Source organism: Micromonospora sp. MH99, from assembly GCF_021442385.1.
Taxonomy (GTDB): Bacteria; Actinomycetota; Actinomycetes; order Mycobacteriales; family Micromonosporaceae; genus Micromonospora.
Window position 1 is genome coordinate 1 of record NZ_MUZA01000007.1, and the last position, 57,671, is coordinate 57,671.

Consider the following 57,671-nt stretch of genomic DNA (forward strand, 5'->3'; position numbering starts at 1 on the left):
TCCTGGAAACCAGCCCCACGCTCGAAATCCGCTACAACCACAAGCCCAACAAGCCGACGGGTATGACCACCTCACCGCGTACCGCCTGTGCCGGTGGATCGACGATCGGTGACAACCCGGTCTACCTCTACGCCCCGGTCTCCGACCCCGACGGTGGCACCCTCGGAGTGAGCTTCAAGCTCTGGAAGACCTCCGACTCCGGGCAGACCGCCCTGGCATCGTCCAACCCGAACCTGCTGACCTACTCGTCGGGCAGCACGGGCGTGCTGGTCGTGCCGGTCGCTACGCTGCGCGCCGCCGCTGGCGGCGCCATCACCAACTTCTCCTGGAAGGTCCAGGCGACCGACTTCGGGGCGTCCAGCGACTGGTCGGCGACCTGCAGCTTCACCTTCGACCCCACCCGGACCGGCGCGCCGGACATCAGCCAGCCGCAGGGAGAGCTGAAGATCGGCAAAGAGGTCAGCTTCGCCATCACCCCGCCGAGCACCGGCACCCAGCCGGCCAGCTACAGCTACCAGCTCAACGGCCTGCCCCCGGTCACCGTCTCCGCCTCCGTCGGCACCGCCACGGTGGTCGTGACGCCGACCCGGTTCACCAACACCCTCGCGGTGACCAGCCTGTCGACAGGTGGGAACTTCGGCGAGACCGCCACCGTCACCTTCAACGCGGACCCCGCCGATACGGCGGCTGACGCGGACCTCACCGGTGACGGTGTCGCCGACCTGCTGACCGTCGGCGCGCGCAACGGGCTGCCCTCCGGCCTCTGGCTCGGTACGGGCATGAACAGCGGCGCAGTACGTACCACGGTGAACGACCTCGGTGCCCGGGGTAACGGGGTCACCGGCAACGAGGACCCGTCCGACTTCAACGACGGCCAGGCGATCTCCGGCCACTTCTTCGGCTCCGGGTACCAGGACGTCCTCGTCTACTACACCGCTGGCGCCAACGCCGGCAACGGCACCGTCCTGCGCGGCAGCGGCGACGGCTCGGTCATCCAGCCCTACAACAACCAGGTCAGCGTCTCGGGTGAACTGCTGGTCGACGGCAACGGCAACGCCCCGCTCCAGTTGGCCAACGCCGGCGACTCCCGCGGCACCGGGAGCACCATCCCCGACCTGATCGGCACCAGCGGCGACGCCACGAACGGGTACTACCTCAACTACTACCCGATGGCCTCCGTGCCCGGCAGCTACTACTACGGCGGCAGCACCACGACGTTGACCCCGACCGGCGGCGTGGACTGGAACAACTGGACCATCACCACCGCCCAGCTCAGCAGCGGCACCGCCATGTTCCTCTGGAACAGCACCACCGGCGCCCTGCACCTCTGGACCAACCTGGCCTACAACCAGGACACCACCCAGCTCACCTACACGCCCTACACGCTCTCCACCAACTGGAACCGCGGCGCGACGTTGAGCCTGCGGGCCGCCGACGCCAACTCCGACGGCACCCCCGACCTGTGGACCGTCGGTGGCAACGGCCTGACCACCGCGTACCTGGTGACTGGCCTCGGCACCACGCCCACCATCGCCACCCAGCAGGCGCAGGGCCTGGTCACCGCGAAGCACACCTGGCCGCTCAACGGCGGCGCGGCCGGAGAGACCGCGGCGACCGCTGTCGACATCTCCGGCGGCAGCACCCTCACCGGCACCGGCAACGCGAAATGGCACGAGGGTGACCTCTTCAGCCCGGACCTGCGGCTCAACAGCGATGCCACCGGTACGGGCGTGGACGCCAGCGGCACCGGCAGCCTGGTCAGCGCCGCCAGTCCCGTTCTGATCGACACCACCAAGTCGTTCAGCGTCGCCGCCTGGGTGAAGCCCACCACCGCCGGCAAGATCATCCTCTCCGAGGAGGGGGCACGATCCGCCCGCTTCATCCTCTGGCAGGAGCAGAGCGACAACACCTGGCGGTTCGGGATGGCCCGCTCCGACGGCGACGCCTGGTCGTACGACCAGGCCAAGAGCGCTCCCAACGCGCAGCTCGGCGTGTGGACGCACTTGGTGGCGACCTACAACGCCACCACGAGCACGATGGCCCTGTACGTCAACAACAACCTGGCCGGCACCGCGCAGCACGCTGCCGCCGTGTCCTGGCCGAGCACCGGGCGCTTCGTGATCGGCCACTACCGCTACCAGGGCGCGCCGAGTTCGTACTACTCGGGCCAGATCAGCAACGTGCAGCACTGGGACCGCGCCCTCAACCCCGCCGAGGCCAGCGCGCCGGGCAACTACGCCCAGCAGGTCATCGCGCCCAACATCCGCGACGTCACCGGTGACGGCCGGACCGACATGCTCATCATGCAGAGCAACGGTGACGTGCTGCTGCGCCGCGGGACGAACCTGGACGGCACGCTGACGTTCGACGCCGGCATCGTGGTGTGCGGCAAGTGCGGCGGCTACGACTCGTTCAACATCGCCGACGCCAACAACGACGGCAAGGTCGACCTGTTCATGCGCCAGAAGAGCACCGGCGACATGTACGTCTACCCGAACACCGTCGCTACCGGAGACCCGATCTGGACCACCCGGCAGCTGGTCTGCGGCGGCTGTTTCAACTTCGGCGTATCCGATCTCGGCGACGTCAACCGGGACGGCAAGACCGATCTCTTCATCCGGGAGAACAGCACCGGCGACATGTACGCGTACCTCGGCAACGGACCCACTGGCGGCGCGATCACCTGGAGTAACCGGGTGCTGCTCTGTGGCTCCTGCGGCGGGTACGACAACGTGAGCGTCGAGGACGCGACAAACGACGGCAAGGTCGACCTGATCATGCGCAACAGCGGCACCGGCGACATGTGGGTCTACCCCAACACGGCCCCCAGCGGAACCCCAACCTGGGGCCCCCGCATCCTGGTCTGCGGCATCTGCCGTGACTTCGACATGAGCAGCCTCGGCGACGTCACCAACGACGGCAAGGTCGACCTCGCGGTCCGGCGCCGGAGCAATGGCACCATGACCCTCTACCCGGGCAACGGCGCCATCGGCACCGTCGCCTGGGGCTCGCCCTCGTTGATGTAGTACGCGACGAGAACCCCCGGGTGCCGCAAAAGTCGCGGTGCCCGGGGGTTTCGCGTATGTGTCGTGCGGTCAGACCAGGCCGGCGTCGCGGAGCAACTGCCACAGGCCGGCGCCGTCGGGCGCGGACAGCCACTTCTGCCCCACCGGCCCCGACGAGGGGCGGCCGGCCGGGGCGGGCAGGCTACCGGCCAGCACGGACTGCGTCGGGGACAGCCTGCGGATCGCCACCCCGGCGACGTTCTCCGGGTGGGCGGCGGCGAACTCGCGGTAGATCTCCTGGTCGTGCTGGCCGTCGTCGCCGACCAGCAGCCAGCGGACGTCGGGGAACTCCTTGGCCAGCCGGGCCAGGGTGGAGCGCTTGTGCTCCATGCCGCTGCGGAACCAGCGGTCGGCGGTCGGACCCCAGTCGGTGAGCAGCAGCGGCCCGGCCGGGTAGAGGTGCCGGGACAGGAACCGGGTAAGCGTCGGCGCCACGTTCCACGCGCCCGTGGACAGGTAGAAGACCGGGGCGCCGGGATGCGCGGTGACCAGCCGCTCGTAGAGCACCGCCATGCCGGGCACGGCGGCGCGGGCATGCTCGTCGAGGACGAACGTGTTCCACGCGGCGAGCAGCGGCCGGGGCAGCGCCGTCACCATCACCGTGTCGTCGATGTCGGAGAGGATGCCGAACTTCACGTCCGGGTCGATGATGCGTACCGGCGCGTCGACCGGCTCGGCGTCGGGCACGCTGAGCCGGACGGTGCCCCACCCGGGCGGCAGGTCGGCCTCGACGAGCGTGTCGACGAAGCCGCTGCGGTCGGCGCGGGCCTCGTGCTGCACCCCGCCGGCCTCGATGGTGACCGTGACGTGCTTGGCGGGCAGAGTGGTGAAGCTGCGCCAGCCACGGACCTTGTCCAGCCGGCCCCGCTGGCGGGTGTCCGGACGTCCCAGCAGCACCCGGCACATCACCCGCACCCAACCCGGACGGCCGTAACCGGTGTACGCGACGATGTTCATCCGCCAGCCGGTGCGCCGCAGCCGGCGCTCCACGAGCTGGTGCACGGCGTCCTCGATCCGCGCGGCCCGGTGCAGGTTCGGCACGGCCAGTTGGCCGGCGGGAGTGGGTGGCACGCGCCAACCCTGCCACACGTCGACGGACACGGCCACGCGAGCGGGTCCGGACTGCGCCGAACCACCCCGACCAGCCCGTGGTCCGTGAAACACTCCGGTCGGGACGACGACGGGGGCGTGGTCGTGTCGCATCCAGAGCAGCACCGCGGGCGGTGGCGTCCGCGACTCGACCGGCCGGCGCTCGTCGCGCTGGTGTTCGGTCTCTTCGGCGTCGGGTACCGGCTGGTCCTCACGCTGTACACCGTGCCGGTGTCGAACAGCGACGAGGCGACCTTCGGCCTGGCCGCCCTGCACATAGCGCAGGGCCGGGAACGCCCCATCTTCCTCTACGGCCAGCACTACATGGGCATGCTGGAGTCGTACCTGGCCGCGCCGCTGCTCGCCGTGGCCGGGCCGAGTTGGCCGGTGCTGCGGCTGCCGATGCTCGCCCTGTACGCGATCTTCCTCTACCTCGTGTACCGGCTCACCCGCCGGCTCTACACGCCGTGGTTCGCCGTCCTCGTCGTCGGCCTGCTGGCGCTGGGGCCGGAGCGGGTGGTGCGCGACCAGCTCACAGTGGTCGGCGGCCGGCCGGAGGTGAAGCCGGCGGTGCTGCTGATGCTGCTGATCACGGTGGGGCTGGCCGCCGGGACGGTGCGCCACCGTCGACTCGCCGTCGCGCTGTTCGGTCTGCTGGCCGGGCTGGCCGCCTGGTCGGACTGGCTGATCCTGCCGTATCTGGCGGTCGCCGCGGTGGCCCTGCTCTGGGCGGTGCGGCGGGAGCTGCTCGGCTGGTCCGGGCTGCTGCTGGTGGCGGGTTTCGCGGTCGGGATCGCGCCGATGCTCGTCGACAACCTGCGCGCCGGGCCGGGTGAGGACTCGCTGACGGTGTTCCGGGAGGTCAGCACGAAGGCCGGCCCGATGCCGCAGTGGTCCGATCGGATCTCCGGTGGCCTGCTGGAGGGGGTGCCGCTGGCGCACGGGCTGTGCCCGGTCGACGGTTGCGGCAGGTGGCAGCAGTGGTTCGGGCTGCTCTATCCGGTGCTGCTGGTGGCCGCCGCGGTGCTCGCGGTGCTCGCGTACCGCCGGGCCGCCCGCACGACGAGCGGCACGCAGGGCCTCGTCGCGGCGAGCGGCACGCAGGGCACGGGGCCCGGCACGCGGGTCGGGGGCACGCCGCGTGGCGCGCGGGTCGGGCCCGTGGTGCAGCTCGCGCTTGTCGTCGGCGCGGCGTTGACCCTGCTGTCGTACGTGCGCAGCCCGCTCGCCGCGACGAGTCCCCTGGACAACGCCCGCTACCTGTCGGTGCTGCAACTGTCGCTGCCGGCGGTGCTCTGGCCGCTCTGGGTGGCAGCGGTCGCCTGCTGGCGGGGCACCGTCGGCGCGCTGGGTCGGCTGGCCGGCGCGCTCGCCACCGCCGTGCTGGCGGCGCTGGCCGCGACGGCGCTGGTGGTCACCGTGCTCTTCGCGACCACAGGCGTCGCCGCGTCGCGGACTGAGGAGCGTCAGGCCCGGGAACTGGCCGCCGCGCTGCGCACCGACGGGCCGCACGAGGTGTACGGGGACTACTGGACCTGCAACCGGCTGATCTTCAACACCGATGAGACGGTGATCTGCGGTGTGCTCGACGGGGACCTGTCCCCCGGGCAGAACCGCTACCGCCCGTACTGGCGGCAGGTCGGCCGGGCCGCCCGACCGGGTTACGTGGTCCAGGTCGACTCGCCGATGGACCGGCGACTACGCCGGCTGCTCGCCGACCGGCCCGACGCCGCACCGGTACGCGAGGTGGGTGGCTATCGCGTGTACCACCCCGACACCCCGGTGCGGCCCTGGCGGTAACGGCGGGTCGTACGCTGGCCGGGCCGCCCGTCGCACGTGTTCGAGGAGACCCGATGCTCATCCTGCTGCCGCCCTCGGAGGGCAAGGCCGACGCCGGCACCGGACGGCGGTGGACCCCCGACAAGCTCTCGCTGCCGGAGCTGAACCCGGCCCGCGAGCGGGTGCTCGACGCGCTCGTGGCGCTCAGCGCGGGGCCGGACGAGCAGGCCGCGCTGGCCGCGCTCGGGCTCAGCGACGGCCAGCGCGGCGAGCTGCGCCGCAACGCCCGGCTGCGTACGGCGGCCACCGCCCCGGCCGAGCGGCTCTACACCGGGGTGCTCTACGAGGCGCTGGAGCTGGCCACGCTCCCGTCGGCGGCGCTGCGGGCGGCCCGCCGGTCGATCCTGATCAGTTCCGGGCTGTGGGGGGCGGTGCGTCTCGCCGACCGGATCCCGCCGTACCGCTGCCCGATCGGCGCCCGCCTGCCGGGCGTCGGGGCGCTGTCCGCGTACTGGCGAAAGGAGCTGGCGCCGGTCCTGGCCGGCGCGGCCGGTCGGGGCCCGGTGCTCGACCTGCGCTCGGGCGCGTACGCCGCCACCTGGACGCCGCGCGCCGCGCTGGCCGAGCGGACGGTGACCGTGCGGGTGCTGCACGAGCGGGAGGTCGACGGCGTGCCGGTCCGCTCGGTCGTGAGCCACTTCAACAAGGCGACCAAGGGGCGGCTGGTGCGTGACCTGCTGGTCGCCGGGGCCCGACCGCGTACCGCCGCGGAGCTGATCGGCACGCTGCGGGAGCTGAAGCACACAGTGGTGGCCGAGCCCGCCGCTCCCGGCCGGGTTCGGCAGGTGGACCTGGTGGTCACCGACCTGTAGCGGCGCGGGAGCCGCAAGTTTTCCTCAAGGCTGGGCGGGATGCGTTCCGCAACGGCCGTGCAGGGGTCACGGTAGGGGAACCCAGACTCCGACAAGGGAGCCTTCAGTTGGCCCGCGATCCCGCCCTGCTCGACCGGCCTCGTTCGCCGGCGACGCCACCCCCGCTGGACTGGCTGACCCTGGGCGACGCGTTCGAGGCCGCCTGTCTGCTGCGCTGCACGGCACCGCCGGCCGCTGCCCGGTCGGGCGCCGCGCCGCCGTCGCACGCGCCGAGCGTCGAGTTCAACCGGGAGGACGCCGCCCAGCGGATGCGGCAGTTGCTCGCCCGCCTCGACATCCCGGTCACCCAGGAGGTGGCCGTCGGCGGCCTGCGCCGCCGCTACGAGTTGCACCGGCTCTGGGTGCCGCCGGAGCACCGCGGCGCGTACGCCCGGATGGTGGACGCCGGTTGGTGGCAGGGGCGACGGGAGCTGCTGGGCGGTCCCGTGCCGGGCGCCTCGCCGGCCCGCCGCCGGTGGATGTCCCGGCTCGCGGCGGCGGCGTGGCGTTCGGCGTTGCTGGCCGGCGGGCGGCACGTACGGCGGCACATCCTCGGTGTACGGCTCACCGACCGGGAGTTGGCCGCCGTGCTGATCCGCAGTGCGGCAGTGCTCGACGTGCCGGCGGTGCTCCGCCCGGGGACCGGCTGTTTCCTGGTCAGCGTGGCCGACGGGCCGGACCGGGAGCGCATCCTGCGCAGCGCGTCGATGGAACCGGCCCGCGACGCGGTGCTGGAGCCGGCCCGCCGTCCGGCCTGCTGAGCGGCGCCGGCGCCGCACCCACGGGCGGCACTGACGGGTACGGGCTTGCGCGCGTCCGCCGGAGCGCGGCACAGTGCACCGCGTGAGTCGTACCTCGTCTCCTCGGGCCGGTCGACGCCGCGCGGGGGCGGCGGCGCTGGCGCTGGTCGCGGCCCTGGCCGTCGCCGGCTGCCGGGACGACCCGGGCACGCCGGTCGAGATCCGGATCGCCACCGGCAGCCCCACCGCCGTCTACTACGCGTTCGGGCAGTCCCTCGCGACAATCCTCAACCGGGAACTGCCCGGGGTCCGGGCCAGCGTGGTGATCACCGCAGCCTCGGCGGAGAACGTCCGCCTGGTCGGCTCCGGTGCTGCCGAGCTGGGCTTCACCCAGGCCGACGTGCTGCCCACCACCCCGGCGCAGAGCCCGTCGGTGGATGCGGTGGCCCGGGTGTACGACGACCAGCTGCACCTGGTCACCACCGACGGCGGGCCGGTCCGCACGATCGGCGACCTGCGCGGCCGACGGGTCTCCGTGGGTGCGCCCGGCTCCGGCACCGAGATCACCGCCACCCGGCTGCTGGAGGTGGCCCAGCTCGGTGGCGACACGGTACGCCGGGAGCGGCTCGGCCTGGACGACTCGGTGGCGGCCCTGCGCTCGGGGCGTATCGACGCGTTCTTCTTCTCGGGGGGTCTGCCGGTGCGGGGCATCGAGGAGCTGGCCGGGCGCAGCGCCACCCGGATCGTGGACCTCGGTGAGTGGACGGAGCCACTGCGCGCCCGCTACGGCCAGGTCTACGTCTCCCGGGACATCCCCCGCTCGGTGTACGGCATGAACCCGGTGACCACCGTCGCCGACCCGAACTACCTGATCGTGCGGGCCGACCTGCCGGAGCCGCTGGTGCGCGAGGTGACCCGGCTGCTGATGGAGCGGCGGGCCGAGCTGGGCGCGGCGCATCCGGCGGCGGGACGGATGAGCCCCCGCTCGGCGATCGCCACCGCGCCGCTGCCGCTGCACCCCGGCGCCGCCGCCTGGTACCGGGCCGCCAAACCCTGACCGTCGCCGGAGGCCGTTCACACCCGGCTCGGGCCGCTACCGCGCCGGGGCGGGCCGCAGGTCGGCGGCCGTGTCCTCGTCCGCCGGCTCCCCCGTCGGCTCGGCCTCGGGCGCCGGGAACCACAGGCCGGCGACCAGCCCGCGCGGGTGCGCCGGCCGCATGGTGAGCCGCCCGTCGGAGGCGTCCACCAGCACGGCGGCGATGGTCAGGCCGAGCCCGGCGCCGTCGACGTTCTGCGCGTCCGGCGCTCGCCAGAACCGCTCGGTGGCCTGGCCGAGCTGACTCTCGGTCATCCCCGGGCCGGTGTCGCGCACCTCCAGCGCCACCCCGTCGGCACGGCGGGCCACTGTCACCGTCACCGCCCCGCCGGCCCCGCTGAACTTCACCGCGTTGTCGATCAGCGCGTCCAGCGCCTGGTCGACGGCTGTCGGCACGGTCCGCGCGTACGCCGGGGCGTCGCTCGTGGCCAGCCGCAGCGCGACCGACCGGTGCCGGGCCAGGGGCGCCCACGCGGCCACCCGGGACGCGGCGACGGCGGCGGCGTCCACGGTGACGCGCTCGTTCTCCTCCCGTTCGGCGCGGGCCAGGGTGAGCAGCGCGTCGAGCACCAGCGCCAACCGGTCGGTCTCCTCCAACGCCAACTGGTGCTCGAAGCGTCCGTCCGCGTCGGTGAGGCTGGGACCCAGCTCCTCCACCCGCAGCCGCAGCGCGGTGAGCGGGTTGCGCAGCTGGTGGCTGGCGTGTGCGACGAACGCGCGCTGTCGGTCCATCACGTCCGAGACCACGTCGGCCATGTGGTTGAAGCTGGCGGCGAGTCGGCGCAGCTCCGGCGGGCCGAGCCGGTGCTGCACGCGCGCGCCCCGGTCGCCCTCGGCGATCTCGTGGGTGACCGCGTCCAGCTCGGTCACCGGGCGCAGCACCCACCCGGCCAGCCCGAACGCGGTGAGCACGCAGGCCAGCACGACGAGCAGGCCGGCCATGGTGAGCAGCAGCCACCAGGTGCTCACGGCCCGGCGGATCTCGCCGGCCGGGGTCACGATCACCACCGCGCCGAGGACCTCACCGCCGTCGTTGATGGGCACCGCAACCACCACCGGCCCCGCCGACCACGGCCAGACCGACTCGGGCGCGCTGGCCTGCTGGCCGGACAGGGCGACGTCCAGCACCGTGGCGGTCCCCGTGGACTGCCAGCTCGCCGAGTCCACGACGATGCCCCGGTCCCGGTCCACGACCGCCGCGCCGATCCCGTACAGCTCGTCGTAGCTGCGCAGCTCCGCCCCGATCGGGCCGGGCTCGCCGCCGCGCAACGTCGGCCCGGCCAGCGAGGCGAACCGGGTGGCGTCGGCGAGCCGGTCGGCGCGCACCCGCTCGGTCTCCCGGCTGGCCAGGGTGACGGCGAGTGGGCTCTCCAACGCGATGAGGACGAGCACCATCAGCAGCAGATAACTGATCACCAGTCGACGGCGCACGGCGACCCCTCACGCATCGCGCAGCCGGTAGCCGACCCCGCGGACGGTCTCCACCAGGCGCGCGTCGCCCAGCTTGCCGCGCAACGACCCGACGTGCACCTCGACCGTGTGCCGGTCGGCCCAGGTGGTGCCCCAGGCGTCGAGCAGGATGCGGTCGCGGGGCACCGCCACCCCCGGCTGGCGGGCCAGCGACAGCAGCACGTCGAACTCCTTGCGGGTCAGCGTGACCGTGCGCCCCGCGACCGTCACCGTGCGGGCCGCCACGTCGATGCGTACCGCCCCCGCCTCGATCAGGTGCCGCTCGGGTGCCGTGTGCGCGGCCCGGCGCAGCACCGCCTCGATCCGGGCCTGCAACTCCACCATCGAGAACGGTTTGACCACGTAGTCGTCCGCGCCCAGGCGCAGCCCGAGCACCCGGTCGCGTTCCTCACCCCGCGCGGTCACCGCGATGATGCCGAGCTGGCTGCTGCGCCGGCGCAGCTCCCGACACACGTCGGTGCCGTCCCCGTCGGGCAGGGTGAGGTCGAGCAGCACCAGGTCGCAGGGGGCGGCGGAGAGCGCCGCGGCGACGGTCGCCGCGTGCTCGACCTCGTAGCCGCGGCGGGTCAGGGCGGAGGAGAGCGCGGCGGCCACCCGGCGGTCGTCCTCCACCAGCAGGATCCGCACCGTGCCCCCATCCGTCGCAGCCGTCCTGCGAATGGTGGCAGAAGCGGGCCGCGAGCGGGAAGGCCGCCTCCCGGTCGGGTCGGCTACAGACCGAAGACGTCGTCGGCGACCGCGTCGCGGACGCCGTCGGCGAAGCCCCGGAATCCGGGGTCGTCGTGCCGGGCCGGCACGCTTGTGACGTTGACCCCGCTGGCCTGGGTGACGGCGTCGACCAGGGGCGGGAAGTCGATCTCGGCGTCGTCGAAGGCGTCGTCGTCCGCCTCGGCCAGGTTGATCACATGCTGTACGTCGTCGGACGGGGTGTCCGGGTCCCCGGCCCACTCACCGCCGGCCCGGTAGCACTCGTCGTACAACCCGCGCTGGGTGTCGGTCCAGTCGTCGTCGTAGCTCGCCATCGTCCATCCCTTCACGGGCCGCTCCACCTGAGCATGCCGGGCCGCGACCGAGGACGGCGGCGGTACGGCCGAAACGCCCACCGGGCCGACGTAGGCTGCGGAGATGATCTACAAGCTGCTGCCCACGACCGAGTGGGACGACGCCCGGGCCGCCGGCACCTTCACCGGCTCGGCCGTGGACCGGCAGGACGGTTTCATCCACCTCTCCGCCGGCGACCAGGTGGTGGAGACCGCCCGGAGGCACTTCACCGGCGTCACCGGCCTCACCCTGCTCAGCGTCGAGGAGGAGCGGCTGGGCGACGCGCTGCGCTGGGAGCCGTCCCGCGGCGGGCAACTCTTCCCCCACCTGTACGGGTCGCTGCCGGTTGCGGCGGTGGTGACGGCGCAGGCGTTGCCGGTGGACACCCCGGCCGCCGAGGCGGTGGCGGCGCTGCTCGGCTGAGCGGTCGATATGCTACGCCGAGTCCCGCGCCCCGACGACACGTTCCGTGCCCGGGGCAGCGTGGCAACCCCCGATCCGCGCGCCCGGTGCCCGGTCTCCGGCCCGAGGCGGCGCGGGTCACCGACGGCGCCCGGCGCCCTGCGACCCATGCGAGTTGAAGGATGACTGACAGCACCTCACCGGCCCCCTCGGTCTTCGTCCACCCCACCGCCGACGTCGAGGACGGCGCCCAGGTCGGCGACGGCACGAAGGTCTGGCACCTGGCCCACATCCGATCGTCGGCCCAGGTGGGTGCGGGCTGCGTGATCGGGCGCAACGTGTACGTCGACGCCACCGTGACGGTCGGCGACCGCGTGAAGATCCAGAACAACGTCTCTGTCTACCAGGGTGTGACGCTGGAGGACGAGGTCTTCGTCGGCCCGTGTGCGGTCTTCACCAACGACTTCCGGCCGCGGGCGCAGAATCCGGACTGGACGATCACGCCGACCCTGGTCCGGCGGGGCGCCTCCATCGGCGCGAACGCGACCCTGGTCTGCGGCATCGAGGTCGGCGAGTACGCGATGATCGCCGCCGGCTCGGTCGTCACCCGGGACGTGGCGCCGTACCAGTTGGTGGCCGGCAACCCGGCCCGACCGAAGGGCTGGGTCGACGAGAAGGGCGAGGTCATCTCCCGAGACGTGGCGAACCCGCCGCGTCGGGATTGACCGGCACCGGTTGCCGGTGAGCGGAGCGCCGCTCACCGGCGACCGGGCGCAGTTCAGGCGCAGAGACGATCGATCTCCGCGCGGAAACGATCCATCGGGTTCGGCTCGTCCGGGCCGAGCAGATACTCCTTCAGCTCACGCCGAGCCTCGGTCATCGGGTCGTCGCCAGCTCGGGCGAGGTCGAGGATCTTCCCCAGCTCACCGCAGTCGGCGGAGAGCAGGTACGCCGCCCGGGACGTGGGGTACGAGCTACGGAATTCGTCCTCCGGCAGGCCCGCCGGGTTGGCCACCACGTACGGCCGTTGGCTCTGCACGAAGTCGGAGACCACACTGGACACGTCGCTGATCAGCAGGTCGGTGACGGTGAAGCAGTCGAACAGGGCCGGCACCCGGCCGGTGACGACCAGGTGGGCGTCGCCGTCCAGCGAGTTCACGTCCACCTCGCCGCCGGCGGCCCGGATCAGGTCGATGATCCGGTCGTTGGCCGCCCGGGCCTTGTTCCAGCGGGTGCCGGTCAGCGGGTGCGGCTTGTAGATCAGGCGCACGTTCGCGGCGAGCACGCCCGACACGATCCGCTCCCCCATCGCCACCAGCGACGTGTGGTACGGATCGTCGTCCAGCCACCCCTCCCAGGTGGGGGCGTACAGCACGGTGAACCGACGGTCGGTCGGGCCGGAGCCGAAGGTCGGCACCCCGGCCAACTGCGGCCGGCCCACCTCGACGATGTTCTGGTCGAGCACGCCCACCCCGGCCTGCGCGTACCGCTCCCGTCCGGCTCGACCGGCCACCCACACCTCGTCGTACACCTTGCTGTAGGGGTTGACGCTGGCCTGCTTGTCGCTGTCGCCGTGCCCGACGAACACGTGCCGGACCCCGGGTTCACGGATCATGTGGATGTTGGCGCCCACGTTCGCCGCGTAGAGCGCCACCCGGACGGGGCTGAAATCGAGGTTCATGAAGTCGACCCCGGCGGGCACGCAGATCACCGGCAGCCGGGTGTCGGCCAGCGCCTCGAACGCGTCCTCGGCGCGCAGCAGCACGACCGCGCGGCGGCCCACCGCCTCCACCGGTGCGAGCCACATGTTGGCCTGGTAGACGTCCTTGGCGGGGCCGGCGAAGTAGAGCACCACCTCCGGACGCTCCCGGGCCAGCCAGTCGTGCACCGCAGGCAGCACCCCGGGGGTACGGCCGCGCCCCCGCAGCAGGGTGGACGTCAGCACGGCCGCGGCGACGAGCCCGATGGCCAGGGTGACCAGACCGGTCACCAGCACGGGCGTGATCCGGTCGACCAGCGCGGCCGCCACGGCCGCCGGCAGCAGCAGGAAGTTGAGCACCGGCATCCGCAGGCCCACGATGCGTTCGGCCCAGGCCGGCGGGATCGGCACCCGGCGTACCGCGCCGAAATCGATGTTGCGGGTGAACGCCGGCGTCGCGGCACGGCCGACGACGACCCGGTTCACCACGATGGTGCCGACGGCCACGGCCCAGAGCGCGGCCGGCAGCAGCATGATCCCGATCGTGGCGGCCACCCCGGGACGGACGGTGCTGACGACCAGCAGGACCACCGAGAAGTCGCGGACGAGCCACCGCCCGACCGGCTCGATACCTGCCTTCTCCAGCAGCACGGCTGTGGCGGCGAACCGGTTGGCGAGGGCGAACTCACCCGCTGTTGCGACCAACGCGGCGACCACGAACGGAATCACCCAGCCCAGGGCGCCGGCCAGAACCATGATCCCGTAGCCCAGCAGGGTCACGCCGGCGATGGCGACACCCTGTTGGCCCCGTATTCTGCTGAACAACGACACACTCCCTGTCTGCTCGCCTGTGTTGGCGCGTTCGATACCGGCCGCCGCGACCCTAAACGGGGCAAGTGATACAAGTATCGCCGGGGCGTCTCGTTGGTGAACGGGCGGGAGAGGCGACTCACAGCGGTGCGCCCGGGGGTGGCGCACCGCACCGCTGAGCACGGACTTCAGCACGGCGAGTCAGGCGCGGACGCACAACGGGCCCCGGCCGCGGAACGGTCGGGGCCCGGAGCGGACGGGTGGGGATCAGCCGCCGATGACCACCCGGCGGACGCCGGCCCAGCGGGCCGGATCGGTGACCCGCCGACCGTCCACCAGAACGGTCACGCCCGGCAGGTCGGCCGGGGCGAGGCTGCGGTACTCCGCGTGGTCGGCCTGGATGACCGCGGCACCGAGCGGCTCACCGTCGTAGGCCGGCAGGCCGTGCGCCACCAACTCCTCGTTGGTGTACATCGGGTCCGAGACGTACGGCTTGGCGCCCCGCTGGCGCAGCGCCTCGACGGTCGGGAAGACGCCGGAGAAGGCGGTCTCCTTGACCCCACCCCGGTAGGCGGCCCCCAGCACCAGCACGCCCACGTCGGTCAGGTCCCCGTACGCGGCGGCGAGCAGGTCCACCGCGTACTCCGGCATGGCCGCGTTGGCCTCCCGGGCCGAGCGGACGACGGTGGCGGCCGGGTCGTTCCAGAGGTACATCCGCGGGTAGATCGGAATGCAGTGCCCACCGACAGCGATGCCCGGCGAGTGGATGTGGCTGTACGGCTGGGTGTTGCACGCCTCGATGACCTTGGTGACGTCGACGCCCACGGTGTCGGCGAAGCGGGCGAACTGGTTCGCCAGGCCGATGTTGACGTCCCGGTAGGTCGTCTCGGCCAGCTTGGCCAGCTCGGACGCCTCGGCCGAGCCCAGGTCCCACACCCCGTTCGGACGCTCCAGGTCGGGGCGCTCGTCGAAGTCGAGGACCGCCTCGTAGAAGCGCACGCCGTGCGCGGCGGACGCCTCGTCGACGCCACCGACCAGCTTCGGGTAGCGGCGCAGGTCGGCGAAGACCCGCCCGGTGAGCACCCGCTCCGGACTGAAGACCAGGTGGAAGTCCGTGCCGACGGTGAGGCCGGAGCCTTCCTGGAGCATCGACGCCCAACGGCTGCGGGTGGTGCCGACCGGCAGGGTGGTCTCGTAGCTCACCAGGGTGCCCGGCTTGAGGCCGCGGGCGATGGCCCGGGTGGCGTCGTCCATCCAACCGAAGTCCGGTACGCCCTCGGCATCCACGAAGAGCGGCACCACCACGACGACGGCCTCGGAGTCGGCGACCGCGGCGGCGGTGTCGGTGGTGGCCGACAGCAGCCCGGCGGCCACCACCTCCTTCAGCTTCACGTCCAGGTCGGCCTCGCCGGGGAACGGCACGGCACCATCGTTGACGAGCTGGACCACCCGCTCGGAAACGTCGGCACCGATCACCCGGTGCCCCTTCGAGGCGAACTGCACGGCGAGCGGAAGGCCGATCTTTCCGAGCGCGACGACGCAGATGTTCATGAAACTACTTTCCTCCAGAGGGCCAGATTCGGCGCAGACGGGCAAGGAACCGACCGGTGGTCACCGGCGTGATCGCGACGATCACCTGGCCCTTGTGGTTCGTGGTCGGCGTGACGAGGTGCAACCGGACGCCACGGCGGGTGAGCAGGCGGGGCGCGGCGACCCGGCGGTCGGTCCGCAACGGCGCGGAGCCGACCCCCGCCGGGGTGCTCACCTCGGCGCGTACCGTCTCCCGGCCGCCGTTGAGCGGCACGGCCGCGAGCAGCCGGTCCACCGCGAAGGCCGTCCGTACGACGGTACCGGGCGCACCGGCGGTGACGGACGTCACGCCGGCCACCTCCCCGGCGCTGACCCGCAGCGCCTCGGCGGGCAGGTCGGCCAGCTCCGCCCAGCGGCTCTGCGCGCTGACCACCAGGGAGCGGGCGCCTGCGGCGTCCCGTCCCCAGGCCAGTCGGGTCGCCGTGAGCGTGGCCAGCACCTTCGCGGAGGCATCGGTCATGTCGTACCACTCGTCCGGGTAGCCGAACGACGGGTCACGGAAGCCGACATAGTGGGCGTACCACCGGCCATCCTCGGTGCTGATGTCGGGTGGCGTCTTCTCGGCCTGCTGCCGGATCAGCTCACGCAACCGGTCCAGCGTGGCGTCGCGGGCGACGACCAGCCGCAGCCGCAGGTCGGGGGCCAACCGGGCCACGATGTCGTCGGTGAGGTACCCCTCGACCAACTTGCGGATCCGGTCGTGGACGCGCTCCTGGAGGTCGGCGCCGAGGTCGAGCAGTTCCGTCTGGAGGAGCTTCGCCACCTCCCAGCTGAAGTGACGCAGCAGCACCGCGTCGCGCCGCGGCCCGGGCTCGAGCAGGCCGGCGACGAAGCCGACCAACTCCTCGGCGCAGCGCAGCCGCTCCTCGAAGCGGCTGGCGTAGGTGATGTTCTGCGCGTTGTGCCGCTTGACCGCGTAGTAGTACTCGTAGTCGCCGAGGACGGAGACCTTGTTCGCGCGGACGCAGGCCTCCAGTGTGAACGGCTGGTCGCTGCCCATCGGCATGTCGGTGCGGAAGCGCAGCCCGTGCCGTTCGATCAGGTCCCGCCGGAACAGCTTGGTGTTCGACAGCGACCAGGGCAGTGCACTGTCGACGAGATCGATCTGCTCCCGGGTCTCGGCGTAGACGGCCTGGTGCACGTAGCGCTTGTTGGTGCCGACCATCCGCCCGAGCACCACGTCGGAGCCCCACCGGTCGGCGGCGTCCACCAGACGTTCCAGGGCCTCCGGGCCGAGGTGATCGTCGGAGCCGAGGAAGAAGACGTACCGCCCGCGGGCGTGGTCCAGGGCGCGGTTGCTCGGCACCGCCGGGCCGCCGGAGTTGGCCTGGCGCAGCACCCGGACCGTCTCCGGGTACCGCTTCGCGTAGCGGTCCAACTCGGCGCCGCTGCGGTCGGTGGAGCCGTCGTCGACCGCGACAACTTCGAGCCGGTCCAGTCCGATGGTCTGCCCGACCAGCGAATCCAGGCAGGTCGTCAGGTACGGCATGGTGTTGTAGACGGCGATCACCACCGTCACGTCGGGTTGGCTCACGCCCCGACCTCCACCACTGTCTGCTCGGCGCCGGTGTCGCGGGCGGACGTCGGGCGCGCAGGCGCGGTGGGCAACAGCCGGGAGTAGACGTTGTCCAGCACCTCTGCCTGCGCCTCCCAGGTCCAGCCGGCCAGCAACCCGGGCCGGTCGTACGCGGCACGGCAGCTCGCCGGGTCGGCGAGCACCGCGGTGACCGCCCGGACGAAGTCGGCCACGTTCTCGGCCTCGAACACCTCGCCCTGCCCGGTCTCGCGGACAGTCTCCGCCATCGTCCGCACATCGGAGACGACCAGCGGCAGCCGAGCGTGTGAATACTCGAAGAACTTGGTGATCAGGGCGATCTCGTGGTTCGGCCAGTGCTGGATCGGGATCACCCCGACCTGCGCGCCCGACAGGAACGGCACCACCTGGTGATGCGGCACGTACGGCAGCACGTGCACCCGCTGCGCCACCCCGAGTTCCTCGGCGCGGCGCAGGAGGCCCTTGACGTACGCCGACTGGGGCTTGTTGACCACGAAGGCGACGTGCGCCTCGGGCAGCCGCGGCAGTGCCTCGACCATCACCCCGAGCCCGCGCTTGGCCGCGGCCACCCCGCTGTAGACCAGCAGCGGCGTGCCCGGGCCGATCCCGCAGAGCGCCCGGATGTCCGGTACCGGCTCGGCCGAGCCCGCCGGCTGGGTCTCCAGCGTCGGCGCGTTGAGCACCACGGCGGGACGCTCCGCCAGCCCGTGCTCGCGCTGCAACAGGTCGGCCAGGCCGCCGGAGACGGTCATGGTGGCGTCCGCGTACGGCACGAACTCCCGCTCGTGGGCGACGTTCCCCGGCAGCCACCGGGCGTTGTCGCGCCACGGCTGCACGCCGGGCAGGTATTCGTGGGCGTCCCACAGCAGTGCGATCCGGCGCCCCTTGGCGGCGGCCCGGATCTTGGCGCGGGCCCCGACGCCGATCATCCGGAAGTCGTTGGCGTGGATGAGGTCCGGTGCCAGCTCGTCGACCACCGGGCCGTAGGCCAGTTCGTAGTCCCACAGGCCCGGCTCCAGGCGGCGCCACGCGCCGCCGCCGCGCAGCCGCTGCCAGAAGAGCGTGTACGCCCGGTCCCAGGGGCTGGTCAGCTTACGGCCACGACGGGCCCGGGTCAGCTCCCGGTTGCGCAGCGACACCCAGCGACGGACCAGGCCGGAGAACTTCTCCTCGAACCGCAGCGTCGGCCAGGCCAGCGACGGGACGCGACCGCCGTCGCGGGCCGCCAGCGTCAGAGCCGCGCGGCGGACCTGCAGGTCGGCACGCCAGGCCTTCACGGCCTGGGCACGATGGGCGCCGATCCCGCTCGGCGGGTAGGCAAGCGGCGCCCGCAGCAGTGCACGTCGGAATTCGTGTCGGCGCTTGGCCAGCGGCTCCGGCATCGGGATCAGCCGAACCTCGGCGGCACCGAGGCGCCAGCTCTGCGACTGCCCCCCGGCCGGCGCCCGCCCGAGCAGGACGACGTCCCAGCCGGCGTCGGCCGCGGACCGAGCCGCCTTCTGTACCCGCGAGTCGCCGATGACCCCGTTGTCCACCAGCATGACTACCCGTCCCCGGGTGGCCACCGCTGCGGTCGCGCCGTCAGATCCCATTCCTGCCCGTTTCCGTGTCAGCCAGCACCGCGCCCGCGGGACCCGAGCGAGTCTACGACACGTCAGGCGTGGTACCGGCCCGCGCGGCGCTCGGTGTCCGCGCCGAGCCGCGTCGGTTGCTAACCTGCACTCTGGATCGACCACCGGTGACCGCCGCGCCAGGCGAGGCCCTGCCCGGGTCCGGTCATCTCCAGTTCCCCCGGACAACCCACCCGATCGACCCGGATCGGCGCAGACAGGACCAGACATGGACGTGGTGACGACCGACGAGCGCCGGCCGCCGACGACGGACTCGAGCCCTGACGAGATCCCGTCGGCCCCCGACAGCCGGGCCCGCCGGCTGCTCGCCAGCGCCCGATACGCGCTGCCCGCGCTCGGCGCCTACGCTGCGGTACGCGTTCTCGGAGGGCTGACCCTCTACCTGTGGGCCTCCCCCAGCCGCAGCACCGAAGGCCTGCTCACCAGAGCCGACGGCAACTGGTACCTCGCGATCTCGCAGCACGGTTATGACGGCTATCAGCAGCTGCAGAGCAACATGGCCTTCTTCCCGCTCTATCCCGGCCTGACCGCCGCTCTGGAGCCGCTCACCCCGCTCGACTTCCGCAAGACCGCACTCGCGCTGGCCTGGATCGCGGCGCTCGCCGCCGCCTGGGGGCTGTTCGCCGTCGGCAACCTGCTCCACGGTCGGCGGGTCGGGATCATGCTCGCGGTGCTCTGGGGACTGCTACCGCACAGCATCGTGCAGACGATGTCGTACAGCGAGGGTCTGTTCACCGCGCTGGCCGCCTGGACCCTGTACGCCCTGCTGCGCGAGCGCTGGCTCACCGCGGGCGCGCTCTGCCTTTTCGCCGGGTTGACCCGGCCGACGGCATCGGCACTGATCGCGGTGGTCGGGCTCGCCGCGCTCATCGCCGCCTTCCGCCGGCGGGACGGCTGGCGCCCCTGGGTCGCCATGGTGCTCGCGCCCGCTGGTTGGGTTGGCTACCTGGCCTGGGTCGGCGTGCAGACCGGCCGGCCCGACGGCTGGTTCCACATCCAGGACGCCGGTTGGGGGACCACCTTCGACTTCGGGGTCGACACCCTGCGGCGGGGCCGGACGGTGCTCACCGAGGCGTCGGCCCTGGAGTTCTACACAGTCACGCTGGTCGCGGTGCTGGCGATCACGCTCTTCGTGCTGAGCCTGATCGACCGGCAGCCGTGGCAATTGCTGCTCTACAGCGGCCTGCTGCTGGTCACCACGCTCGGTGCCGCGGGCTACTACCACTCCAAGGCACGTTTCCTGTTGCCGGCATTCCCGCTGCTGATCCCAGTGGCCGTGGCGTTCGCGAAGGCCGCACGGGCACGAGCGGTAGCCATACTGACCCTGCTGGCCCTCATGTCCGCTTACTTCGGCGGCTATCTGCTGATCGTCTGGCGCAGTTCGCCGTAGGCGGCGCGAGGGCGTCGGCGGCCCCACCCATGGGACGGCGTTATTGTGGTTTCCGCGCTCTGTCCGATGGTCGTCCGACCTCGTCGCCGGCCGGCCGGGGCCACATGACCCTTGCCACCCTGGCCCCGACGCGGCCCTCTCCCACTCCCCAGGATCGGAATCGATGAACAACGGGCGAACTCTCTGGGACTCGTTGAAACTCCCCCGGCCGCGACGGTCCGGAGCCCGACCGCACCTGGTCTACCTCGCGATCGGTTTCCCTCCGGCGGCTAAGAGCTGCGCCTACCGGATGCGGGAGACGGCGAACCAGTTCGCCGCCGCGGGTTGGGACGTGACCGCCGTCACCATCGCGGACGAGGCCTGGGAGCGGGAGCACGGCCTCGACCACACCCTCTCCCAGGGGGTGGACCCCAGCGTCCGGGTGGTGAAGCTGCCGCTGTTCCGGGACGACCTGGAGACCGACATCCGCTCGTTCACCGAGCAGCGTGCCCTGGCTCACAAGGACTACCTTGCCGAACTGCGCAAGCAGGACCTCAAGGTCTTCCCCGAGCCAGTCTTCGGCGGATGGCGTCCCGCGCTGGAGAAGGCCCTGCTCCAGATCCACCGGGAGCGGCACGTGGACCTGCTGGTGACCACCTGCGCCCCGTATGTCAACCTGGCGGCGACCTGGAAGCTGTGGGAGACCCACCGGGTGCCGTACGTGGTGGACTTCCGCGACGGCTGGTCCGTCGACGTGATCAACAACGGTGAGGCGTTCTTCCGGGAGTCGGTCTCCGGGCAGTGGGAGACCAAGCTGCTCACCGCCGCCGTGGCCATCTGGAACGTGAACGAGCCGATCTCCCGCTGGTACCGGGAGCGCTACCCCGAGCTGGCGCACAAGATGCGAGTCGTGCGCAACGGCTACGACGCGGCAAGCATCCCGGCCCAGGTGCGTCCCGCCCCGCCGGACCGGCCGCTGACCTTCGGCTACCTCGGCGCGCTGACCCTGCCCGTGCCGCTGCTGGACGCCGTCCTTCAGGGCTGGCGGACGGCGCGCGCGGAGGATCCGGCGCTGGCCGACGCCCGCTTTGAGGTGCGGGGCCACATCGGCACCGGGTGGGCGCGCGGTGCCAACGCGCACGCCGAACTGCTCAGGGCCGCCGCCGTCGATGGCGTGCTGGTCGGCGGCTCGGTGCCCAAGGCCGAGGTGGTCGACCTCTACTCGCGCTGGGACGCGGTGGTGCTGATGGTGACTGGCGGCCGCTACATGACCTCCGGCAAGGTGTACGAGTACATGGCGACCGGCCTGCCGGTGGTCTCCGCCCACGAGGCCGACCACGATGCCTCCACTGTGCTGTCCACGTACCCGCTCTGGACCGGCGCGGTCGGGCTGGACCCGGCCGAGCTGACGAGCGCCTTCCGGCGGGCCGCCGCGATGGCCCGTGCCGCCGACGCGGCGGAGCGGGAGAAGGCCCGCGCCGAGGCGCGGCAGTACGCCCGCGAGGAGCAGCTCATCCCCGCCGTCCGTGAGGTCACCGAGCTGGTGCTGGGCGCCGGCGGACCGACCGCCCCGCAATCCTCCCCCGCCGGCGCACGCGTCCTGGCCCGAGAAGGTAGGTCATGATCGAGATCCTGATGGTTATGGGCACCGTCCCCGGACGGGTGGCGGTCCTGACCGACGCGCTCGAGCAGTTCCGCGCCAAGGGCGTCATCGTGCGGGTGGCCACGACCTTTGACCCGGTGGAGAACACCCCGGCGGCCACCGAGCTGGCCGAGGTGCACCGGCTGCCCACCTCCGCGGAGTTGGGCTCGCGGTTCGTCCGGATGGCCAAACGGGCGAACCCGGCCCGGCGCCCGTGGCTGCGCGCGCAGCGCGACCCGTGGGTCCGCCGGCACGCCAAGCGGGCCGACGTCCTGGTCGCTCTGGACGCGCACGCCCTGCACACCGTCTGGCACCTCGCCCAGCGGCACCGACGGGCCGACGCCGTCTACGGCATCGCCCCGGCGCTGCGGGCCGTGGAGAAGCGGTCCGCCGACCCGGCGCGTTACCGCCGTCCCCGGCTCAACACCACCGGCCCCGCCCCGGTCGTGCTGGCGAGCGCCACCCGCAGCCAGACCGTCGACCTGGCGAAGCGGGTGTTCGAGATGAGCACCGGGAAGAGGGCCATGAAGCTCGGCCCGGTGCGCTGGTTCTGGCAGGGGGCCGTCACGGCGCCCGGTCTGCCGGAACGGCACCGGGGCAGGATCGCCCGGCGAGTCACCGGCAACATGCTCGAGTCCGGGCACGCCGCCAGCGCGAAGCGGCTGGCATTGGCGGCCCAGGGCCGCCTGGGCCCGACGACCAGGGGGCCGCTCCTCGACCCGATCGTCGACGCGGAGCTGAGCCAGGGCAAGGTGTCCGAGCACCTGATGACCGTGGTGCGGAGCCACCTCAAGCTCGCGGATGGCTTCCTCAAGAAGCGGAACCCGGGCAAGGCCGAGCCGCACGTGCTGCGCGCCTTCAACCTGATGTTCCACCGGATCGTGCAATTCGACGGCACCACCTCACCGCTGGCAGAGGATCCGGAAAAGTTCCTCGCCCCGCTGCACGACAGCGAGGCCGGCCGGGCGATGGCGGCTCCGCGCGGCCGGCAGAGCCCGGCGGCTTTCCCGCCGGCCGGCCGGCCGCACCGGATGCTCTTCTTCACCGGGTTGAACGACAACTTCCTCGGACCGATCCTCGACCGCTACGAGGCGATGCCCGGGGTTGAGGTCCGCCGGCTGAACCTGAGAGAGGAGTCGATCCTCCCAGTGCTCAGCAACGGGCGCACGAACGTGGTGCAGCACCTGCTCGCCGGCAGCTCCAAGCGGGCCGATGAGGTCCAGGAAGCCTGGGGTCCCCACCTCGACTGGGCGGACACGGTCTTTGTGGACTGGTGCAACCTGGGGGCCGCGATGCTGACGATGATCGACCCGGGCACGACCCGGGTCGTCGTCCGCCTGCACAGCTTCGAGGCGTTCAGCTGGTGGCCGCACCTGACCGACTGGTCCCGGGTGGACGACCTGGTCTTCGTCTCCGAGCACCTCCGTGACCTGGCGCTGGCCGCGGTGCCGCGGCTGGGCGCCCCGCAGGGCCCCCGGACCCACATGATCAACAACGCGATGGAGCTGCACCGGTACGTGACGCCCAAGGTCTCTGCCGACAGCCGGTTCACTCTCGGGCTGGTCGGTTTGAGTTCGCTGGCCAAGGACCCGCGCTGGGCCCTGGCGGTGCTACGGGAGCTGCGCCGACGGGACGAGCGGTACCGCCTCAAGCTGATCGGCGACGCCCTCGACCCGAAGCTCAGCCCGGCGATCGAGGCGTACGTCCGGGAACTCGACGCCGAACTGGCCGAGCTGGAGTCGTCCGGCGCCGTCGTGCGGACCGGCCGCACCGACGACGTCCCCGGCGCGCTCACCGACGTCGGGGTCATCCTCAGCACCTCGCTGCGGGAGAGCTTCCACTGCGCGCTCGTCGAGGGCGCGGCCAGCGGCGCCGTGCCGGTGGTACGCGACTGGCCGTTCTTCGCCGGCCGCCCGCACAGCGCCCGGACCCTCTTCCCCAGCGACTGGGTGGTCGGTACGCCGGAAGAGGCGGCCGAGCGGATCCTGGCCCTCACCGCGTCCGAGGAGGTCTGGCGCGAGGCGGGCCGGGCGGCCTCGGCGCACGTGCTGAGCACCTGGGACTGGTCGGTCACGCAGAAGGACTTCGACCGGCTGCTGCTGGAGCCGCCGGCCACGGCCGACTGACCGGCGGATCAGGAAGAATGATTCGGCCGTCAGCCCCGGCGGGGAGCCGCTTGAACGGCACCAACCCGCGCCTCGGGTGGCACCCTCCGTTCGTCGTTACCGTCGCAGACCCTCGAGGAGTCAGGTAGTGAAGGTCGTCAGCATCGTCGGCGCCCGTCCGCAGTTGGTGAAGCTGGCACCGATCGCCGCGGCGTTCGCGGCGGAGGGCTGTGAGCACGTGATCGTGCACACCGGCCAGCACTACAACGCGGATCTGTCCGACGTGTTCTTCTCCGGCCTCGGCATCCCCGACCCGGACGTGCACCTGGGCATCGGCTCCGGCAGCCACGGCGTGCAGACGGGCCGGACGCTGGCCGCGCTCGACCCGGTGCTCGCCGCCGAGCGGCCGGACTGGGTCCTGGTCTACGGCGACACCAACTCGACCCTGGCCGGCACCCTGTCGGCGGTCAAGCAGCACCTGCCGGTCGCCCACCTGGAGGCCGGACTGCGCTCGTTCAACCGCCGGATGCCCGAGGAACACAACCGGGTACTGACCGACCACGCCGCGGACCTGCTGCTCGCCCCCACCGAGGAGGCGATGCGGCACCTGGCGTCGGAGGGTCTGGCTCCCCGATCGGTCCTGGTCGGGGACGTGATGGTGGACGTCTGCCTGCGGGTCCGGGACGACGTGACGCGCGCGGGCCAGCCCCGGCCGCCGCTGCCCGACGGGATCGACCCGCAGCAGCCGTACCTGCTGGCCACCCTGCACCGCGCCGAGAACACCGACGACCCGCAGCGGCTCGCTGCACTGCTCGACGCGCTGGCCGACCTGCCGGTGCCGGTGGCGCTGCTCGCCCACCCGCGGCTGGTGGCCCGCGCCGAGGAGCACGGCCTGAAGCTCTCCCGGGGCGCACTGCACGCCGGCCGGCCACTGCCGTACGGCGCCATGGTCGCCGCGGTGCTCGGCTCCGTCGGGGTGGTCACCGACTCGGGCGGCCTGCAGAAGGAGGCCTACCTGCTGGACCGCCCCTGCACGACGCTGCGCACCGAGACGGAGTGGGTGGAGACCCTCGAAGGCGGCTGGAACGCACTGGTCCCCGACCCGCGCGAACTGGGTGCGCAGTGGGCGACCACCGCGACCCGCCCGGCCCCGCAAGTCCCGCGCGGCACGCCGTACGGCGACGGCCGGGCCGCCCACCGGGTCGCCGAGACGCTGCGGCGTCACCTGGCATGATGGCGCATCTCCTCCTCACGATCGGGTACCAGCGATGAGCAATCGAGTTGCACCCCTTCCCCGGTCCGGCGGCGGGCAGCGACCGCACGCCATCTACCTGGCGATCGGGTTCCCGCCCGCGGCGAAGAGCAGCGCATACCGACTGCGCGAGACGGCGAACCAGTTCGTCGCCATGGGCTGGGACATCACCGTCATCACCATCTGCCAGGAAGCCTGGGAACGCGAGTACGGCCTGGACCACACCCTTTCCGAGAAGGTCGATCCCCGGGTCAAGGTGATCGAGCTGCCGCTGATGCGGGAGGACCTGGAGACCGACATCCGCGCCTTCTCCGAAGAACGGTCGATCGACCCGGTGGGGTGGATCAGCCGGCTCCGCAAGCGCGAGCAGAAGATCTTCCCTGAGCGGGACTTCGGCGGCTGGCGCTACGAGTTGGAGAAGGCGGTGGTCCAGCAGCATCGCCAGCACCCCGCGGACCTGCTCATCTCCTCCTGCGCCCCGTACGTGAACCTCGCGGCGACCTGGAAGCTGTGGGAGGAGTACCGGGTTCCCTACGCGGTCGACTTCCGCGACGGCTGGTCGCTGGACGTGATCGGTGGCGGCGAGGCCTTCACTCGCGACTCGGTCTCCGGGCGTTGGGAGTCCAAGGTCCTCGAGCACGCCCTCGCGGTCTGGTGCGTGAACGACCCCATCGCCGGCTTCTACCGTGAGCGTTACCCGCACCTGGCCGACCGGGTGCACGTCGTGCGCAACGGCTACGACGAGGACAGCCTCCCCGATGTCAGCGGCCGGTCTCCGGATCCGAACGCGGGGCTGACCTTCGGCTACCTCGGCTCGGTAAACTTCACCCCGGCCTTTCTGGAGTCGGTGCTCGACGGGTGGCGGATCGCCCGGCGCAACGATCCGATCCTGGCCCGCTCCCGATTCGAGGTGCGCGGCCACATCGGCGCCGGCCCGATACGCGAGGCCAACCGGCACATGGACCTGCTCAAAGAGGCCGCCGTCGACAATGTCAGCTTCGGCGGCCCGGTACCAAAGTCGGACCTGGCGGCGACGTACGGCTCCTGGGACGCCCTGGTGCTGATGCTGGTCGGTGGGCGCTTCGTCACCTCCGGCAAGGTGTACGAGTTCATGGCCACCGGGCTGCCGGTGCTCTCCGCCCACGACGTCGACCACGACGCATCGAACATCCTGGCCGGGCATCCACTCTGGACCGGCGCGGTGGGTCTGGATCCGCACCGGCTGGCGGACTCCTTCTCGGAGGCGGCGCGAATGGCCCTGAAGGCCACTGACGAGGATCGGGCCACGGCACGCCAGCTCGCTCGCCGGTTCGCCCGGCCCGCCGTGCTCGCCCCGGCCGTGCGACACCTCACCGAACTCGTGCAGCCGACCCCGGCCGGCGTTCCCGCCCCGGCCGCGACCGCTTCGACTGGCGATGTCCAACCATGACCGCCGTGCTCATCGTGGCCACCGCCGCGCCGAAGCAGCCGGGCGTCCTGGTCGAGGCGCTGGAGCGCTTCCGCAGCAAGGATGCCACCGTCACGGTGGCCTGCTTCTTCGACAGCGAGGAGTTGGGGATCGACCCGACGCTGGCGGAGATCCGCACCTTCGCCGTACCGGCGGAGAAGTGGGACGCCCGGTTCCGCAAGGCCCTCGAGCGGGCACCGGCCAACCGGAAGATCTGGCTGCACGCTCGACGCAGCACCTGGCTGCGGCAGCAATACCGCCGGGCCGACCTGCTGGTCGCTCTTGACGCTCGCGCGGTGCACACGGTCTGGCAGATGGCGCAGCGCAACACCCGGGCCGGCGCCTGCTACGGGCTCGTGCCCGCCCAGAAGGCCCTCGCCGGCAACCGGAGCGAGCCGGTCGGGAAGCGGCTGGAACGCCGTGTCGCCGCCGCTGCCGGCATCGGCGCGCGCGGGGCCCGCAGCGCAGCGGAGCAGACCATCCGGACCACCCTCAATAAGGCCACCGGCCAGCGGGTGATGAGCAACCCGGCGGGCGCCTGGCTCTGGACCCGGGCCGCGGCTGCGCCCCGCATCCCGGACCGGCTCCGCAGCAAGCTCGCCGTCCGCCTGCACGACAGCGCGGTCCGGGCCGGTCGCACGGCCGCCGGCGCGCGGGCCGCGTCGACGGCCGCACAGCGGATCAGCAGCCTCGCCACCCGCGCGGACGTGCTGACCAAGGCGGCGAAGACGGAGCTGACGCTCGGCCACCAGCCGAGCGGCCTGCACGACGCGATCCGGGCCCAGCTCGCGTTGGCGGACGACCTGCTGCCCCGGGACACCAAGAAGGCCGCGGCGGCCGTCTCCATGGCGTGGAGCCTGTCGTCCAACCGGGTGCTGCACTTCGATCGACTCACCTCGCCGATGAGCACGGATCCGGGAGCCTTCGTGGCACCGTTCCGGGCCAGCACCGCGGCGCGAAAGCTGTCCCAGCCGCGCGGTCGGCTCACCCCGGCAGCCCCTGCGCCGACCGACCGGCCGCTGCGCCTGCTGGTGACGACGTTGATCAACGACAACTTCCTGCCGGAGATTCTGGAGCGCTACCGGGCCATGCCGAACGTGGAGGTCCGATTCCTGGACCTCTACGAGGACGAGCTGACCCGCCCGCTCGCGCTCAGCGGCAGCACCGTCATGGAACACCTGCTGGCCGGTGACTCGTCCTACGGTGCCAAGGTCGAGGAGTGGCTCCGGCCGCACCTCGACTGGGCGGACACCATCTTCGTCGACTGGTGCCAAGCCACCGCAGCGCTCTTCACCCTGCCCGACCCGGGCAGTACCCGGATCATCGTCCGGCTGCACAGCTTCGAGGCGTTCAACTTCTGGCCACACCTGGTGGACTTCTCGCGGGTCGACGACGTCGTCTTCGTCTCCGACCACCTGCGTGACCTCTCCACCGCCGTGCTGCCGCAGCTCACCGATGGGCCCCGCCTCCGGGTCATCGACAATGCGATGGACCTGCAGCGCTACCTACGGTCGAAGCCGGCCGACGCCCGGTTCAACCTCGGCATGGTCGGGTTCAGCTCGGTGGCCAAGGACCCGCGGTGGACGATCGAGGTGCTGCGGAAGCTGCGCGAGCGGGACGAGCGGTACCGGCTGACGCTGATCGGCAGCAACTTCAACGACCGGGCCAGCAAGCCCGCCAAGGACTACGGCAGGCTGCTCAACCAGGACCTGGCGGAGTTGGAGCCGCTGGGGGCGGTGCGGCGGTACGGGCAGACCGACGACGTCCCGGCCGCACTGCAGGAAGTCGGCGTCATCGTGAGTTCCTCGGTACGCGAGAGTTTCCACTGCGGTCTGGTGGAGGGCGCAGCGAGCGGGGCGGTGCCGGTGGTGCGTGACTGGCCGTTCTTCGCCGGCAAGCCGCACGGCGCCCGAACCCTCTTCCCGGCCGACTGGGTGGTCGAGAGCCCAGCTGAGGCGGCGGATCGGATATTCGCCGCCACCGCCACCGAGGAGCAGTGGCGGGAGATCGGCCAGGCCGCGGCGGAACACGCGCTGAAGACCTGGGACTGGAGCGTCACCCAGTCCGGCTTCGACCGGCTGCTGCTCGACGACTGAGCCGCCGACGAGGCGGAACAGCGGGTACGCAAAGGGGGCTTGGCCGACTGGCCAAGCCCCCTTTGCGGTCAGCTCACGGGCAGTGACGAGCGCTGCGCCACGGTCGACGGGGTGGTCGTGCGCTGCGCCGGGGCCTTCGGGCGGTCCGGCAGCAGGCGGGTGTAGACCTCGTCCATCACCCGCGCCTGCGCCTCCCAGGTCCACTGGTCGAGCACGCCCGGCCGGTCGTACGCCGCCCGGTACCGCTGCGGGTCGGCCAGCACCTCCCGCACGGCACGCAGGTAGTCGTCCAGATCCTCGGCCCGGAAGACCTCGCCCTGGCCGATGGCCCGCGTCGCCTCGGCCATGGCCTTGACGTCGCTGATAACCATCGGTATCCGGCCGTGCGCGTACTCGAAGAACTTGGTGATCAGCGCCAGCTCGTGGTTGGGCTTGTGGTGGATCGGGATGACGCCGAGGTCGGCCGGGGCCACGAACGCGGAGACCTGCCAGTGCGGCACGTACGGCAGCAGATGCACCCGGTCGGCCACCCCCAACTCGGCGGCGAGTTCCTCCAGCTCGTACATGATCGGGTGCTTGCCGTTGAGGGGCACCGACACGAGCGCGACGTGCGCGTCGGGCATCCGGGTCAGGCCTCGGATCATGATGTCGACTCCGCGAGACGGGTTGATGCCACCGCAGTAGACCAGTAGGGGCGTACCCGCGTCGATCCCGCACAGCGCCCGGATGTCGGGAACCGGCGACGCCTGCTGTTCCGGGGTGAGCTCGGCGGGCGGAGCGTTCAGCACGACCGCCGGCTGCTCGGGCAGGTCGTGCGTCTCCCGAAGCAGGTCGGCCAGGGTCGAGGAGACGGTCATGACGCTGTCGGCGTACGGGGCGTGCTCGCGGACGTAGGCAATCTGAGCCGGCAGCCAGCGGAGATTCTTGGGCCGACCGATGATGCCGGGCACGAACTCGTGCGCGTCCCAGACCAGCTTGACGTCCCGCCCGGCGGCGCGGGCGCGCATCGTCGCGCGCGCGCCCACGCCGAGCATCCGGAAGTCGTGCGCGTGGATCAGATCGGGCTGCAGCTTGTCCACAACCGGCCCGAAGGCCAGTTCGAAGTCCCACAGCTCCGGGTCCAGGCGGCGCCACGCCCGGTCACCGTGCAGGCGCTGCCAGAGCCGCAGCGCGGCCCGGTCCAGCAGGGCGTTCGGGTCCTGCTGGCGCTCCTGGAGACGCTGCGACTCGCGGGTCCGAAGCTTGACCCACTGGAACTTCGCCTTGTTGACGAAGTGCGGCGCCGCCAGGCGGGCCTTGCCGGTCAGCTCCGCCCAGCGCGGCCCGCCCGCACGGCGGGCGACCTTGATCTCGGCCAGCCGGAAGTTGAGGTCGTTGCGGCGTGCCTTGAGCACGTTCAGGTTCCGCTTCGCGGTAGGTCCCGGCTTGTATGCCAGCGGGCGGCGCAGCAGCGCGCGGCGGTGGGTGATCGGGTGTGGAATCCGCCGCGCCACCCGGATCAGCCGGACCTCAGCGTCACCGATCCGCCACGTGTCCTCGGCGTTGCTGCCCTTGAGGATGCCGACGAGGATCACCTCCCAGCCGGCCTCGGCGGCCGACCGGGCGGCCTTCTGCACGCGGGAGTCACCGTGGACCCCGTTGTCGACAAGCATCACCACCCGCCCTCGGGTCGGCCGGGCGTCGGTATCCGGGACAGCTTGCATCGGGTGCCTTCTCCTTGTTCAAAGTCCTGCACGGGCGCGGATCAGCGGTCGCCGGTCGCCGCGGCGACGGCCGGCGCCGATCACCGGAGGAAAGCGTCGAAGACCTGCGCGGTGCGCCGGCCGTCGTGGTGTTCACGGACATAACGGAGGCCCTCCGCGGCGAGGGCTACCGCCCTGGCACGGTCGTCGAGCAACGACTCGATCGTCTTGACGAGTGTGGTGGGCGTCGCGTTCGCGATCGGCGGCTGGACGCCGGCCGCGCGGTGCGCGCTCTCGCTGAGATACGCCACCACCACCTTGCCGGCGGCCATCCCCTCACAGGAGAACGTGCAGTAGCTGCCCATCACGAGTTGGTCGACGATGATGTCCGCGTCGTGCACCTGCCGGCGCATCTCGCTGTAGGGCAGCCCCTCCACCAGCCGTAGCTCGATCCGCCCCTGGTCGTGCAGCTCCTGCAACCGGGGCAGCAGCCGGTCGGTGCCCTTGGTCCAGCGATTCGACGGCGCGTGCAGCACCACCGGCCGGGCGCGCTCCAGCACCGGGCGGTCGCAGGCCCAGCCGTCCACGTCGACGATCAGCGGCGCCCAGCTGGCGAACGGCACGTCGTCCAGCAGGTCGGGGGTGGTCACGAAGAACGGCAGGCCGCTCTCCTCGGCCGTGCGCCGGTTCCGCTCGGCCACCGTGGTGAGCCGCTCGCGCAGTTCCTCGTCCGCGTCCCGGAACGCGGACTCGGCATGCCGTTCCAGGTGCGCGCCCGGATGGCGGATCTCGCTGCCGTGCGCCAGCAACGCGACCTTGAGCCGGGCCCGGCGCAGCGCGGGCAGGTCAGCGGAGATGTCGTCGCCGTTGCCCCGGCCGAGCACCGGGCGGAACGCGTCCACGATCAGGTGCGTGTACCAGCCGAGCACCCGGAGGGCCTGCTCCGTCTGCACGTCCAGCCTGTGTTCGCCCGGGTGGTTCAGGTAGCGGTCGGCCGGGTAGCGGTAGGTGGCCGGCGGCTTGGCCATCACCAGTTCGATGCCGACGTCCGCCCGCGCGGCGGTGATCGCCACCGCCAGGGCGGAGAGCTGCCCGGCGTAGTTGGCCGTGCCCAGCCCCAACCGGACCGGACCGGCGCCGAGTGCCCGCCAGGGACCCGGGGTGCCAGCCTCGATCGGCGCGACCGGCGGCTCGTCCGGTGCGGGCGGCGCGTCCCCGCGCTGCCGGGCCCGCTCCACCGCCTTCGCGACGGAGGGCAGCGAACCGGGCGCGTAGAAGTCGCCGGCCCGGTGCCGGGCCAGGTGCTCGCGGGCCGCCCGGCTGTCCGCCGCGACGACGGGCAGCCCGGCGGCGAGGTAGGTGTCGAGCAGCGCGAGACCGGCGTCCGGCTCGAACCCGAACACGGCCACGTCCGCCGACGCGAGGAACGCCGCGGTCATCGTGCTCGGGCGCGGCACCTCGTGGATCCGCCGCCGGGCCTTGCCGGCCTGGCGGATCAGGTCCTCGGTGGCCGCCCGCTCGGCCTCGCCGCGGACCAGCGCCAGGTGGAACTCGGGCAACCGGGCCATGGCGCGTACCACGCCGGCCAGCGCCCGGTCACCGGCGACCCCGCCCGCGTGCACCAGCAGCGGCGTACCAGCGGGAAGCTCACAGAGCTCGCGTACCGAGGGGGTCTGGAAGGGCCGCGTGCCTTCGGCGGCACGGCGGAGCGCGATACGCAATCGCCGGGGAACCCGCCGCCGCACCGCCGAGACCACCCGCCGAGCCGGCGCCGGGCTCATCGCAGTGCAGGCTCCGCGTCGCTGCCGCCGGGCACGACCGACACGACCTTGCCGTCGGCGGCCGACTCCAGCAGCGCCGCCGCGACCTGGACGGTACGCAGACCCTGCCGCAGGGTGACGATGTCGCTCTCCTTGCCCTCGACCGCGTCCCGGAACCGCTCGTGCTCGACGAGCAGCGGCTCCCGCTTCGGGATGGCGAAGCGGACCATGTCGCCCTCGGCCACGCCACGGAAGGCGCGCAGCGCCTCCCACTCGGTGTCGATCGCAGCGTTGGCGTAGAAGGTGAGGTCGGCGGTGAGCGTGTCGGCGACGAAGCAGCCCTTGTCACCGGTGATCACTGTGGACCGCTCCTTGAGCGGGCTCAGCCAGTTGACCAGGTGGTTGACCATCGTGCCGTCGGAGAGCTGGCCGACAACGGCGACCATGTCCTCGTGCAGCCGGCCACTACGGGAGACCGTTCGCGCCGAGACCGATGCGTACTCCTGAGCGGTCACCCACGCGGTCAGATCAATGTCGTGGGTGGCCAGGTCCATCACCACGCCGACGTCGGCGATCCGGTGCGGGAACGGGCCCTGGCGCCGGGTGACGACCTGGAAGACCTCGCCCAGCTCACCGGCCTCCAGCCGGGTACGCAGGCTCTGCAGCGCCGGGTTGTAGCGCTCGATGTGACCGACGCCGGCGACCAGACCTGCGGACTCGAACGCCTCGACCAGCCGGGTGGCCGTCTCGACCGACTGGGCCAGCGGCTTCTCGATCAGCGCGCACACCCCGTTGGCTGCCAGCTCCAGGCCGACCCGTTCGTGCAGCGCGGTCGGACAGGCGACCACCGCGTAGTCGACGCCCATCGCCAGCAGGTCACCGAGCTCGGGGACCACCGGGGCCCGGAGCGTACCGGTGACGTCGCCGGCCGGGTCGACGACACCGACCAGCTCGACACCGTCCAGATTGGAGAGCACTCGGGCATGGTTGCGGCCCATCGCACCGAGACCGATCAGGCCGGCGCGCAGCTTGCTCCGCTCCTTCATCGGGCACCCCCGGCGAGGTTCGCGCCTTCGGCGATCCGGTCGAGCTCGACCTGGGTCAGCGACGGGTGCACCGGCAGTGAGATCACCTCGGCGGCGGCCCGCTCGGTCTCCGGCAGCTCCCACGGGCCGGGCTTGCCGTCCTCGTTGAGGTAGGGCTTGAGCCGGTGGATCGGCGTCGGGTAGTAGACGGCGTTGCCGATACCCAGCTCGGTCAGGCGCTGCTGGGTGGCGTCCCGGTCGCCCCGCGCGCGCACCGTGTACTGGTGGTAGACGTGCCGGGCGCCGTCGGCCACCGGCGGGGTGACCAGGCCGGTGATGGTGGAGTCGAGGAACTTCGCGTTCGCGCGACGCTGCTCGGTCCACTCGCCGAGCTGGGTCAGCTGCACGCGACCGATGGCCGCCGCTACGTCGGTCATCCGCATGTTGGCGCCCACGATCTCGTTGGCGTAGCGCTGCTCCATGCCCTGGTTGCGCAGCAGCCGCAGGGTGCGGGCGAGCCCGGCGTCCCCGGTGCTGATCATGCCGCCCTCCAGGGAGTGCATGTTCTTGGTGGGGTAGAAGCTGAAGCAGCCGGCGGTGCCGAAGGCGCCGACCGGGGTGCCGTGCAGGCTTGCCCCGTGCGCCTGGGCGGCATCCTCGACGACGGCGAGGCCGTGCTGCTCGGCGATCGCCATGATCCGGTCCATCGCGGCGGGGTGGCCGTAGAGGTGCACCGGCATGATCGCGACGGTGCGCGGGGTGATCGCCGCGGCGACCGCCTCCGGGTCGAGGCAGAAGCTGCCCGCCTCGATGTCGACGAAGACCGGCTCAGCACCCACCAGTCGGACGGCGTTGCCGCTGGCCGCGAAGGAGAACGAGGGCACGATGACCTCGTCGCCGGGGCCGAACCCGAGCGCCATCAGGGTCAGCTGGAGCGCCGAGGTGCCGGAGTTGACGGCGACGCAGTGCCGACCGTCGACGAGCTCGCCGAACTCCTCCTCGAACGCCGCCACCTCGGGCCCCTGCACCACCTTTCCGCTGCGCAGCACCCGCACAGCCGCCTCGATCTCAGCTTCACCGATGATCGGACGTGCCGGTGGGATGAAGTCTGGGTTCTGCCCAGCCATGGGGGGTCCTCCTGGGTCTAGACGGTGCAGGCGGGGGTTCGGTTGGCGATACTAGCCCGTCGAGATATGCGGCGACTCGTACGGGCGCAAGCTTCACGTGCCGGCCTGTTCGGGTGCGGGCTCGGTCACTGGGCCGGCATTCCGGGGGCCCGACTCTCCACCAAACCAGCACATGTTATCCGCAACGCGGCCACGATCGCGTTAGCCATGTTCGTCAGCTCGGTGGTGTCCAGCGGCGAGCGGGAGATCGCGAGCCGCCAGTAGATCGGGCCGATGATCAGATCGATCGCCGCCGACGGGTCGGTGCCGGCCGGCAACTCTCCCCGGTCGACCGCCTGGCCGACGACCATGTCCCCGATCCGGACCTGGTAGTCGCGCAGCGCCCGCTGGAGGGTCTCCGCGATCTGCGGGTTGCGCGCCGCCTCGGCCAGCAGGTCCGGAATGATCTGCGAGGCCAGCGGGTGGCCAAGGGCCCCCGAGGCGACCATGAGCAGCAACTGGACGTCGCCCTGCAGGCTGCCGGTGTCGAGCAGCGGCAGCCTTTTCCCGGCGACAGCGGTCACCATGTCGAGCACCAGCTCCAGCTTCGAACGCCACCGCCGATAGATCGCCGTCTTGCTGACACCTGCCCGGCGGGCGACCGCCTCGACGGAGAACCGGCCGTAGCCGGTCTGCGCGAGTTCCTGCATGACGGCTCGGCGGATGGCCGTGGTGATGTCGTCGCGAAGAACGGCCGCACCGGCGGGAGCACGCCTCTTCTCGGTCGTCACGTGGGACAATGTAGCGCAACGACGCTACGGTTGCGTCCTGACGTGTTTTCCACTACCTTCCACGCAGCAGCGGAGCGGCCTCCCGATACCGGCCACGCTAGATTTCATCGCCGCGACACATCCTCATTGCTCCCCATCAGCACGAAAGATCGGAGCGCCTCACCATGGCCAACACCGCGGTGGCCGACCTCGAATCCGGGCTGACCCGCGCCCAACTCGCGCAGCGGTACGGGCTGAAGGTCGCCGGGGAACCTCCGTCCCTGGGCGCGTACGCCCGCCAACTGTGGTCGTATCGACACTTCATGTCCGCGTACTCGCGGGCGAAGGTCGCGTCGTCGTTCAGCAACACACAACTTGGCCAGCTGTGGCAGGTGCTGACCCCGCTCACCAACGCGGCGGTCTACTACCTGATCTTCGGCGTGATCGTGGCGCAGGACCGGCACGTGCCGAACTTCATCGCCTACCTCTGCACCGGCATCTTCATCTTCACGTTCACCCAGAGCGCGGCGCTGCAGGGCACCAGCGCGATCACGGGCAACCTGGGGCTGATCCGCGCGCTGCATTTCCCGCGCGCCGCCCTGCCGATCACGGTCACCCTGGTGCAGTTCCAGCAGCTACTCATGTCGATGTTGGTGCTGGCCGCGATCGTGCTGGCCACCGGGGAGCCGATCACCTTCCGCTGGCTGCTGATCGCGCCAACGCTGCTCCTCCAGGCGATCTTCAACATCGGGCTGACCATGATCATGGCCCGTATCGGCTCGAAGGTCACCGACCTGAAGCAGGTCATGCCCTTCGTGATGCGGGCCTGGCTCTACGGCTCCGGCGTGCTCTACAGCGTCACGCTCTTCGCGGAGCGGCTTCCCGGCTGGGCGGCGACCGCGCTGGAGTCCAACCCGATCCTGGTCTACATCGAGCTGGCACGGTACTCACTGCTCGAATCGGCGTACCCCGCTCACATCGCGTCCTCGCCGACTCGGCTGTGGCTCCTCGCCGCGGGCTGGGCAGTGGCCGTCGGCTTCGGTGGGTTCGTTTACTTCTGGCGCGGAGAGAAGGAGTACGGCCGTGGCTGAGCAGACCCTGCCCGCGGTGGACGCCGCAGTGGTGGACACGGGGCGCGTGCCCACCGTCGTGGTGGACGACGTGCACGTGATCTACAAGATCCACAAGGGCGCCACCGGCACCACCAGTCCGGTCTCCGCCCTCAAGCGCATCGTGTCCCGCACCAACGCGCCGAACATCCGCGAGGTGCACGCGGTCAAGGGCGTGAGCTTCACCGCGTACCAGGGTGAGGCCATCGGGCTGATCGGCAGCAACGGCTCCGGCAAGTCGACCCTGCTGCGGGCCATCGCCGGGCTGCTCCCACCGGCCCGAGGCGCGGTCTACACGCTCGGCCAGCCCTCACTGCTCGGCGTGAACGCGGCCCTGCTCAACGACCTCTCCGGCGAGCGCAACGTGGTGCTCGGCTGTCTGGCCATGGGCATGCCGCCGGAGGAGGTGAAGCGGCTGGCCCCGGAGATCATCGAGTTCTCCGGGATCAACGAACGGGGCGACTTCGCCTCGTTGCCGATGCGCACCTACTCCTCCGGCATGGGCGCCCGGCTGCGCTTCGCCATCTCCTCGGCCAAGAAGCACGACGTGCTGCTCATCGACGAGGCGCTCGCTACCGGCGACCGCAAGTTCCGGGGCCGCAGCGAAGAGCGGGTCCGCGAACTGCGCGACAGCGCCGGCACCGTCTTCCTGGTGAGCCACTCGATCGGCTCGATCCGGGACACCTGCGAGCGGACCATCTGGCTGGAGGGTGGCGTCCTGAAGATGGACGGCCCGACCGACGAGGTCTGCAACGCGTACGAAGGGAAGTAGACAGGTCGACGACCGCATCGGCCGGGCGCACACTCGCTCGGTCGGTGCGGTCAGTCGTAGGCGCTAAGGTTTCCGGAGCGTCGCCCACAGCTCATATCTCGTCATCGACGCACAAAACACCCTTTCGGTGGAAGTGAGGACCGGCAGAATGACTCAGGATCACAGCCCCGCACCGGGTGCCACGCCGGCGAGCCCGGCACTCTGGCGCCCCTCGCGGACAGTGGCGGTGATCCTCGCCGGGGGTACGGGGACACGACTCGGGCTCGGCATCCCCAAGCAGCTGCTGAAGATCGCCGGTAAGCCGATCATCGAGCACACCCTGGCCATCTTCGAGGCCGCGCCGGAGATCGACGAGATCGTCGTGCTGATGGCGACCGGGCACGTCCCCGACGCGCAGCAGATCGTCGACAAGGCCGGCTTCCGCAAGGTGACCAAGGTGATCGAGGGTGGCGACACCCGCAACGCCACCACCCGCATCGCCCTCGACGCGGTCGGCGACGGCGACGTCAACATTCTCTTCCACGACGCGGTGCGGCCCCTGGTCAGCGGCCGGATCGTCCGCGAGTGCGTGAACGCGCTCTGGAGCTACTCCGCGGTCGACGTGGCCATCCCGTCGGCGGACACGATCATCCAGGTCGACGAGAACGACTGCATCACCGACATCCCGGTCCGCTCCGCACTGCGCCGCGGCCAGACCCCGCAGGCGTTCCGCTCCCCCACCATCCGCGAGGCGTACCGGATCGCCGAGGGCGACCCGAACTTCGCCGCCACCGACGACTGCGGTGTGGTGCTGCGCTACCTGCCCGGCACGCCGATCAAGGTGATCGACGGTTCGGACGAGAACATCAAGGTCACCCATCCGGTCGACGTGCACCTGGCGGACAAGCTCTTCCAGCTCGCCGCGGCGCAGGCGCCCCGGCTGACCGACCACCGCAGCTACAGCGAGGAGCTGACCGGCCGCACCATCGTCGTGTTCGGCGGCAGCTACGGCATCGGCCACGAGCTGACCGAGCTGGCCCGTCGCTACGGCGCCCAGGTCTTCCCGTTCAGCCGTTCCACCACCGGCACCCACGTGGAGCGGGCCGGGGACGTCGAGGCCGCGCTGACGACCGCCTTCGAGGCCACCGGCCGGATCGACCACGTGGTGGTGACCGCCGGCATCCTGGAGAAGGGCGCCCTCGCCGACATGGACGAGGAGACGATGGACCGGCTGCTGCAGGTCAACTTCGTCGGCCCGGTGACCATCGCCCGCCAGGCCCTGCCATATCTCCAGCAGACCAAGGGTCAGCTGCTGCTCTACACGTCCAGCTCCTACACCCGGGGCCGGGCCCGCTACGCGCTCTACTCGTCCACCAAGGCCGCCCTGGTCAACCTCACCCAGGCGCTCGCCGACGAATGGGCCGACCTTGGCGTACGCGTCAACTGCATCAACCCGGAGCGGACCGCCACCCCGATGCGGACGCGGGCCTTCGGCGAGGAGCCGGAGCACACCCTGCTCGCCGCGGAGGCCGTCGCCCAGTCGTCACTGGACGTGCTGATCTCGGCACTCACCGGGCAGGTCATCGACGTGCGCCGGGCGCCGGGCGAAGCGGCGCAGGCCGTGCCGGCCCAGAGGCCGCGGCTGGCCGACGAGACCAACGCCGCCTCGGCGACTGTCGGCTGACGGCTGACGGCTGACGGCTGACGGCTGACGGCCGAGCACTGCTGACCGGGACGATGGTGAACGGAGCGACATGCGTGGTGACCTGGTCCGAAAACTGATCGCACGGTGCCTGAGCATCGGGCTGGCCGTGCTGGCCTTCCTGGTCGTGGCGCTGACCGGGGCGACCGGTTGGGGGCTGGCGCTGGCGGTCGCCGCCCTCGTCGCCACCGCCGCCGAGCGACGGATCCGCAAGGGCGCGGACACCGCCGCCGAGACGACACTGATCGCCGCCGCCGTCCTGGTCGGCTACGCCCGACGGCTGGACGGTGGGTTCGACCCCGCGCTGGCCACCGCCGCGCTGGTGCTGCTCGGGCTGGTGCTGCTGGTGGGCCCGCTGCGGCACGCCGGCAACCAGGAGATCCAGGCGGCCAACCTGCCGGTGCGGTCCTGGACGACGCTGATCGCCACGCACCTCGGCGACGCGCTGCTCGCGCTCCTCGCCGTGGTGGCGCTGGCCGCCGCAGCGACCATGCCGGCCCTGGTCGCTCTCGCGGCGGCCCTGCTGGTCGGCGCCGGCGCCGGCACGATCGCGCTGGGTCTGGCCCGGCGCCGCTTCCGGCCGCCGGCAGGCGGCGGGGCGGTGGGCCGGGCGTTGCGCCAGCACCAGCCGGAGTTCCTGCTCTACTTCTCCGCGCCTCCCGGCTCGGAGTACCAGGTCACCATGTGGCTGCCGTACCTGGAGCGGATCGGCCGGCCGTTCATGGTCGTGCTGAGGGAGCCGGAGTTCCTGGCCCCGATCGCCGCAGCCACCGATGCGCCAGTGGTCTACTGCCCCACCCTGCGGGCGATGGACGAGGCGCTGGCGCCGAGCCTACGGGTGGCGTTCTACGTCAACCACGGTGCGAAGAACAGCCACTGCATCCGCTTCACCCAGCTCACCCACATTCAGCTCCACCACGGCGACAGCGACAAGGCGCCGAGCGCCAACCCGGTGTCGGGAATCTTCGACCGGATCTTCGTGGCCGGCCCGGCCGCAATCGACAGGTACGCCCGGGCCGGGGTGCAGATCCCGCCGGAGAAGTTCGTGATAGTGGGCCGCCCGCAGGTCGAGTCGATCAACGTACGCCCGGAGCCCCTGGCTGCCGAGGCACCCCGCACGGTGCTCTACACCCCGACCTGGACGGGACACCACGCGGACGCGGACTACTGCTCACTGCCGGTTGCCGAACCGATGCTGCGCAAGCTGCTCGACCGGGGCGCGACGGTCATCCTGCGCGCTCACCCGTACACCACGCAGAACCCGGCATCGGCGCGGCAGCTGGGTCGGCTCACCGAAATGCTCGCGGCGGACCGGGCGCGAACCGGCCGGCCGCACGTCTGGGGCGCCGCCGGCCGCGACCTGAGCCTGGTGGACTGCGTGAACCGCTCCGACGCGCTGATCTCCGATGTCTCCGGGGTGATCTCGGACTACCTCTACTCCGGCAAGCCCTTCGCGGTGACCGACATGAGCGGCGAGGGTGACCGGTTCACCGAGCGGTTCCCGCTGGCCGGCGCGGGCTACGTGCTGCACCGGGACATGACGAACCTGGACGAGGTGCTGGGCCAGCTGCTCGGCGCCGATCCGATGGCACCGGGGCGCTGGGCGACCCGGCGGCGCTACCTCGGTGACTTCCCGGCCGAGTCGTACGCCGACGCGTTCCTGGACGCCGCCCGGCGCGAGTTGGAGCCGGACTGGAGCCCGCCGTCTCCCGGACGGCCGGTCGAGCCGGGCCTGGTGCCGGTCTCCCCCACCACCTGAGCCGCCGGGCCGGCTCGCCTCCCACACGCTGCTCGGCACAGCGACGGAGGCACGCTCGCCGCGTGCGGGCACCGGCCGGACGGTGGCCTAGTATCGCGAGGCCTGGAGGTGAAGATGTGCCGCCTCCCGGAACATTGCCGGACGATCTCCGGGGTCGGACGCCACCGCCGCCGGACGAGAGGTGGAGCCACCGATGCATCAGCGGATCCTGCTGCGCGCCCGCAAGGGCCCGTTCCACGTCCTCAGCGCCGAGGAGACGTACGAGCGGGACTGGATCGGTAAGAACACCGGCAATCTGGTCTTCAGCCACGCCGCGCACAAGCTCCTTGCCACCTCCGCGGCTGAGATCACCCCGTCGCGCTTCCGGGCGGACCCACGCGATGCCGACGAGATCAACGAGAAGTACGACGTCTTCGTGATACCACTGGCCAACGCGTTCCGCCATGACTACGCAAAGCAGCTGACGTCGATGACTCGGCTGATCGAACGGCTGAAGATCCCGGTGGTGGTGCTCGGAGTCGGGGCGCAGACCGATGTGGACGGCGACCTGGAGCAGCTCCGCCCGATCGACGAGCCGGTCAGCGCATTCTGCCGGGCGGTGCTCGACCACTCGCACAGCATCGGCGTACGCGGCGAGATCACCGAGAACTACCTCCGCAAGTTGGGTTTCTCGGCTGTCGAGCAGATCGGCTGCCCATCGATGTTCCTGCACGGCGACAGCCTGCGCATCGAGAAGACGGAGGCGACCCTGGGCGTCGACGACCGGCTCGCGTTCGTCATCTCGCCGTACGTCAAGGCGCTGGCCCCCCTCGTCCTGCACCACCACCGGCGCTACCCGAACCTGCGCTACGTGGCACAGGACCTCTACACCCTCGGCACCCTGCTCTACGGCGACGCGCCGCAGCTGCGGGGAATGACCGCCGACATGCCGATCCACACCTCGCACCCGCTCTTCGTCGAGGACAAGGTGCGGATGTTCATGGACCCGTGGCCCTGGATGGAGTATCTCTCCGGGTTCGACTTCGCCTTCGGCACCCGGATCCACGGCACCATCACGGCGCTGATCTCGGGCATCCCCGGCTATCTGCTGGCGCACGACTCGCGCACCCTGGAGCTGGCCCGATACTTCGACATCCCGCACCGGTTGTTGCGCGATGTGCCGGCCGACGTCGACGCTGCCCAGCTCTATGCGGAAGCCGACTACACGGCCCTGAACGACGGCCACAAGGAGCGCTTCGAGCGGATCACCGCGTTCCTCGCCAAGCACGACCTCGGCCTCTCGTTCGCCGACGGAGACAGCGCGATCCGCTTCGACGAGCAGGTCCGTCAGACCGTCTACCCTCCTGCGGTCCGGCCGGTCTCCGCCTACTCTCCCGAGGAGTTGCTGACGCGCATCCAGTGGCTGCGGGACGAAACCCGGACGCTCCAGGAAAAGGTCAGGACCCTCCACGCGAAGTCGCTGCGCGAGCGGATCAAGCAGGCCGTCGCCGGCCGGGTCCGTCGGACACTCGGAGCCAGGTGACCAGCCACCGCATCCAGCTCACCCACGTTGGTACGGGTCGAGCAGCGCCAGCACGGCCGCCGGGTCCTGCACGTGTGCGTTGTGGCCGAGACCGGGCAGCGTGGCGACAGGTACGCCGTACGCCTTGAGCTGCTCGTCGGTGACCATCGGGTCGTGTTCCCCGCGGGCCAGCACCACCGGCACGTCGGTCGCCGCCAGCAACGCGGCCAGGTCGGGCTCGCCGACGCCGAAGGCTGTCGGGTCCATGGCGAGGCGCCACCGGCCGTCGACCTGACGCAACCCGGCGTCCACCATCGGATGATCCGGCGGGACCAGGCCGCCCAACCCGGAGACGCGCAGGTAGCGGCGGGCCGCCTCGGTGCGGCTGGCGAACCAGCTCACCGGGTATGCGGCGAGCTCAGCGGCGCGGGTCAGCTCAGCGGGCGACCAGAGCGCCTTGATGCCGAGCCCGACCACCGCGTCCACAGGTGTCCCTGCGGCGCGGGCGGCCAGCGCCAGGCCGACCACCCCGCCCAGCGAGTGCCCGAGCACGACGAGCCGGTCGTCGGGGGCGAGGCCGGCGGCGACCCGGGCGGCGAAACCAGCAAAGGAGTACGACGGCAACGGGGCCGACCAGCCGTGGCCGGCGAGGTCCGGTGCGAGCCACCGCCCCGGCCAGTGCTGCTCCAGCAACGGCGCCCACGGCAGCCAGACGTCTCCGGTTGCCCCCATCCCGTGCAGCAGCAGCAGGACGGGCCGGCGACCGGTGCGGCCACCCGATTCATCCACCACGGCCGCAGTCTGCCACGGTTCGCGGCCGGGTACGAGAGTCGTCGATGGCGGCTGCCGGAATGCGGCCGCGGGCGCCGGCCCCTTGTGGGGGACGACGCCCGCGGCGCTCTACGTGCCTGGGTCAGGCGGAGTACCCCCGGGTGGCCATCCAGTTGGCAAGGTCGATCGTGGTGATCCAGTAGGACGGGTCGGCCGGGTTCGCCGAGTCGGCGATCCGCACGGTCCGGCCGTTGTCCTTGTACCCCACGACAGCGATGTAGTGACCGCCGCCGTAGGAGTGCCAGCCGCCGTCGGTGTCGGTGGCATCGCCGACGACGTTGGCCACCACGCCCCGGCCGTCGGTGATGGCCTTGACCACATCGGCCTGGAGCCGGTCCATCTGGGCCGGGCTGGGCGTGCCGGCGAACATCCGGGTCCGGTACGGGGAGCCCTTCACCTCGGCGTTGAGCGCTCGGGTGGTGTCCTCGGCCGAGTTGGTGCCCATCTCGGTGGTGCCCAGCTCGGCACCGAGTTCCTCCTGGGTGCGGTCGATGCCGGTGGCGCTGAGCGCGTTGCGGGTGGCCGCGGGGCCGCAGTTGTAGTACGTGTTCTGCGCCTCGTAGTCGTAGTCGAGCACCTTGGTCGCGGGCGGCTTCGGCGGCTGCGGCTTGCGGGTCAGGTCCGGGTTGGCGCTGGCCTTGGCGGCGGGCGACGCGGCGCTGGTGGCTGGGGCGGCGGTCGTCGGCGCGGCGCTGGGGGACGCGTCGCGCGCGTCGCCGAGGGGAACTGCGGTGTCACTGCGCATCTCGGCGACAGTGGTCGCGGTGCGGTGGTTGGCCGGCGCATCGTCGGCGCCGGTGAGCAGGGCGCCGGTGGTCGTGGCGATCACGAGGGCCGCGGCGGAGGTGGCGACGATCTGGTATCGGCGCTCGGTCGCCAGGCGACGGAGCTGACGCTGCATGGTGTGCTTCACGGGGTCCTCCACGGATCGGGGGAGAGCGGCACACCCACGGGCCGGACCGGTATCCGGGCAGGCGCCAGCGCGCGGACAGTGGTCCGCGGATGGTGAACCGCTCAGGGAAACGCCCGGCGGGACCGGGCGGGAAAGGCGATGACCCGGGGGGTCAGCTCACCGTCACTGGACGGATGAGCGGGGGCACCGCTGCGCCGTGGAGGCGTGGGAACAACCGAGGGGTGGAAAGGTGCTGCACGGGTTTGGAACTCCTTCCGACACCGCCTACCGGGTTAGCTGACGGATTCGGGCGGGAAGATCGCCCTACCGCGGGCCGTGGCTCGCGGATTCACCCCAGACTTACTGATGGGTCCCCGGTTCGTTAATCACGATTGAGCGGGTCGGCGCGGCGTCGCCTGTTGCGATCGGTTACCGCACCGGACGGGACGACACTACTGGCCTGTTCGCAGCCTGCCAAGCCAGGTTCGCCTGCGTAAACCCGATTCGGTGCAGCAATTTCTGCGCGTATTGCCGATGATGTGACTCGATGGGACAACCGGTTACGGAGACGCCTACGGGCGACAACCGGACAGGCCGCCGATAACGCGCCACAATCACGGGAAATATCGCGCACAACGCGTCGGACGCCCGAATTCCGAACGACGTGACCGGGCTCACGTAACGGATCAGGCTCAACTCGCGCTAGCCGGGCGCCACCGCGCCACGGGGGCGGGACGGGACGCCCCGATCGCCCCGGGTCGGGCGAGGGCCGGGCTGGGCCGCAGCCGCGCCGTTGCCGCGTACGCCTCCTCGGCAAGGGTGCGCGCCGACTCGGCGGCCAGTTCCGCGTCCCGCCAGGCAGCCCGCTCCGCAGTGGCGGCGGCCTGGTAGTCGGCCAGTCTCGCGTCCCGGATCGCCCGGCTGAGCAGCACCTCCTGCTCGGCCGGGTGCCGCCGGGAATCCCAGCCGCGCCGGTGGGCGAACACGTCACTGAGCTGCGCCATGGTCAGATCGCCTCGCCAGTACGCCGCCATCGCCGCACGGTGCAGGTAGCGCTCCCGGGAGGCGTATTCGGCGGGTGTCCGCGGGGTGTGCGGAGTGGGCAGCGCGCCAGAGCCGGCGAAGCGGCGGGCGGCGGTGTCCGCCTCGTCGTACCTCAGCCAGGCCCGCTCCACGTGTTCCTGAGCGGTGAGCCAGGCATCGCGTCGCCGCCGGGCCGTCCTGGCGGCGCCGGTCGCGGCGACGGCCACCTCCTCGGCGTACCGGCGCAGGTCGTCGGCTTCGGCCGCGGCCATTTCCCGCGCGGTCGGCGCGGCCGGGACCGGGTCGTCCGCGGGACGGTCCCCCAGGCGGGCCACCAGCACGGCGAGTACGCCCAGTGCCAGCAGGAACAGGGTCGACCAGATGGCGGCGGCCTGCGGCACCTCGGTCACGAACTGGTAGAAGACGGCAGTCTCCACGGTCGGCTCCTCGGGGAGAGCAAAGCGGGGGAGCCCCGGCGACGTGGCCACGGCGGGCCACGGATCGGCGGGGTCGGAGCTGGCGGATCGACAGGGCGCGACGACGGGACGCGCGTCCCGGTGACTCAGCGCCGGGGCGGACCCCGGGGAGCCCAGGGCCGCGAAGCGTAGACGAGAGGCAGCCGGTCGGACCCGGCCGCGGACACCGGCAGCACGCCGGTCGCGATGGTGCCCTGGTCGACGGGCGGTGCCGGTTGCGCGTCGAACGACCCGGCCGGGACGAACTCCTCGGCGGCACTCGCACCGACCGCCGAGGCCGGGTGCACGGCAGCCTCTGGCACGGCGCTCAGGGGTGGCACGGCGCTCACCGGTGGCACGGCGGCCGAGGACGGGCTCGCGCCGACCGCCAGGGCCGCGACCGCGGCGAGGCTGGTCAGCACCCGCGTAGCCCAGCGCGCCACCCACCACAGCGGACAGGTGAGCGCGACCGGAAGCACGTCCCCAACGCTACTGCCGGGCCGGCCCTGACGCACCGACCACGGGCGTGTCGGCGCACGCCGCGCCGACCCTGCTGACCAGGGTGGACGGTGTCAGCGCGAGTCGACGTACGGTGATCGGCTGTCGGTCTGGTCGGTCCCGCCGGGCCCGGCCTGAGTCCCGACAGCATCGGGGCGGTGGGCGTCGTCCCCGGCGGCAGGGGTCCCGGCGGTGCGTTGTCCGGGCACGCGCGGGCGGGCCGTACGACGCGGCGCGAGTCGGCGCATCATCGGCGTCTCGACGAAGCGGTGCAGCAACCCGGCGAGGACCAGGTTCGCGAGCAGGAAGCCCAGCACCGCGACGGGGCCACGCCAGCCCTGGAAGCCGGTCCCCCAGTCACCGCTGAAGCGCAGCACGCTCGTCATCACCAGCACATGCACCAGGTAGAAGGCGAACGAGACCTCGCCGAGCCAGACCAGCGGCCGAGACCGCCACGGGGAACGCTTACCCCGGACGTCCGCGTCCGCGGCGGCAGTGATCACCAGCAGGTACGCCACCGCGAGCAGCGTGGTCCACAGCTCGGCGCGAATCCACTCTGCCGCTGCCACCCAGGTGGCCAGGAAGATCACGCTGGCCGCGGTCAGCCCCGGGCCCCGCCAGAGGCCACGGCGCATCAGCTCGGCCGCCAACGCGCCCATCCAGAACTCCAGCGACCGTACGGGCGGGAAGACCTGGGTGAACCACCACCGGCTCACCTCCGGCACCAACTGCTGCGCCGGCCAGAGCGCGAGGATCAGCAACGCCAGCGCGACGATCAGCGCCCAGAGCAGCTTCGGCCGGGCACGGCGCAGCAGTGGCAGCACCAGCGGCAGACACAGGTAGAAGAAGAACTCGCAGGACAGCGACCAGCTCACGGTGTTGATGCTGTAGAACCAGCCCGGCCGGGGGTCCCAGGCCTGCAACAGCAGCAGGTTCTCCAGCGCTGCCGCTGGCAGGACCGCGTCGGCGAACCACCAGGCGACCAGCAGCGCCGCCCCCCACAGCACCAGGTGGTTCGGGTAGATCTTGGCAACCCGTCGCCGCCAGAAGGTCCGCCGGGACTCGCCCTCGCGGGCCGACCAGACCAGCACGAAACCGCTCAGGATGAAGAAGAACTGCACCCCGGACAGGCCCAGGGTGAACAGCGCGTCGACCACGGCCTTGTAGTCCGGCTCCGCGATAATCCGCATGGTCCCGACGTGGAAGCCGAAGACCAGCAACGCGGCGATCCAGCGCAGCCCGGTCAGCGAGGGCAGCCGGGCCGGCGCGGGGGTGGGCCGGGCAGCCGTCGCCGCGGCGGCACTCGTCATGCCGGGATCCCGAGGCTCGGCAGGGTCACCAGCACGTGCGTGTCCTCCTCGGTGCGACATCGGACGGCGACGCCCGCGACGGCCCGGCAGGGGCCCGTACCCGGGGTACCCTACCCGGGGCACTCCTGGTGAATCGGACGCGTTCTGCCCCTGCAACGCGCAGAGGACGGGCCCGGGCCGCCCTGGTGGCGGACGGGCCGCCCGGGCGACCGGGGCGCGGACCCTGCACGGGCTGCTCAGCTCGCCGCAGCGCCGCGCGTCGCTGGCCGCGCGGGCCCGGTCCACAGTCGACGGCCGGGGTGTCCGACGCCGTACGGCCGCCCGCGACCAACGGCTGGCGCCGCCGCCTGCGACACGCCGTCCAGCGACTCTCGCCTATGCTCTACTCATGATCGACGCGGTTGTCTTTGACGTCGGCGGAACCATTCTTGACGAGTCCCGCGAGTTCGCGAGCTGGGCGGACTGGTTCGGCGTTCCACGGCACACGCTCTCGGCGGTCCTCGGTGCCGTAATCGCCCGCGGCCTGGACTGGCAGGAGACGTTCCGGGCCTTCCGGCCCGACTTCGACCTCGCGGTCGAGCTGGAACGCCGAGCCGCCGCCGGCAAACCGGAGTGGTTCGGCGAAGAGGACCTCTACGCCGATGCGCGTGGGTGCCTCGCCGCACTCAAGGAGCAGGGCTTGTTCGTGGGGCTGGCCGGCAACCAACCAGCCCACGCCGAAGCGCTCCTGCACGCCCTCGACCTTCCCGTGGACATGATCGGCACATCGACCGGTTGGGGCGTGGCGAAACCGTCACCGGCCTTCTTCGAACGTGTCACCCACGCCGCCGGCGGCGACCCGTCGTCGATCCTCTACGTCGGCGACCGGCCCGACAACGACGTACGCCCGGCAGCGGAGGCGGGCATGAAGACCTGCCTGATCCGACGCGGCCCCTGGGGGCACATCCTCGACCTGCCAGCCGTCGCCGAACAGTGCCTGTTCCGCATCGACTCGCTGGACGCCCTTCCGGCCCTGGTGGCGAAGCACAACGCGAGCCACGCAACCCCCTCCTCCGGCGACCGAGGCCGCGCGAGCGGCGGCAGGTTGTAGCTAGCACGGGTGTACGAAAGTGCTGCTAGGGTGGCTGCATGACGCAGGCCGCCTACCAGCCGTCGATGCTCGACCTGACCGACGCGGAGCCGACCCTGGGGCCACTGCCCGGCCAGCTCCGGCGGCATCACCTGAGTCGGGGCGCCTGGGTCGACCATCTCCCCGGCTGGGTGCACGGTTCCGACGCGGTCCTCGACACCCTGCTCACCGAGGTGCCATGGCGGGCCGAGCGACGCACCATGTACGACAGCGAGGTCGACGTGCCCCGCCTGCTCTGCTGGTACGGCGGCGACCGGCAACTGCCGCACCCCGTGCTCACCACGGCACGAGCCGAGCTGACCCGGCACTACGCCCCCGAGTTGGGTGAGCCGTTCGTCACCGCCGGCATGTGCCTCTACCGCTCCGGCCGGGACAGCGTCGCCTGGCACGGTGACACCATCGGCCGTTCCGCGCACAGCGACACCATTGTCGCGATCGTCTCGTTCGGGTCACCCCGGCCGCTGCTGCTGCGCCCGCGCGGAGGTGGTGGCGACAGCCTGCGTTTCCCGGTGGGCCACGGCGACCTCATCGTCATGGGCGGCTCCTGCCAACGCACCTGGGAACACGCCATTCCCAAGACCACCCGCCCGGTAGGCCCGAGGGTAAGCGTCCAGTTCCGCCCGTTCAACGTCGCCTAACCCCCCACCCCCACCCCCACCCCCACCCCCACCCTCCGCCCGGTTGATCATGAAGTTATTGCCACCGGCACCGGCGTGTCGCGGCAATAACTTCATGATCGACGAGCGCCGGTGGGTGGGGTGGGGTTGGGGTTAGTACTCCAACGTCACTTGATCTGCCGGCTGGCTTACTCGGCTAGCTCATGAAGAAGATCATGGCCGCGAGGCTTGCCCCCATGGCCAGGTGCTCCCAACGGAGCAGGTCCGTGATCGGTCGATTGCGCAGCCGGACGAGTGCGGCCGCCATCCAGCAGAGGTGAGCCGCCGTGGCGGCGCGTAGCAACACGAGCGCCGCGTCATGGCCGGTGACGATGCCGTGGTCCATCCGGGGCCCGGCGGCCATGTGGTGGATAGCCATCGACCCGCCGTGTTGATGCATCAGCACGGCGAGCGCCATGAGCACGGCCCCGACCGTACGGTGCCACTCCACCTCCGGGCCGGGCTCGGTCGGACCGCTGGTGACGAGTGCCACCGCGAAGGCGAGGAGCAGCAGCGCGCCCGCGTACTGCACAACCGGTGCGGCGTCGAGGGTCACCGCGACCATGACAGCCACCATCGCACCCGCGAGCATCCGGGCCCTGCGGGACGCGCCCGCCCGCGGCACGACGCAGCAGCAGGCCGACACCGCGGCCGACCCGAGCATGATCATCTCGAACGTCAGGACGTCACCGTCGGCGTAACGCCGGGGCGTGACCATTGGGCGGTGGGGCGGCCGTTGAGCCGCCACGGGTGACCACCGACCCGCGGCCAACCTTGGGGTGAGTTTTCCCAGTTCTCTTGCCGGCCGTACACCGTGAGGTCCAAGGCGTGGTAGCTGGTCGTCAACGCCTCCACGCCCCGCCCGGTGGTCCAGTAGGTTTCGTAGACCTGGTCGCCGTCGCGCAGGTAGCAGGCGATGAACCCGAATTCGCGACCGTCGGCCAGAGCCGGGTCGGAGTCTTTCGCCGAATACCAGGGGAACGGGTAGCCCATAAACTCCGCGAACGGGGCACTTTCGTCGTAGGGGCCCTGGCAGAACACGGCGTAGGTGACGTCCCGGGCATGCAGGTAGTCCAGCATCTGCATGTGACAGGTCGAGAAGGTGCACCCCTCACACTGATCCCCGTGCGGTTTGCCGTCGTGCCACATGTGGAAGTAGGCGATGAGCATCCGGCGGCCCTCGAAAACCTCCACCAGCGGGGTGTCCCCGCCGGGGCCCTGGACCGTCACCGTCGGCATCAAGGTCATCGGCAGCTGACGACGAGCGGCTGCGATCGCGTCTCCTTCGCGGGTATGGGCCTTCTCCCGGACCAGCAGTTCGTTGCGCTCGCGCAGCCAGGTCTCCCGGTCGACGACCGGGGGCGTGGCTGCGCTGGACGCGGGGGTTGCCGTCATGGCTGTCTCCTTCGCGGGTGGGGATTGGTCACAGGTACAGACGACCGAGTCGGCGATCGTCATCGGTGACCGATGACGGATGGGCTCCGCGGTCGTCAGTACGGTTGTGCGGACCACTCAGCCCCGGGGAGATCACATGTCCGACTCGCCTGACGAGCAGGCGGTCTGGCTGCAGCGCGCCTTCGACGAGCACCGGCGCGAGCTACACGTGCACTGCTACCGCCTTGCAGGGAACGTCACCGACGCGGACGACCTGGTGCAGGAGGCCTTCCTGCGTGCCTGGCGGGCTCGCGACCGCTTCGAGGGTCGGGCGTCGGCGCGCACCTGGTTCTACCGGATCGCCACGAACGTCTTCCTCGACAGCCGCAAGGCGGCCGGTCACCGGACGATTCCGTATGGTGACCCGCTGGAGTGGTCCACCGAGCTCGGTCCCTATCCAGACGCCCTGTTGGCCGACGATCCGCAGACCGGTCTCGCCGCGCGGGAGACCGTCGAGCTGGCCCTGATCGCAGCGCTCACGTACCTGCCGCCGCGGCAACGGGCGGCCTTCGTGCTGCGCGACGTCTACGGCTGGACGCCGCAGGAGATCGCCGGCGCGCTCGACACCGCCGTAGCGGCCGTCAACAGCCTCCTCCAGCGGGCCCGCCACACCCTCCGGCGGCGCGCTCCGTCGGACCCACAGGACTGGCGCCGCCCGCAGCTCACCAGCGAGGACGAAGAGATCCTGCGCCGCTACGCCAACGCGAAGGACCCGGAGACGGTCCGGGCACTGCTCGCCGAGGACGTACGGATCACGATGCCGCCCGAGCCGCCGGTCGTCGGGATCGACGCGGCCGCGGAGTTCCTCGGCCGACCGCTCGACTGGCGCACCTTCCCCACCTCGGCCAACGGGCGCCCGGCACTGATCAACTATCTCCGCCGGCCCGGCAGCCCGCACTACGAGGCGCTGGTCGTCGACGTACTCCGGATCGAGAACGGGAAGATCGTAGAGAGCAACGCCTTCATCGGTGCCCGTCACGTCGCCGCCTTCAGCATGCCCGCCACGCTCGAGCCCTAGACGAGTAAGTCTCAAGCTAAGTGGCCGAGTCTGCGCTGGTAGTGGGATCGCCGGGCTCGGGCTTGGGATGTTCGTCGCCAGGTGGACCAGTACAGGGTGTGCGCTGGGGGTAGTGGCAGGGCGAGGACGAAGGCGTTGAGGAGTCGGCGGATCTCGGCGACGGTCAACGCGATGATCTCCGGGTCGGGGTCGGGCTGCTGCGCGGTGGTGGCGGCGAGGATGGTCAGAACGGCCCGGGCGAGCATGGCCACGAACCGGTCCGCGACACGTGTCACCGCCTCGTCCAGGATGACCGGCCACCCGGTCGGGTCCACGCTGTGGCACACGGCCACCGCACGATCTTCGGTTGGCCTCACCAACCATCGATGATCAACGCGGTGGCCGTCCTCATGCCCGCGCCACGCCCAACGCCGAAGCCAAGTGACGTTGGAGTATCAGTCCCGTTCGATGAGGTGGCCTACCACCGTTGGGCCGAGCATTACCGCGAAGCCGCTGCCGTCACGGCGTGGGTCCGCTGCGGGCAGTTCCACCGGTTCGCCGGTGCCGGTCGCGCCGACCGGGCGCGGTCCGACCCAGGCGACCGCCACGTCGGTCTCGTCCTTGAGGAAGCGGTGCGCGCGGACGCCGCCGGTTGCCCGGCCCTTCGCGGGGTACGCCTTGAACGGCGTCACCTTGACCGTCGCCCCGGTGGACGTGACGACCATCGGCTCGCCGTGCCCCGCGTCGTCGGTGCGGACCGCGCCGAAGAACACCACCCGGGCCCCGGCCGGCAGGTTGATGCCTGCCATCCCGCCGCCCTTGAGGCCCTGCGGGCGCACCAGCCCGGCGGCGAAACGCAGCAACGACGCCTCCGAGGTGACGAAGGTCAGCGTCTCGGCGCCGTCGGTCAGCCAGGTCGCCCCGACCACCTCGTCACCGTCGCGCAGCCCGATCACGTCGAACTCATCGGACCGCACCGGCCACTCCGGCGCGCACACCTTCACCACGCCGTGGCGGGTGCCCAGCGCCAGCCCGGGTGACGTGTCCGCCGCACCGCCGAGCGGCGCCAGACCGACCACGGTCTCCCCCGCCTCCAGCGGCACCAGCTCGGCGGCGGACATGCCGCCCCGCAGCGACACCGTGCCGGCCTGCTCGGGCAGCACCGGCAGCGGCAGTACGTCGATCTTGAACGCGCGACCCGCGCTGGTGACCAGCAGCACCCGACCACGGGCGGTGGAGTGCACGATCGCGCGTACCGTGTCGTGCTTGACCCGGCCGTTGCGCCGGCGCCCCTCGGCGCTCTCCTCCGACTCGGCCGCGGTCCGGGCGACCAGCCCGGTCGCGGAGAGGATGACCTGGCACGGGTCGTCGGCGACCTCCAGCGGACCGGCCGGCGCGGACGCGGCCAGCACCTCCTTGAGGTCACCGTCGACGAGCGTCGTCCGCCGTTCGGTGCCGAACTGCTTGACCACCGCCGCCAGCTCGTCGGAGACCAGCTTCTTGAGCACCCGCTCGTCGTCGAGGATCGTCGACAGCTCGGTGATCTCGGCGCGCAGCCGCTCCTGCTCGGCCTCCAGCTCGATCCGGTCGAACTTGGTCAGGCGGCGCAGCGGAGTGTCCAGGATGTAGGTCGCCTGGATGTCGGAGAGGCCGAACTGGCTCATCAGAGCGTCCTTGGCCGCCTGCGCGTCGTCGCTGCCCCGGATCAACCGGACCACCCGGTCGATGTCCAGCAGAGCGATCAGCAGGCCGTCAACCAGGTGCAGCCGCTCCTGGCGCTTGCGGCGGCGGTACGAGCTGCGCCGGGTGACCACGTCGTACCGGTGGGCCAGGAAGACCTCCAGCAGCGGCTTCAACCCGAGGGTACGGGGCTGGCCGTCGACCAGCACCAGGTTGTTGACACCGAAGGACTGCTCCAGCGGGGTCAACCGGTAGAGGTCGGCGAGCAGCGCCTGCGGGTTGACCCCCACCTTGCACTCGACGACCAACCGGGTGCCGCTCTCCCGGTCGGTGAGGTCCTTGACGTCCGCGATGCCGGTCAGCCGCTTGGTCTTGGTGACCTCGTTGGTGATCGCCGCGATGACCTTCTCCGCGCCGACGCCGTACGGCAGCTCGACGACGGTGATCGCCTGGCGGCCCCGGCTGCCCTCCAGCGGGCCGATCTCCACCCGGCCGCGCATGCGCACCACGCCGCGCCCCGTCTCGTACGCCCGGCGCACCTCGTCGAGGCCGAGCAGCACGCCACCGGTGGGCAGGTCGGGGCCGGGAACGAACTCCATGAGTTTGTCCAGGGTGGCGTCCGGGTGGTTGATCAGCCAGCGGGCCGCCGAGACGACCTCGGCCAGGTTGTGCGGGATCATGTTGGTGGCCATCCCGACCGCGATCCCGGACGCGCCGTTGACCAACAGGTTGGGAAAGGCCGCCGGCAGCACTGTCGGCTGGGTCAGCGAGCCGTCGTAGTTGGGCTCGACGTCGACGGTGTCCTCGCCCAGCTCACCGACGAGCAGCATGGCCTCGCGCGACATCCGCGCTTCTGTATATCTTGAGGCAGCCGGACCGTCGTCTTGGGAGCCGAAGTTGCCGTGCCCGTCGATGAGCGGCACGTTGAGCGAGAAGTCCTGCGCGAGGCGGACCATCGCGTCGTAGATCGCCGTGTCACCGTGGGGGTGGTACTTACCCATGCAGTTGTGCACCACGTAGCCCTCAGCAACGAACGCGTGTTCGTCACTACCCACCTGGATGTCGTACGTGACGTCGGGCGGCACCACCTCGACCGAGGTGACCCGCAGAAAAGCACTACCGACCAGCGCATCCAGCCGAGCGGCGAGCGGCGAGCCGAGCCGGTGGAGTTTCTGGACCCAGCCGTCCCGGACCGCCCGCTCCAACTGGAACGACCGCTCGGCGAGCGGCATGCCGTTGCGGTCCTTGCCATACCGCACCTTCGGGCCGCCGCTTGCCGAGAGCGAGGCACGAAACGCCTGTCCGGCGTGATCGCGGAACCATCCGCCGCCCTGGTGCGCCGCAGTAAACTCCGCCATCACCGGGCCGTACGGCAACCGGTCGTTACCCTGTTTGCCGCTGTACCGATAGTCGATGTTCGCAACCCGTTGCAGGCCATCGTGCTTGTAGCCGATTCGCACCCACGGCAGGAACATCCGGGCGAGAGCAGCGGCGTCACGTCCGGATACGGAGAGCCCGTGGAGCGGATGTCCATCAGAATGACGACCGCTGGTCCAGTAGTGCCCGTGTAGACCCAGGTCGGCGAGCATGGCGTATATCTGCCGCACCAGTATCTTGCTGGTGCTGACGAAAACCATCTCTCGGAACCGCTTGCGGACGTAGCCGTCGCCATCGAAGAAGCCAGCGAGGAACGGTACCCACGCCGATCGGTTGCCCAGGATGTCGCGCGGCACGTGCTTGTCACGGCTGAGCGGCTCAGTAACCTCCAACAGCCCTTGGTGACGGCTGAAAGTCAAAATGTGCTGGTCGCGATGACGGGGGTCGGCAGCCTCACGCTTTCCGCGGGAGACGTTCAATCCGCTGGCGATAGCCCAGCCATGAGCGACGTCAAGCGGTTCGATGTCACACATGTGGATGCGGACCCGGCCGTCCGCTGTGCGGTTCCGGTCGACCGGGAAACCCTCGGCTACCAGCAGCCCGCGCACGTAGTCGTAGACGTCGTCAGGATGCGGCGGCACCTCAGTACGGCGGCTCCCGTAGGCCAGCGTCAGCCGTCCCGCAAGGTCCCGAGACTCGGCCCACTGCACGGAGAGGTCATCGGCGACCACCTGGAAGCGTTGGCCCGGAGTGACGAGCATCGTGTGCCCATTGCTCCAGGTGACGCGAACGAGGTCGGAATTCGGATTCCGGAAGACGGTGGTAACGGGGACCGATGCGCCCTCGCCGTCCAGCACGAAGTCCCCGACCTCGATCTGCTCGATCGGTCGCAGGCCATCGGGCGTGGAGACCAAGGTGCCGGCGACGAAGCAGTCGCCGACGATGCGTGCGGACTTCACGTGCCCGCGATCGGGCCGGTAGCCCTGCTCGTACATCGACCAGAGGATGCGCCGGTGCACGGGCTTGAGGCCGTCGCGCGCGTCCGGCAGCGCGCGGGAGTGGATGACCGAGAACGCGTACTCCAGGTAGGAGTCGGAGACCTCGGTGACCAGCGGGTTGTCGAAGACCCGCGCGCCGGCCTGGTCGAACGAGGAGAGGTCGACCTTGTTTTCCTTACGGCGTGCCATGACTCAGCTTTCCCCTCGGACGGCAGCGGTGCTCATGCCGTCGCTCCGCTCCGCTGCGCGACGCCCTGAGGCACCATCGCGCTGTTCCGACTATTCGCTCGCTGCCGCTCGCTCATGCGTCGATCGCATCGCGGTCGACGCGGTCGGCCGAGTCGATGAGCCAGTTTCGGCGCGGCTCGACCTTCTCCCCCATCAGCAGTTCGAGGATGCGCTCGGCGGCGTCCACGTCGTCCAGGGTGATCCGGCGGACGGCGCGGGTGGCGGGGTTCATCGTGGTGTCCCACAGCTCGTCGGCGTCCATCTCACCGAGGCCCTTGAAACGCGGGATGGGCGTGACGATCTGCTTGCCGGCCTTCTCCAGCTTGCGGACCGTCGCCTCCATCTCGGCCTGCGTGTAGGTGTAGACCGTCTGCGGACTGCGCCCCTTGGTAGTGATCTTGTGCAGGGGCGGCATGGCGGCGTAGAGCCGACCGGCCTCGATCAACGGCCGCATGTACCGCGCGAAGAGGGTGATCAGCAGCGTCCGGATGTGAGCGCCGTCCACGTCGGCGTCGGCCATGATCAGCACCCGGCCGTAGCGCAGCGCGGCGAGGTCGAACGTCCGCCCCGAGCCGGCGCCGAGCACCTGGACGATGGCGGCGCACTCGGCATTGTCCAGAACCTGCTGGAGGTTGGCCTTCTGCACGTTGAGGATCTTGCCCCGGATCGGCAGCAGCGCCTGATACTCCGACGAGCGGGCCATGCGGCTCGTGCCGAGGGCGCTGTCACCCTCCACGATGAACAACTCGCTGCGGTCGATCCCGGTGGCGCGGCAGTCGACAAGCTTCGGCGGCATGGACGCGCCCTCCAGGGCGGTCTTGCGCCGGGCGGCGTCCTTCTGCTGCTTCTGGGTCAGCCGCACCCGCGCCGCGTCGACGATCTTCTGCAGGACGACGCGCGCCTCGGCCTTGGTGCGCCGGTCCTCCAGCCAGGCCTTGATGTGCGCGTCGACCAGGGTCTGGATGACCTTGGTGATGCCGGTGGTGGACAGCTCGTCCTTGGTCTGCGAGGTGAACTGCGGCTCGGGGATCCGCACGTGCACCACTGCGGTCATCCCCTCCAGGACGTCGTCCAGGGTGGGCGGCTCCTCCTTGGCCTTGAGCAGGCCGCGGGTGTTGCGGACGGCGTCGGCGAGGGTGCGGACGAGCGCCCGCTCGAAACCCTTGCGGTGGGTGCCGCCGTGGGCGTTGCGGATGGTGTTGGTGAAGCACTCGACGGTGCGCTCGTAGCCGGTGCCCCACCGGAACGCCACCTCGACCTCGGCGCGACGCTGCACGTTGGACTGCATGACGCCGTTGGCGTCGGCGGCGTTCTCCCGGTACGTCCCCTCGCCGTTGACCAGGAGCATGCCGGACACCGGCCGGTCGCCGGCCGGTGCGAGGAACTCGACCATGTCGCTGAGCCCGTTGGGGTAGTGGAACCGCTCCTCGGCGGGAGCCTCCCCGGTCAGGTCACGCAGCAGGTAGGTCACGCCCGGGACCAGGAACGCGGTGTTGCGCAACTTCATCCGGACGGCGTCGACGTCGAGCGCCGCACCGGTCTCGAAGTAGCGGGCGTCGTGCCACCAGCGGATCGAGGTGCCGGTGCGCTGGCCACGCTTCATCGCGCCGATCACCTGCAGGCCGGGGCCGGCGGTGAAGGGCGCTTCCGGCCCGTCACCGTCGAAGATCCCCGGAACGCCGTGCCGGAACGACATCGCGTGGACCTTGCCGGCTCGGCGGACGGTCACGTCGAAGCGGCGGGACAGCGCGTTGACCGCCGAGGCGCCGACGCCGTGCAGGCCGCCGGAGGTCTTGTAGCCGGAGCCGCCGAACTTGCCGCCGGCGTGCAGGCGGGTCAGCACCAGCTCGACGCCGGAGATGCCGGACTTCGCGTGCACGTCGGTGGGGATGCCGCGACCGTCGTCGTCGACCTGCACCGAGCCGTCGGCGTGCAGGATCACCTCGACGGTGGTGGCGTGGCCGGCGACACCCTCGTCGGTGGAATTGTCGAGGATCTCGTTGACGAGGTGACCCACGCCACGGCTGTCGGTGGAACCGATGTACATGCCGGGCCGCTTGCGGACGGCGTCCAGCCCCTCAAGGTGGGTGAGGTCATCGGCCCCGTACAGGGTGTCAGGCTCTGCGGTCAACTGGTCGTACTCCCCGGTCTCGGCGGTGTGGTGCCGCGTCCGAACTGTCAGTCGGCCGGCGCGCGCCGCAGCGAGCCT

45 protein-coding genes, 2 pseudogenes and 1 riboswitch are annotated in these 57,671 nt (G+C 71.3%); of the genes and pseudogenes, 22 read left to right on the forward strand and 25 right to left on the reverse strand.

Translation table 11 applies throughout. The features are described 5' to 3' along the window. Nucleotides 1–3,026 (forward strand): LamG-like jellyroll fold domain-containing protein (locus B0E54_RS05610; RefSeq protein ID WP_305076117.1); only part of this gene is annotated, 3,026 nt, incomplete at its 5' end. A 69-nt stretch (nt 3,027–3,095) separates the two neighbouring features. Here B0E54_RS05610 and B0E54_RS05615 read toward each other — a convergent pair. Then, a complete protein-coding gene (locus B0E54_RS05615; protein ID WP_234582177.1) occupies nt 3,096–4,136 on the reverse strand; it encodes an App1 family protein in 1,041 nt (346 codons plus the stop codon). A gap of 123 nt (nt 4,137–4,259) precedes the next feature. Here B0E54_RS05615 and B0E54_RS05620 point away from each other — a divergent pair, with 123 nt between their 5' ends. The 4 genes from B0E54_RS05620 to B0E54_RS05635 all read left to right on the forward strand — a co-directional run bounded on the left by B0E54_RS05620 (nt 4,260) and on the right by B0E54_RS05635 (nt 8,641). Beyond that, nucleotides 4,260–5,954 (forward strand): hypothetical protein, encoded by a 1,695-nt coding sequence (locus B0E54_RS05620; protein WP_234582178.1) that lies wholly within the window; start codon nt 4,260–4,262, stop codon nt 5,952–5,954. A 53-nt stretch (nt 5,955–6,007) separates the two neighbouring features. Continuing rightward, nucleotides 6,008–6,805, forward strand: coding sequence for a peroxide stress protein YaaA (gene yaaA / locus B0E54_RS05625; protein WP_234582179.1), 798 nt, complete (start codon nt 6,008–6,010; stop codon nt 6,803–6,805). 107 nt (nt 6,806–6,912) lie between these two features. After that, on the forward strand, nt 6,913–7,605 hold the full coding sequence (locus tag B0E54_RS05630; protein ID WP_234582180.1) for a hypothetical protein: 693 nt from the start codon (nt 6,913–6,915) through the stop codon (nt 7,603–7,605). A 73-nt stretch (nt 7,606–7,678) separates the two neighbouring features. Beyond that, nucleotides 7,679–8,641, forward strand: a complete 963-nt coding sequence (locus B0E54_RS05635; protein WP_234582181.1) for a TAXI family TRAP transporter solute-binding subunit — start codon at nt 7,679–7,681, stop codon at nt 8,639–8,641. 36 nt (nt 8,642–8,677) lie between these two features. Here B0E54_RS05635 and B0E54_RS05640 read toward each other — a convergent pair whose 3' ends face one another. The 3 genes from B0E54_RS05640 to B0E54_RS05650 form a co-directional block, all read right to left on the reverse strand. Continuing rightward, a complete protein-coding gene (locus tag B0E54_RS05640) occupies nt 8,678–10,111 on the reverse strand; it encodes a HAMP domain-containing sensor histidine kinase (RefSeq protein WP_234582182.1) in 1,434 nt (477 codons plus the stop codon). Between the two features lie 9 nt (nt 10,112–10,120). After that, the gene (locus B0E54_RS05645) at nt 10,121–10,777 is read right to left on the reverse strand and encodes a response regulator transcription factor (protein ID WP_234582183.1); all 657 of its coding nucleotides are present in this window, start codon (nt 10,775–10,777) and stop codon (nt 10,121–10,123) included. 83 nt (nt 10,778–10,860) lie between these two features. After that, nucleotides 10,861–11,172 carry a hypothetical protein gene (locus tag B0E54_RS05650; RefSeq protein ID WP_234582184.1) on the reverse strand — a complete coding sequence of 104 codons (312 nt, stop codon included), beginning with the start codon at nt 11,170–11,172 and terminating at the stop codon, nt 10,861–10,863. Nucleotides 11,173–11,275: 103 nt separating this feature from the next. Here B0E54_RS05650 and B0E54_RS05655 point away from each other — a divergent pair, with 103 nt between their 5' ends. Continuing rightward, nucleotides 11,276–11,614: a DUF952 domain-containing protein gene (locus B0E54_RS05655; RefSeq protein ID WP_234582185.1), complete on the forward strand. Its 339-nt coding sequence runs from the start codon at nt 11,276–11,278 to the stop codon at nt 11,612–11,614. 161 nt (nt 11,615–11,775) lie between these two features. Next, nucleotides 11,776–12,318 carry an acyltransferase gene (locus tag B0E54_RS05660; protein WP_234582186.1) on the forward strand — a complete coding sequence of 181 codons (543 nt, stop codon included), beginning with the start codon at nt 11,776–11,778 and terminating at the stop codon, nt 12,316–12,318. Nucleotides 12,319–12,371: 53 nt separating this feature from the next. Here the strand turns inward: B0E54_RS05660 and B0E54_RS05665 are convergent, their stop codons facing one another. The 4 genes from B0E54_RS05665 to B0E54_RS05680 form a co-directional block, all read right to left on the reverse strand. Beyond that, complete coding sequence (locus tag B0E54_RS05665; RefSeq protein WP_234582187.1) at nt 12,372–14,117, reverse strand: CDP-glycerol glycerophosphotransferase family protein; 1,746 nt, start codon at nt 14,115–14,117, stop codon at nt 12,372–12,374. A gap of 252 nt (nt 14,118–14,369) precedes the next feature. Further along, nucleotides 14,370–15,653, reverse strand: a complete 1,284-nt coding sequence (locus B0E54_RS05670) for a nucleotide sugar dehydrogenase (RefSeq protein WP_234582188.1) — start codon at nt 15,651–15,653, stop codon at nt 14,370–14,372. A gap of 4 nt (nt 15,654–15,657) precedes the next feature. Further along, complete coding sequence (locus B0E54_RS05675; protein ID WP_234582189.1) at nt 15,658–17,226, reverse strand: glycosyltransferase; 1,569 nt, start codon at nt 17,224–17,226, stop codon at nt 15,658–15,660. Then, nucleotides 17,223–18,788, reverse strand: a complete 1,566-nt coding sequence (locus B0E54_RS05680; protein ID WP_234582190.1) for a glycosyltransferase family 4 protein — start codon at nt 18,786–18,788, stop codon at nt 17,223–17,225. The genes B0E54_RS05675 and B0E54_RS05680 overlap by 4 nt, the downstream gene beginning before the upstream one ends. 298 nt (nt 18,789–19,086) lie before the next feature. On the opposite strand from B0E54_RS05680, the gene B0E54_RS05685 reads away from it, so the two are divergent. From B0E54_RS05685 to B0E54_RS05710, 6 genes are all read left to right on the forward strand, one after another. Beyond that, complete coding sequence (locus B0E54_RS05685) at nt 19,087–20,268, forward strand: hypothetical protein (protein WP_234582191.1); 1,182 nt, start codon at nt 19,087–19,089, stop codon at nt 20,266–20,268. A gap of 163 nt (nt 20,269–20,431) precedes the next feature. Next, nucleotides 20,432–21,871, forward strand: a complete 1,440-nt coding sequence (locus B0E54_RS05690) for a glycosyltransferase (protein WP_234582192.1) — start codon at nt 20,432–20,434, stop codon at nt 21,869–21,871. Beyond that, nucleotides 21,868–24,015, forward strand: coding sequence for a glycosyltransferase (locus tag B0E54_RS05695; protein WP_234582193.1), 2,148 nt, complete (start codon nt 21,868–21,870; stop codon nt 24,013–24,015). The genes B0E54_RS05690 and B0E54_RS05695 overlap by 4 nt, the downstream gene beginning before the upstream one ends. A 127-nt stretch (nt 24,016–24,142) precedes the next feature. Beyond that, complete coding sequence (gene wecB, locus B0E54_RS05700; RefSeq protein WP_234582194.1) at nt 24,143–25,228, forward strand: non-hydrolyzing UDP-N-acetylglucosamine 2-epimerase; 1,086 nt, start codon at nt 24,143–24,145, stop codon at nt 25,226–25,228. 34 nt (nt 25,229–25,262) lie between these two features. Then, nucleotides 25,263–26,675 (forward strand): glycosyl transferase, encoded by a 1,413-nt coding sequence (locus tag B0E54_RS05705; protein WP_234582195.1) that lies wholly within the window; start codon nt 25,263–25,265, stop codon nt 26,673–26,675. After that, entirely contained in the window at nt 26,672–28,789 is a 2,118-nt protein-coding gene (locus B0E54_RS05710) for a glycosyltransferase (protein WP_234582196.1), read from the forward strand. Before B0E54_RS05705 ends, B0E54_RS05710 begins: the two co-directional genes overlap by 4 nt. 68 nt (nt 28,790–28,857) lie before the next feature. On the opposite strand, the gene B0E54_RS05715 is transcribed toward B0E54_RS05710, so the two are convergent. From B0E54_RS05715 to B0E54_RS05735, 5 genes are all read right to left on the reverse strand, one after another. Then, on the reverse strand, nt 28,858–30,492 hold the full coding sequence (locus B0E54_RS05715; RefSeq protein WP_234582197.1) for a glycosyltransferase family 4 protein: 1,635 nt from the start codon (nt 30,490–30,492) through the stop codon (nt 28,858–28,860). Between the two features lie 80 nt (nt 30,493–30,572). Beyond that, nucleotides 30,573–32,252, reverse strand: a complete 1,680-nt coding sequence (locus B0E54_RS05720) for a glycosyltransferase (protein WP_234582198.1) — start codon at nt 32,250–32,252, stop codon at nt 30,573–30,575. Continuing rightward, complete coding sequence (locus tag B0E54_RS05725) at nt 32,249–33,277, reverse strand: Gfo/Idh/MocA family protein (protein ID WP_234582199.1); 1,029 nt, start codon at nt 33,275–33,277, stop codon at nt 32,249–32,251. Before B0E54_RS05725 ends, B0E54_RS05720 begins: the two co-directional genes overlap by 4 nt. Next, nucleotides 33,274–34,383, reverse strand: coding sequence for a DegT/DnrJ/EryC1/StrS aminotransferase family protein (locus B0E54_RS05730; RefSeq protein WP_234582200.1), 1,110 nt, complete (start codon nt 34,381–34,383; stop codon nt 33,274–33,276). Before B0E54_RS05730 ends, B0E54_RS05725 begins: the two co-directional genes overlap by 4 nt. A 125-nt stretch (nt 34,384–34,508) precedes the next feature. Next, entirely contained in the window at nt 34,509–35,153 is a 645-nt protein-coding gene (locus B0E54_RS05735; protein WP_234582201.1) for a TetR/AcrR family transcriptional regulator, read from the reverse strand. Nucleotides 35,154–35,317: 164 nt separating this feature from the next. On the opposite strand from B0E54_RS05735, the gene B0E54_RS05740 reads away from it, so the two are divergent. The 5 genes from B0E54_RS05740 (at nt 35,318) to B0E54_RS05760 (ending at nt 41,975) form a co-directional block, all read left to right on the forward strand. Next, complete coding sequence (locus B0E54_RS05740) at nt 35,318–36,223, forward strand: ABC transporter permease (RefSeq protein ID WP_234582202.1); 906 nt, start codon at nt 35,318–35,320, stop codon at nt 36,221–36,223. Then, on the forward strand, nt 36,216–37,013 hold the full coding sequence (locus B0E54_RS05745; protein WP_234582203.1) for an ABC transporter ATP-binding protein: 798 nt from the start codon (nt 36,216–36,218) through the stop codon (nt 37,011–37,013). Before B0E54_RS05740 ends, B0E54_RS05745 begins: the two co-directional genes overlap by 8 nt. A gap of 148 nt (nt 37,014–37,161) precedes the next feature. Continuing rightward, the gene (locus tag B0E54_RS05750; RefSeq protein WP_234582204.1) at nt 37,162–38,676 is read left to right on the forward strand and encodes a bifunctional cytidylyltransferase/SDR family oxidoreductase; all 1,515 of its coding nucleotides are present in this window, start codon (nt 37,162–37,164) and stop codon (nt 38,674–38,676) included. Nucleotides 38,677–38,746: 70 nt separating this feature from the next. Further along, nucleotides 38,747–40,453, forward strand: coding sequence for a CDP-glycerol glycerophosphotransferase family protein (locus tag B0E54_RS05755; protein WP_234582205.1), 1,707 nt, complete (start codon nt 38,747–38,749; stop codon nt 40,451–40,453). Between the two features lie 193 nt (nt 40,454–40,646). Next, on the forward strand, nt 40,647–41,975 hold the full coding sequence (locus B0E54_RS05760) for a polysaccharide pyruvyl transferase family protein (RefSeq protein ID WP_234582206.1): 1,329 nt from the start codon (nt 40,647–40,649) through the stop codon (nt 41,973–41,975). A gap of 18 nt (nt 41,976–41,993) precedes the next feature. Here B0E54_RS05760 and B0E54_RS05765 read toward each other — a convergent pair whose 3' ends face one another. The 5 genes from B0E54_RS05765 to B0E54_RS05785 form a co-directional block, all read right to left on the reverse strand. Further along, nucleotides 41,994–42,746: an alpha/beta fold hydrolase gene (locus B0E54_RS05765; RefSeq protein WP_234582207.1), complete on the reverse strand. Its 753-nt coding sequence runs from the start codon at nt 42,744–42,746 to the stop codon at nt 41,994–41,996. Between the two features lie 121 nt (nt 42,747–42,867). After that, nucleotides 42,868–43,710, reverse strand: coding sequence for a C39 family peptidase (locus tag B0E54_RS05770; RefSeq protein ID WP_234582208.1), 843 nt, complete (start codon nt 43,708–43,710; stop codon nt 42,868–42,870). Nucleotides 43,711–43,944: 234 nt separating this feature from the next. Next, nucleotides 43,945–44,086, reverse strand: a riboswitch (cyclic di-AMP (ydaO/yuaA leader). A gap of 283 nt (nt 44,087–44,369) precedes the next feature. After that, entirely contained in the window at nt 44,370–45,137 is a 768-nt protein-coding gene (locus B0E54_RS05775) for a hypothetical protein (protein WP_234582209.1), read from the reverse strand. A gap of 125 nt (nt 45,138–45,262) precedes the next feature. Further along, nucleotides 45,263–45,634, reverse strand: coding sequence for a hypothetical protein (locus B0E54_RS05780; RefSeq protein WP_234582210.1), 372 nt, complete (start codon nt 45,632–45,634; stop codon nt 45,263–45,265). A 93-nt stretch (nt 45,635–45,727) separates the two neighbouring features. Further along, nucleotides 45,728–46,963 carry an acyltransferase gene (locus tag B0E54_RS05785; RefSeq protein WP_234582211.1) on the reverse strand — a complete coding sequence of 412 codons (1,236 nt, stop codon included), beginning with the start codon at nt 46,961–46,963 and terminating at the stop codon, nt 45,728–45,730. A gap of 388 nt (nt 46,964–47,351) precedes the next feature. Between B0E54_RS05785 and B0E54_RS05795 the strand changes: the two genes are divergently transcribed. Both B0E54_RS05795 and B0E54_RS05800 read left to right on the forward strand, forming a co-directional pair. Next, the gene (locus B0E54_RS05795) at nt 47,352–48,053 is read left to right on the forward strand and encodes an HAD family hydrolase (RefSeq protein WP_234582299.1); all 702 of its coding nucleotides are present in this window, start codon (nt 47,352–47,354) and stop codon (nt 48,051–48,053) included. A 38-nt stretch (nt 48,054–48,091) separates the two neighbouring features. Continuing rightward, nucleotides 48,092–48,730, forward strand: a complete 639-nt coding sequence (locus B0E54_RS05800; RefSeq protein WP_234582212.1) for an alpha-ketoglutarate-dependent dioxygenase AlkB — start codon at nt 48,092–48,094, stop codon at nt 48,728–48,730. Between the two features lie 175 nt (nt 48,731–48,905). Here the strand turns inward: B0E54_RS05800 and B0E54_RS05805 are convergent, their stop codons facing one another. Continuing rightward, a complete protein-coding gene (locus B0E54_RS05805) occupies nt 48,906–49,313 on the reverse strand; it encodes a hypothetical protein (RefSeq protein ID WP_234582213.1) in 408 nt (135 codons plus the stop codon). On the opposite strand from B0E54_RS05805, the gene B0E54_RS05810 reads away from it, so the two are divergent. After that, the gene (locus B0E54_RS05810; RefSeq protein WP_234582214.1) at nt 49,312–49,449 is read left to right on the forward strand and encodes a hypothetical protein; all 138 of its coding nucleotides are present in this window, start codon (nt 49,312–49,314) and stop codon (nt 49,447–49,449) included. The genes B0E54_RS05805 and B0E54_RS05810 overlap by 2 nt on opposite strands. Here the strand turns inward: B0E54_RS05810 and B0E54_RS05815 are convergent. Continuing rightward, entirely contained in the window at nt 49,427–50,143 is a 717-nt protein-coding gene (locus B0E54_RS05815) for a DUF899 family protein (RefSeq protein WP_234582215.1), read from the reverse strand. The two genes, B0E54_RS05810 and B0E54_RS05815, sit on opposite strands and share 23 nt — an antisense overlap. 136 nt (nt 50,144–50,279) lie before the next feature. Between B0E54_RS05815 and B0E54_RS05820 the strand changes: the two genes are divergently transcribed. Continuing rightward, entirely contained in the window at nt 50,280–51,200 is a 921-nt protein-coding gene (locus B0E54_RS05820) for an RNA polymerase subunit sigma-70 (protein WP_234582216.1), read from the forward strand. 11 nt (nt 51,201–51,211) lie between these two features. On the opposite strand, the gene B0E54_RS05825 is transcribed toward B0E54_RS05820, so the two are convergent. The 5 genes and pseudogenes from B0E54_RS05825 to B0E54_RS05835 all read right to left on the reverse strand — a co-directional run bounded on the left by B0E54_RS05825 (nt 51,212) and on the right by B0E54_RS05835 (nt 57,644). Beyond that, the gene (locus B0E54_RS05825) at nt 51,212–51,532 is read right to left on the reverse strand and encodes a hypothetical protein (RefSeq protein ID WP_234582217.1); all 321 of its coding nucleotides are present in this window, start codon (nt 51,530–51,532) and stop codon (nt 51,212–51,214) included. Nucleotides 51,533–51,634: 102 nt separating this feature from the next. Continuing rightward, on the reverse strand, nt 51,635–54,334 hold the full coding sequence (locus B0E54_RS32710) for a DNA topoisomerase (ATP-hydrolyzing) (protein WP_374109249.1): 2,700 nt from the start codon (nt 54,332–54,334) through the stop codon (nt 51,635–51,637). Between the two features lie 27 nt (nt 54,335–54,361). Continuing rightward, nucleotides 54,362–54,997, reverse strand: a pseudogene (locus B0E54_RS32715) (LAGLIDADG family homing endonuclease); the annotation flags it as partial. Nucleotides 54,998–55,168: 171 nt separating this feature from the next. Beyond that, a pseudogene (locus tag B0E54_RS32720) lies at nt 55,169–55,423 on the reverse strand (DNA gyrase subunit A); the annotation flags it as partial. A 112-nt stretch (nt 55,424–55,535) separates the two neighbouring features. Next, complete coding sequence (locus tag B0E54_RS05835; RefSeq protein ID WP_374109250.1) at nt 55,536–57,644, reverse strand: type IIA DNA topoisomerase subunit B; 2,109 nt, start codon at nt 57,642–57,644, stop codon at nt 55,536–55,538. Nucleotides 57,645–57,671: the final 27 nt, after the last annotated feature.

Coding starts and splice junctions, on each gene's coding strand:
- yaaA (WP_234582179.1), top strand. CDS start 6,008: ATGCTCATCCTGCTGCCGCCCTCGGAGGGCAAGGCCGACGCCGGCACC.
- B0E54_RS05650 (WP_234582184.1), bottom strand. CDS start 11,172: ATGGCGAGCTACGACGACGACTGGACCGACACCCAGCGCGGGTTGTAC.
- B0E54_RS05655 (WP_234582185.1), top strand. CDS start 11,276: ATGATCTACAAGCTGCTGCCCACGACCGAGTGGGACGACGCCCGGGCC.
- B0E54_RS05660 (WP_234582186.1), top strand. CDS start 11,776: ATGACTGACAGCACCTCACCGGCCCCCTCGGTCTTCGTCCACCCCACC.
- B0E54_RS05670 (WP_234582188.1), bottom strand. CDS start 15,653: ATGAACATCTGCGTCGTCGCGCTCGGAAAGATCGGCCTTCCGCTCGCC.
- B0E54_RS05680 (WP_234582190.1), bottom strand. CDS start 18,788: ATGCTGGTGGACAACGGGGTCATCGGCGACTCGCGGGTACAGAAGGCG.
- B0E54_RS05685 (WP_234582191.1), top strand. CDS start 19,087: ATGGACGTGGTGACGACCGACGAGCGCCGGCCGCCGACGACGGACTCG.
- B0E54_RS05690 (WP_234582192.1), top strand. CDS start 20,432: ATGAACAACGGGCGAACTCTCTGGGACTCGTTGAAACTCCCCCGGCCG.
- B0E54_RS05695 (WP_234582193.1), top strand. CDS start 21,868: ATGATCGAGATCCTGATGGTTATGGGCACCGTCCCCGGACGGGTGGCG.
- B0E54_RS05705 (WP_234582195.1), top strand. CDS start 25,263: ATGAGCAATCGAGTTGCACCCCTTCCCCGGTCCGGCGGCGGGCAGCGA.
- B0E54_RS05710 (WP_234582196.1), top strand. CDS start 26,672: ATGACCGCCGTGCTCATCGTGGCCACCGCCGCGCCGAAGCAGCCGGGC.
- B0E54_RS05715 (WP_234582197.1), bottom strand. CDS start 30,492: ATGCAAGCTGTCCCGGATACCGACGCCCGGCCGACCCGAGGGCGGGTG.
- B0E54_RS05720 (WP_234582198.1), bottom strand. CDS start 32,252: ATGAGCCCGGCGCCGGCTCGGCGGGTGGTCTCGGCGGTGCGGCGGCGG.
- B0E54_RS05725 (WP_234582199.1), bottom strand. CDS start 33,277: ATGAAGGAGCGGAGCAAGCTGCGCGCCGGCCTGATCGGTCTCGGTGCG.
- B0E54_RS05730 (WP_234582200.1), bottom strand. CDS start 34,383: ATGGCTGGGCAGAACCCAGACTTCATCCCACCGGCACGTCCGATCATC.
- B0E54_RS05740 (WP_234582202.1), top strand. CDS start 35,318: ATGGCCAACACCGCGGTGGCCGACCTCGAATCCGGGCTGACCCGCGCC.
- B0E54_RS05750 (WP_234582204.1), top strand. CDS start 37,162: ATGACTCAGGATCACAGCCCCGCACCGGGTGCCACGCCGGCGAGCCCG.
- B0E54_RS05755 (WP_234582205.1), top strand. CDS start 38,747: ATGCGTGGTGACCTGGTCCGAAAACTGATCGCACGGTGCCTGAGCATC.
- B0E54_RS05760 (WP_234582206.1), top strand. CDS start 40,647: ATGCATCAGCGGATCCTGCTGCGCGCCCGCAAGGGCCCGTTCCACGTC.
- B0E54_RS05785 (WP_234582211.1), bottom strand. CDS start 46,963: ATGACGAGTGCCGCCGCGGCGACGGCTGCCCGGCCCACCCCCGCGCCG.
- B0E54_RS05795 (WP_234582299.1), top strand. CDS start 47,352: ATGATCGACGCGGTTGTCTTTGACGTCGGCGGAACCATTCTTGACGAG.
- B0E54_RS05800 (WP_234582212.1), top strand. CDS start 48,092: ATGACGCAGGCCGCCTACCAGCCGTCGATGCTCGACCTGACCGACGCG.
- B0E54_RS05810 (WP_234582214.1), top strand. CDS start 49,312: ATGACAGCCACCATCGCACCCGCGAGCATCCGGGCCCTGCGGGACGCG.
- B0E54_RS05805 (WP_234582213.1), bottom strand. CDS start 49,313: ATGGTCGCGGTGACCCTCGACGCCGCACCGGTTGTGCAGTACGCGGGC.
- B0E54_RS05815 (WP_234582215.1), bottom strand. CDS start 50,143: ATGACGGCAACCCCCGCGTCCAGCGCAGCCACGCCCCCGGTCGTCGAC.
- B0E54_RS05820 (WP_234582216.1), top strand. CDS start 50,280: ATGTCCGACTCGCCTGACGAGCAGGCGGTCTGGCTGCAGCGCGCCTTC.
- B0E54_RS32710 (WP_374109249.1), bottom strand. CDS start 54,334: ATGTTCCTGCCGTGGGTGCGAATCGGCTACAAGCACGATGGCCTGCAA.